46 protein-coding genes, 2 pseudogenes and 1 riboswitch (1 of these 49 running past the window's edge) are annotated in these 57,671 nt (G+C 65.0%); of the genes and pseudogenes, 25 read left to right on the top strand and 23 right to left on the bottom strand.

Features of this window, described 5'->3' with window-relative positions; genetic code table 11:
* Together G3N95_RS16800 and G3N95_RS16795 are read left to right on the top strand one after the other, a co-directional pair.
* Positions 1-268, top strand: partial view of an ABC transporter substrate-binding protein gene (locus G3N95_RS16800; protein WP_205971213.1) — the final stretch only. Its footprint begins 524 nt before the window's first position; 268 of the gene's 792 nt are visible here — the last part of the coding sequence; the start codon falls outside the window, past its left edge; it ends in the stop codon at positions 266-268.
* Between the two features lie 291 nt (positions 269-559).
* Positions 560-1,912: an EAL domain-containing protein gene (locus G3N95_RS16795; RefSeq protein ID WP_205971212.1), complete on the top strand. Its 1,353-nt coding sequence runs from the start codon at positions 560-562 to the stop codon at positions 1,910-1,912.
* A gap of 83 nt (positions 1,913-1,995) precedes the next feature.
* Here G3N95_RS16795 and G3N95_RS16790 read toward each other — a convergent pair whose 3' ends face one another.
* Both G3N95_RS16790 and G3N95_RS16785 read right to left on the bottom strand, forming a co-directional pair.
* A complete protein-coding gene (locus G3N95_RS16790) occupies positions 1,996-3,453 on the bottom strand; it encodes an HDOD domain-containing protein (protein WP_205971211.1) in 1,458 nt (485 codons plus the stop codon).
* A 67-nt stretch (positions 3,454-3,520) separates the two neighbouring features.
* Positions 3,521-5,350: a sensor domain-containing phosphodiesterase gene (locus tag G3N95_RS16785; RefSeq protein WP_241018619.1), complete on the bottom strand. Its 1,830-nt coding sequence runs from the start codon at positions 5,348-5,350 to the stop codon at positions 3,521-3,523.
* Positions 5,351-5,668: 318 nt separating this feature from the next.
* On the opposite strand from G3N95_RS16785, the gene G3N95_RS16780 reads away from it, so the two are divergent.
* From G3N95_RS16780 to G3N95_RS16770, 3 genes are all read left to right on the top strand, one after another.
* Positions 5,669-7,003, top strand: a complete 1,335-nt coding sequence (locus tag G3N95_RS16780; RefSeq protein WP_205971210.1) for an EAL domain-containing protein — start codon at positions 5,669-5,671, stop codon at positions 7,001-7,003.
* Between the two features lie 145 nt (positions 7,004-7,148).
* A complete protein-coding gene (locus G3N95_RS16775) occupies positions 7,149-7,712 on the top strand; it encodes a peroxiredoxin (RefSeq protein WP_205971209.1) in 564 nt (187 codons plus the stop codon).
* Positions 7,713-7,846: 134 nt separating this feature from the next.
* Positions 7,847-8,311, top strand: a complete 465-nt coding sequence (locus G3N95_RS16770) for a hypothetical protein (protein ID WP_205971208.1) — start codon at positions 7,847-7,849, stop codon at positions 8,309-8,311.
* Here G3N95_RS16770 and G3N95_RS16765 read toward each other — a convergent pair.
* From G3N95_RS16765 to G3N95_RS16740, 6 genes are all read right to left on the bottom strand, one after another.
* Entirely contained in the window at positions 8,308-8,469 is a 162-nt protein-coding gene (locus G3N95_RS16765) for a hypothetical protein (RefSeq protein ID WP_205971207.1), read from the bottom strand. The genes G3N95_RS16770 and G3N95_RS16765 overlap by 4 nt on opposite strands.
* Positions 8,470-9,181: 712 nt before the next feature.
* The gene (locus tag G3N95_RS16760; protein WP_205971206.1) at positions 9,182-12,475 is read right to left on the bottom strand and encodes an efflux RND transporter permease subunit; all 3,294 of its coding nucleotides are present in this window, start codon (positions 12,473-12,475) and stop codon (positions 9,182-9,184) included.
* A 17-nt stretch (positions 12,476-12,492) separates the two neighbouring features.
* Positions 12,493-15,642 carry an MdtB/MuxB family multidrug efflux RND transporter permease subunit gene (locus tag G3N95_RS16755; protein WP_205971205.1) on the bottom strand — a complete coding sequence of 1,050 codons (3,150 nt, stop codon included), beginning with the start codon at positions 15,640-15,642 and terminating at the stop codon, positions 12,493-12,495.
* A gap of 15 nt (positions 15,643-15,657) precedes the next feature.
* Complete coding sequence (locus tag G3N95_RS16750; protein ID WP_205971204.1) at positions 15,658-17,064, bottom strand: MdtA/MuxA family multidrug efflux RND transporter periplasmic adaptor subunit; 1,407 nt, start codon at positions 17,062-17,064, stop codon at positions 15,658-15,660.
* Positions 17,065-17,543: 479 nt separating this feature from the next.
* A complete protein-coding gene (locus G3N95_RS16745) occupies positions 17,544-18,380 on the bottom strand; it encodes an IclR family transcriptional regulator (RefSeq protein WP_205971203.1) in 837 nt (278 codons plus the stop codon).
* A gap of 623 nt (positions 18,381-19,003) precedes the next feature.
* Positions 19,004-19,465, bottom strand: coding sequence for a PRC-barrel domain-containing protein (locus G3N95_RS16740; protein WP_205971202.1), 462 nt, complete (start codon positions 19,463-19,465; stop codon positions 19,004-19,006).
* A gap of 194 nt (positions 19,466-19,659) precedes the next feature.
* Between G3N95_RS16740 and G3N95_RS16735 the strand changes: the two genes are divergently transcribed.
* From G3N95_RS16735 to G3N95_RS16725, 3 genes are all read left to right on the top strand, one after another.
* Complete coding sequence (locus tag G3N95_RS16735; RefSeq protein ID WP_205971201.1) at positions 19,660-20,487, top strand: hypothetical protein; 828 nt, start codon at positions 19,660-19,662, stop codon at positions 20,485-20,487.
* A 111-nt stretch (positions 20,488-20,598) separates the two neighbouring features.
* Complete coding sequence (locus tag G3N95_RS16730; protein ID WP_205971200.1) at positions 20,599-21,474, top strand: CHAD domain-containing protein; 876 nt, start codon at positions 20,599-20,601, stop codon at positions 21,472-21,474.
* Positions 21,475-21,552: 78 nt separating this feature from the next.
* Positions 21,553-22,209 (top strand): hypothetical protein, encoded by a 657-nt coding sequence (locus tag G3N95_RS16725; protein ID WP_205971199.1) that lies wholly within the window; start codon positions 21,553-21,555, stop codon positions 22,207-22,209.
* A gap of 64 nt (positions 22,210-22,273) precedes the next feature.
* Here G3N95_RS16725 and G3N95_RS16720 read toward each other — a convergent pair whose 3' ends face one another.
* The 4 genes from G3N95_RS16720 to G3N95_RS16705 all read right to left on the bottom strand — a co-directional run bounded on the left by G3N95_RS16720 (position 22,274) and on the right by G3N95_RS16705 (position 24,905).
* Positions 22,274-22,540 carry a hypothetical protein gene (locus G3N95_RS16720; RefSeq protein ID WP_205971198.1) on the bottom strand — a complete coding sequence of 89 codons (267 nt, stop codon included), beginning with the start codon at positions 22,538-22,540 and terminating at the stop codon, positions 22,274-22,276.
* Between the two features lie 14 nt (positions 22,541-22,554).
* Positions 22,555-22,806, bottom strand: a complete 252-nt coding sequence (locus tag G3N95_RS16715; RefSeq protein ID WP_205971197.1) for a hypothetical protein — start codon at positions 22,804-22,806, stop codon at positions 22,555-22,557.
* 228 nt (positions 22,807-23,034) lie between these two features.
* Entirely contained in the window at positions 23,035-23,415 is a 381-nt protein-coding gene (gene crcB / locus G3N95_RS16710) for a fluoride efflux transporter CrcB (RefSeq protein ID WP_205971196.1), read from the bottom strand.
* Positions 23,416-23,490: 75 nt separating this feature from the next.
* Positions 23,491-23,551, bottom strand: a riboswitch (Fluoride riboswitch).
* A 151-nt stretch (positions 23,552-23,702) separates the two neighbouring features.
* The gene (locus G3N95_RS16705) at positions 23,703-24,905 is read right to left on the bottom strand and encodes an ammonium transporter (protein ID WP_205971195.1); all 1,203 of its coding nucleotides are present in this window, start codon (positions 24,903-24,905) and stop codon (positions 23,703-23,705) included.
* A gap of 438 nt (positions 24,906-25,343) precedes the next feature.
* On the opposite strand from G3N95_RS16705, the gene G3N95_RS16700 reads away from it, so the two are divergent.
* Entirely contained in the window at positions 25,344-27,035 is a 1,692-nt protein-coding gene (locus tag G3N95_RS16700) for a sensor histidine kinase (protein WP_205971194.1), read from the top strand.
* Between the two features lie 45 nt (positions 27,036-27,080).
* Here G3N95_RS16700 and G3N95_RS16695 read toward each other — a convergent pair whose 3' ends face one another.
* A complete protein-coding gene (locus G3N95_RS16695) occupies positions 27,081-27,404 on the bottom strand; it encodes a hypothetical protein (RefSeq protein WP_205971193.1) in 324 nt (107 codons plus the stop codon).
* Between the two features lie 117 nt (positions 27,405-27,521).
* Positions 27,522-28,103, bottom strand: coding sequence for a DJ-1/PfpI family protein (locus G3N95_RS16690; protein WP_205971192.1), 582 nt, complete (start codon positions 28,101-28,103; stop codon positions 27,522-27,524).
* Positions 28,104-28,287: 184 nt separating this feature from the next.
* On the opposite strand from G3N95_RS16690, the gene G3N95_RS16685 reads away from it, so the two are divergent.
* The 4 genes from G3N95_RS16685 to G3N95_RS16670 all read left to right on the top strand — a co-directional run bounded on the left by G3N95_RS16685 (position 28,288) and on the right by G3N95_RS16670 (position 32,889).
* Positions 28,288-28,749 (top strand): hypothetical protein, encoded by a 462-nt coding sequence (locus tag G3N95_RS16685; RefSeq protein WP_205971191.1) that lies wholly within the window; start codon positions 28,288-28,290, stop codon positions 28,747-28,749.
* Positions 28,750-28,846: 97 nt separating this feature from the next.
* Positions 28,847-29,308, top strand: a complete 462-nt coding sequence (locus tag G3N95_RS16680) for an Rrf2 family transcriptional regulator (RefSeq protein ID WP_205971190.1) — start codon at positions 28,847-28,849, stop codon at positions 29,306-29,308.
* Between the two features lie 94 nt (positions 29,309-29,402).
* A complete protein-coding gene (locus tag G3N95_RS16675; protein ID WP_205971189.1) occupies positions 29,403-30,050 on the top strand; it encodes an NAD(P)H-binding protein in 648 nt (215 codons plus the stop codon).
* A gap of 187 nt (positions 30,051-30,237) precedes the next feature.
* Positions 30,238-32,889 (top strand): mechanosensitive ion channel family protein, encoded by a 2,652-nt coding sequence (locus G3N95_RS16670; RefSeq protein WP_205971188.1) that lies wholly within the window; start codon positions 30,238-30,240, stop codon positions 32,887-32,889.
* Between the two features lie 88 nt (positions 32,890-32,977).
* Here the strand turns inward: G3N95_RS16670 and G3N95_RS16665 are convergent, their stop codons facing one another.
* Positions 32,978-33,610, bottom strand: a complete 633-nt coding sequence (locus tag G3N95_RS16665) for a cysteine dioxygenase family protein (RefSeq protein ID WP_205971187.1) — start codon at positions 33,608-33,610, stop codon at positions 32,978-32,980.
* A gap of 132 nt (positions 33,611-33,742) precedes the next feature.
* Between G3N95_RS16665 and G3N95_RS16660 the strand changes: the two genes are divergently transcribed.
* Both G3N95_RS16660 and G3N95_RS16655 read left to right on the top strand, forming a co-directional pair.
* Entirely contained in the window at positions 33,743-34,225 is a 483-nt protein-coding gene (locus tag G3N95_RS16660; RefSeq protein ID WP_205971186.1) for an Lrp/AsnC family transcriptional regulator, read from the top strand.
* Between the two features lie 124 nt (positions 34,226-34,349).
* On the top strand, positions 34,350-34,556 hold the full coding sequence (locus G3N95_RS16655; protein WP_205971185.1) for a hypothetical protein: 207 nt from the start codon (positions 34,350-34,352) through the stop codon (positions 34,554-34,556).
* An 11-nt stretch (positions 34,557-34,567) separates the two neighbouring features.
* On the opposite strand, the gene G3N95_RS16650 is transcribed toward G3N95_RS16655, so the two are convergent.
* The gene (locus G3N95_RS16650) at positions 34,568-36,988 is read right to left on the bottom strand and encodes an FUSC family membrane protein (protein ID WP_205971184.1); all 2,421 of its coding nucleotides are present in this window, start codon (positions 36,986-36,988) and stop codon (positions 34,568-34,570) included.
* A 208-nt stretch (positions 36,989-37,196) separates the two neighbouring features.
* Between G3N95_RS16650 and recC the strand changes: the two genes are divergently transcribed.
* The 3 genes from recC to recD are packed head-to-tail and all read left to right on the top strand — an operon-like array spanning position 37,197 to position 46,305.
* Complete coding sequence (gene recC, locus G3N95_RS16645; RefSeq protein ID WP_205971183.1) at positions 37,197-40,562, top strand: exodeoxyribonuclease V subunit gamma; 3,366 nt, start codon at positions 37,197-37,199, stop codon at positions 40,560-40,562.
* On the top strand, positions 40,559-44,284 hold the full coding sequence (recB, locus tag G3N95_RS16640) for an exodeoxyribonuclease V subunit beta (protein ID WP_205971182.1): 3,726 nt from the start codon (positions 40,559-40,561) through the stop codon (positions 44,282-44,284). The genes recC and recB overlap by 4 nt, the downstream gene beginning before the upstream one ends.
* On the top strand, positions 44,281-46,305 hold the full coding sequence (recD, locus tag G3N95_RS16635; protein ID WP_205971181.1) for an exodeoxyribonuclease V subunit alpha: 2,025 nt from the start codon (positions 44,281-44,283) through the stop codon (positions 46,303-46,305). Before recB ends, recD begins: the two co-directional genes overlap by 4 nt.
* Here the strand turns inward: recD and G3N95_RS16630 are convergent.
* The gene (locus G3N95_RS16630; protein ID WP_205971324.1) at positions 46,302-46,961 is read right to left on the bottom strand and encodes a VC0807 family protein; all 660 of its coding nucleotides are present in this window, start codon (positions 46,959-46,961) and stop codon (positions 46,302-46,304) included. The two genes, recD and G3N95_RS16630, sit on opposite strands and share 4 nt — an antisense overlap.
* A 177-nt stretch (positions 46,962-47,138) precedes the next feature.
* Between G3N95_RS16630 and arfB the strand changes: the two genes are divergently transcribed.
* Entirely contained in the window at positions 47,139-47,546 is a 408-nt protein-coding gene (gene arfB, locus G3N95_RS16625; RefSeq protein WP_205971180.1) for an alternative ribosome rescue aminoacyl-tRNA hydrolase ArfB, read from the top strand.
* A gap of 20 nt (positions 47,547-47,566) precedes the next feature.
* Here arfB and G3N95_RS16620 read toward each other — a convergent pair whose 3' ends face one another.
* On the bottom strand, positions 47,567-48,841 hold the full coding sequence (locus G3N95_RS16620; protein ID WP_205971179.1) for an EAL domain-containing protein: 1,275 nt from the start codon (positions 48,839-48,841) through the stop codon (positions 47,567-47,569).
* A gap of 328 nt (positions 48,842-49,169) precedes the next feature.
* Here G3N95_RS16620 and G3N95_RS16615 point away from each other — a divergent pair, with 328 nt between their 5' ends.
* On the top strand, positions 49,170-49,460 hold the full coding sequence (locus G3N95_RS16615) for a putative quinol monooxygenase (RefSeq protein ID WP_205971178.1): 291 nt from the start codon (positions 49,170-49,172) through the stop codon (positions 49,458-49,460).
* Between the two features lie 97 nt (positions 49,461-49,557).
* Here G3N95_RS16615 and G3N95_RS16610 read toward each other — a convergent pair whose 3' ends face one another.
* From G3N95_RS16610 to G3N95_RS16600, 3 genes are all read right to left on the bottom strand, one after another.
* Positions 49,558-49,815, bottom strand: coding sequence for a hypothetical protein (locus G3N95_RS16610; RefSeq protein WP_012401134.1), 258 nt, complete (start codon positions 49,813-49,815; stop codon positions 49,558-49,560).
* Positions 49,816-50,024: 209 nt separating this feature from the next.
* A complete protein-coding gene (locus G3N95_RS16605) occupies positions 50,025-50,261 on the bottom strand; it encodes a hypothetical protein (protein ID WP_205971177.1) in 237 nt (78 codons plus the stop codon).
* Between the two features lie 358 nt (positions 50,262-50,619).
* Positions 50,620-51,306, bottom strand: coding sequence for a YdcF family protein (locus G3N95_RS16600; RefSeq protein ID WP_205971176.1), 687 nt, complete (start codon positions 51,304-51,306; stop codon positions 50,620-50,622).
* A gap of 294 nt (positions 51,307-51,600) precedes the next feature.
* On the opposite strand from G3N95_RS16600, the gene G3N95_RS16595 reads away from it, so the two are divergent.
* Positions 51,601-51,915: a hypothetical protein gene (locus G3N95_RS16595; RefSeq protein ID WP_205971175.1), complete on the top strand. Its 315-nt coding sequence runs from the start codon at positions 51,601-51,603 to the stop codon at positions 51,913-51,915.
* A gap of 318 nt (positions 51,916-52,233) precedes the next feature.
* Here the strand turns inward: G3N95_RS16595 and G3N95_RS16590 are convergent, their stop codons facing one another.
* Both G3N95_RS16590 and G3N95_RS16585 read right to left on the bottom strand, forming a co-directional pair.
* Positions 52,234-52,503 (bottom strand): hypothetical protein, encoded by a 270-nt coding sequence (locus G3N95_RS16590; protein WP_205971174.1) that lies wholly within the window; start codon positions 52,501-52,503, stop codon positions 52,234-52,236.
* A gap of 389 nt (positions 52,504-52,892) precedes the next feature.
* Positions 52,893-53,279, bottom strand: a pseudogene (locus tag G3N95_RS16585) (transposase); the annotation flags it as partial.
* Positions 53,280-53,698: 419 nt separating this feature from the next.
* Between G3N95_RS16585 and G3N95_RS16580 the strand changes: the two are divergent.
* The 4 genes and pseudogenes from G3N95_RS16580 to G3N95_RS16565 all read left to right on the top strand — a co-directional run.
* Positions 53,699-54,601, top strand: coding sequence for a LysR family transcriptional regulator (locus G3N95_RS16580; RefSeq protein ID WP_205971173.1), 903 nt, complete (start codon positions 53,699-53,701; stop codon positions 54,599-54,601).
* A gap of 96 nt (positions 54,602-54,697) precedes the next feature.
* Positions 54,698-55,930, top strand: coding sequence for a pyridoxal phosphate-dependent aminotransferase (locus tag G3N95_RS16575; protein WP_205971172.1), 1,233 nt, complete (start codon positions 54,698-54,700; stop codon positions 55,928-55,930).
* A 313-nt stretch (positions 55,931-56,243) separates the two neighbouring features.
* Positions 56,244-57,293, top strand: a complete 1,050-nt coding sequence (gene scpB, locus G3N95_RS16570; RefSeq protein ID WP_205971171.1) for an SMC-Scp complex subunit ScpB — start codon at positions 56,244-56,246, stop codon at positions 57,291-57,293.
* A gap of 60 nt (positions 57,294-57,353) precedes the next feature.
* Positions 57,354-57,671, top strand: a pseudogene (locus G3N95_RS16565) (23S rRNA pseudouridylate synthase B); the annotation flags it as partial.

Raw genomic sequence — 57,671 nt, 5'->3', positions numbered from 1 at the left:
CGTCGCAGGTCGCCTCGATGCATCGTTCCAGGACGCTGAAGCGGCATCGAAGGGCTTCCTCAAGAAGCCGCAAGGCGCCGGCTTCGAATTCGCCGGTCCGGCCGTGTCCGACGAGAAACTGCTCGGCTCGGGCGTCGGCTTCGGTCTGCGCAAGGGCGACGCCCAGTTGAAGGACGCCGTCAACCAGGCGCTCAAGGAACTGAAAGCCGACGGCACCATCGACAAGCTCGCCGCGAAGTACTTCGACGTGAAGGTCGTGCTCAAGTAAGGCACGCGCCAGCCGTTGCGGAACATCGCAGCAACAGAGTGACAAACCGGCCGCCTCGTGCGGCCGGTGGCGTTTTTTGCCCTTGTTTTATAGTCTTTTTTTCGCTTCGGCGTGCCCCTGCGCCAGTCTGCGTGCGCTAAAATCGGCGCACGGGGAAGACGGCTCGACAGGTCGCACAGAGTCGTCGCCAGAACGATGCTGAGAGCACGAAGCGCAACGCTTCGCCACAACTACTTGCACGGGATCCGGTTCGGCGCGCAAACGCGAACCCGGGTCGACAGGGGACCGGGAATGACCACCACCGCAGTCGCTGAACGCCAGGCAGAAGGCGTTCCGGGCATCACGCAGGATGCGCGCGCAAACGTTTCGTTTGCTCGCCAACCCATCCTGAACCGCGACAACATGCTGTGCGCGTTCGAACTCAAGCTGTATCAACCGCCAGCCGCTGAATCCGCCGAAGCCGAAGAGGACGCGGACAGCGAGCAGCCGAAGGCCGGCCCGAGCGCCGCCGAACGCTTCATCCAGGCCGTGTTGCAGCACGACGTGCGCGCCGCGCTCGGCAATCATCCGGGCTATCTGCCCGTCACGCGCGAACTGCTGTTCGACCACGCGATCCGCAGCCTGCCCGCCGAGCGCTTCATGTTCGAGTTGCCGGCCGACATCCTCGCCGACGACACGCTGATCGCGCGCATCGTCGAGCTGCACGGCCGCCGCTATCGCTTCGTGATCGACAACGTCGCGCAAGCCGACGAAACCTTTGCCCGTCTGCTGCCGTATGCGGACGCCGTGAAGATCGACATGAACCGCATCCCGCAGGCCATGCTGCCCAAGTTCGCGAGCGTGCTCAAATCGGCAGGCAAGCTGCTGATCGCGCAGGGCGTCGAGTCGCAAGAGGTGTTCGAGCAGGCGTTCAATCTCGGCTTCGATCGCTTTCAGGGCTTTTACTTCGCGAATCCGCAAGGTGCGGCTGCACGCAAGGTCAGCGCGCCGCGTCATGCACTGCTGAATCTGCTGCAACTGCTCGGCGGCGAACCCACGGTCGCACAGCTCGAAGCCGAATTGAAGCTGAACCCGGTGCTGGTGATGCACCTGATGCGCCTCGCCAATTCGAGCGGTCTCGCGATGGGCCGCAAGGTCACGACCTTGCGCGAAGCAATCAACGCAACAGGCACCAACCGCATCGCACGCTGGACCCAACTGCTGTTGTACGCGGACGGCCGCAAGGTCGCGCTCGAAGACGATCCGCTGCTGCAACTCGCCGCGACGCGCGCGCGTTTCATGGAACTGGCCGTCGAACGTCTGCCCGAAGCCGGTCGCGACGAAACCGACGCGGCCTTTCTCACGGGCGTGTTCTCGTTCGTCGATTCGGTGTTCGGCGGCTCGCTCGAACATACGCTCAACGTGCTCGCGCTGTCCAAGCCGATCCGCGATGCGATCCTGCTGCGCGAAGGCGCGCTCGGCACCTTGCTCACGCTCGTCGAAGCGCTGGAGCGCGGCGCGTGGGCGCACATCGAAAGCGCGTGCTCCGGGCTCGACGGTGTGCAGGTGAGCGACATCGCGCAGATGGGTCTCGTCGCCGCCGCGTGGGCGGGTATCGCCGATCGCAGTGCGGAGGCGACAGGGCTGGAGCGGATCGAGGACTAAGGCAAGACGATGCGCGGCCGGGCAGCATCGGCCGCGCATGTCGATGGAAGAGGGCGCATGGCTTTGATGCCTGCGCCCTGGCATCAAAGCATTTCTACTTCGCTCACGGGCGCATAAGCGAAGAACCGGCCCAGCTCGCGTGCGAGTTCGTTGAGCGCGGCCATTTCCCGCTGCGTGATGCGGCGCGGCAGATCATGGTGCGCCCAGTCGCCGTAGAGCAGGGCGACCGTCGACTTGTTTTCGAGCACCACGGGCAACAGCACGAACGAATGCACGCCGTCGAATGCACGGCGATACCAGTCCGGCAGTCGTGCATGCATTTTCGGATCGCGCGCGTTCTCGATGAAGATGCCAACCGAGTTGGCAATCGCGAGATGAAACACGTCGGGTTCGAACGCCGTCGCGAAGCTGAGCTTGGGTAGCGCCGCGTCGATCTTCGCGCCGAAACCCATCGACGCTTTGAAGATGCCGCTGCCGTGCCGCACGAACACCACCGTGCGCTCGAACTGCAGTCCCGCTAGCACCGTCTCCGAAGCCATCGCGAGCGCGGGCGCGAGTCCGCTGTCGCTCGGCAACGCCTGCAATTCACTGACGCCCGCGCGGATGCACGATTCAGGGTCGAGCGACTCGCGCGCAATCGCATCGGCGTTCGCGCGCAGTTCGAAGATCTCGCGCATCAGGCCGTTGCGGGTTTCTTCTTCGGCGAGCGTGAGGCTCATCTCGACGAGCACGTCGGGATCCGTATTGAGCGTGCGGCTGTAGCGCTGCGCGAGTTCCGCGATGCGCACGTCGCGCTGCGACTCGGGCAGATGCGGCTGCGTCAGCACGTTCGCCACTTCCGTCGAGTAGTTCGTGATCGCGCGCAGCCATTGCACCTGGCGCGGCTCGTCGTTCTGCAGCGGATCGAACTCGGTCATGCCCACGCGAATCAGATCGGGCAGACGCCAGCGCGTCGCCGCTTCGAGGCCGATTTCCTCGAACGTCACGCCGAGCACGCTTTCGCACGCTTCGTTCTCGCCCATGCCCGTGTCGCGCTGACGGCGAATCTGGTCCCATTCGGCATCGAGATAGAACACGACGAGCAGCTTGCCGATCTGACGCATCAGCGTGCAGACGACGGCCTCCTCGCCCTCGCGCAGGTCGCCGCGCTCGGTGAGCTTGCGCGCGACGCAGCCGGACAGCATGGTGCGGTTGAGTTCGAGTTTCGCGTCGATACGGCGCGGCACGCTGTGATGAAAGTGATCGACGATCTTCAGGCCGACCACCAGGTGCCCGACGGCATCCATGCCCAGCACCATCAGCGCGCGCGAGACGGTCGTGATGTTGCCGCCGAACGCCATGTACATCGCCGAATTCGCGAGACGCAGCACCTTCTGTGTCAGCGCGAAGTCGGAGAGCACGATCTGCACGAGCCCGCTGAAGTCGAGGTCGTCGTTGCTCATCGCGGCCATCGTCGAGCGGAGCGACTGCTGCAGCATCGGAAAATCGCCTCGCTCGTTCATGCGAGCCCAGAGCCGGTCAAGCAGCGCAGCCTTTAGCATGAGAGTCCCGCAAGAGGCATACAGTTTCCAGTGAGTGGCGCCACGGTGTCGTTACGCATCGTGTGGGTCACGCTTCACCATGCACATGAAGCGCGCGCGATTCGAAACGCTGTGCGAGTTCTTCCGATGGGAGTGCCTTGCAGACGAGCCAGCCCTGGATGTGGTCGCAGCCCATCTCCGTCAGCAGGTCGCGTTGTTCTTCCGTCTCGACGCCTTCCGCGACGAGTTCGAGGTCGAGCGTCTGCGCGAGGCCCACCACGGCGCTGACGATCGCCTGATCGTTGCGCGAGGTTAGCAGATTCTCCACGAAACTCCGGTCGATTTTCAGTTTGGCAAGCGGAAAGCGTTGCAGATACGCAAGGCTCGAATAACCGGTGCCGAAATCGTCGACGGCGAAGCGGATGCCGAGGCCCGTCAGTTCTTCGAGCAGCGTGGTCGCATGCAGCGGGTCGTGCATCAGCAGGCTTTCCGTGATCTCGAACACGAGCCGGTGCGGATCGATGCCCGTCAGCGCGATCGCTTCGCGCACGCTTTCCTTGAAGCGCGGATCGCGGAACTGCTGCGGCGATACGTTGACGGCGACGTATTGCAGCCGGATGCCTTGCGTATCCCAGCGGATCAGCTGCATGCACGCGGCCTTCAGCACCCAGTTGCCCAGGTAGTTGATGAGGCCGACGGATTCGGCGAGGGGAATGAACATCGACGGCGGCACGAGGCCGTGCAGGGGATGCTGCCAGCGGATCAGTGCCTCGACGCCGACCACGCCGCGCGTCTGGCTGCTCGTGATCGGCTGGAAGTGCAGCGAGAACTCGCCGTTGCGCACGCCGTCGTACAGGTCCGATTCGAGCTTTAGGCGTTCGGCGTCGGCGGGGCTGTCGTCGGGCACGTAGAACGCGAGCGTGTTGCCGCCCGCGGCCTTCGCGCGCGACAGCGCATGATCGGCCCAGCGCAGCAACTGGCTGTCCCGCGACGGCGCGTCGGGCGACTCGTCCGCGTGCTGCGTGTCGGGATAGAGCGCGATGCCGACGCTCGCCGACAGATGCACGGGCTGCCGGTTGAACGTGTACGGCTGCTGGATGGCCGTCAACAGCCGGCGCGCCAGCGCTTCGGCGGCCAGCGCGGTATCCGCGCGCCCGTGCACGGGCGGCAGCAGGATTGCGAATTCGTCGCTGGAGATCCGCGCGATCACTTCGCCTTGGGTCGTCATGTTGGACAGGCGCCGTGCGGTGTCGCGCAGCATCTCGTCGCCGGCGTCGTAGCCGAGCGCGCGGTTCACGCGCTGGTAGTCGTCGATATCGAGCAGCAGCAGGGCAGCGGACTTGCCCGTCGCATCCGCCTTCTGCTGCGCGTGCCGCATTTCCTCGACGAGAGCGGGCACGTTCGCGAGACCCGTCAGATGGTCGTGATGCAGCTGATGTTTGAGGCTCGCTTCCGTCGCGCGCCAGCTGGACACGTCGAAGCCGGCGATCGCAAAGCCCTCGATGCCGTCGTGGCAGTTGCGCGCGATGCGCAGCTCGACGGGCACGGGATAGGTCAGCGACTTGATCAGGTCCAGCGTGATCTTTTCGACGGCGCCGCTTTCGTCGGCGCGGCGCAGTGCGGCATCCAGCCGCGCCACGTCGCCTGGTGCGACGAGTTCGTGCAGCGTGACCGTTTCCAGATATTCGCGGTGATAGCCGATGAAGCGCAGGCTCGCCTCGGACACATACAGAAAGGTGAGATTGCGCGCCACGTGCGCGAGGAAGTCGACGGCGCCTGCGGCCTGTTCGAGACCATGCGAGACGGCCGGCAGGCCTGGCGCAACCGTCGCGCGTGCGGGCTGACGGACCGCGCGAAATCGGTCGATCGCCGTGCGCAGCAAGCCCCGGCGGGCTGGGGTGATCCTGGTCGCTTCCATGTGTATCGCTGACTACCCGGTTCGTCTTGAGGCTGGACGTCGCTGCGGTGCCCGTCGGCTGGCCGAATCGGGGCAGGCGCGAGGCCGTCCATCAGAACGGGTTATCGACGTTTTCAGCGGAATCTTTAGCCGTTGGACATAAAAGGCGCCATAACATATGGTAAGGAATGGAAAGCCGCTCGGCGCCTGTACATGGTCGGAGGGATTCCGCTAAAGTGGCGGCCAGGGCGTTCCGTTAATCCGCCAGATGAGGCGGGGCGGCAAGCCCCCGATGCAAGCCCCGCATGCAAGCCGTTTTCAGAATTCAAGCTGTGAAAAATGCCTGATCCGTATCAAGACACTGACGATGCCGGCCGCCTCCAAACGTTTGCGCAAGCAGGCGCCGAGGAAGATGCGGACGAAGCGATCTCTTCGGCGCAGTTCGTCTATGTCGGGCGTCAGCCGATCCTCGACCGCGATGGCGCGTTGCATGCTTACGAGCTGCTGTTTCGCGGCAGCGCGCACAACTACGCGGAAGTGTCCGACGACGCGCAGGCCACGGCCCAGGTCGTGGTGCGCACGATCGGCAGCATCGGCGTGCCGTCCGTGCTCGGCTCGCACCGTGGCTTCGTGAACATCGGCCGCGATCTGCTGTTCGACGACATCGTGCATTTGATGGAGCCCGAGCGCTTCGTGCTCGAAATTCTCGAGACGGTCGAGTTCGACGAGCGGCTCATTGCCCGCATCGACGAATTGCGCCGCGCGGGTTTTCGCGTCGCGCTCGACGACGTGTGCGAACTGTCGCCGAATCTGTATGCCGCGCTGCCGTATGCGGATATCGTCAAGGTCGATTTTCTGGAGACGGACCGCGCCCAATTGCCGGGCCTCACGCAGGCGCTCGCCAGGCACGGCAAGACGCTGATCGCCGAGAAGGTCGAGACGCGCGAAGACTTCGCGCTCGCCCGCGAGCTGGGCTTCGACCTGTTCCAGGGTTACTTCTTCGCGCGGCCGCAGGTGCTGTCGACGCGCCGCACGCGTTCGTCGCGCACGTCGCTGTTGCGCCTGCTGGCGCTGCTCGCGCGCGATGCGGGCATCGTCGAACTCGAAGCCGAGCTGAAGCGCAATCCGAATGTGGTGATGCAGTTGCTGCGGCTCGTTAATTCCAGCGCATTCGGCCTGGGGCGCAATATCGCGTCGCTGCGCGAGGCGATCATCGCGACGGGCACGCGGCAGATCGCGCGCTGGGCGCAGTTGCTGCTCTACGCGGGCATCGGCGAACTGCCTTGGCGCTCCGATCCCCTCGTGCAACTGGCGGGTACGCGCGCGCGCTTCATGGAGCTGGCCGCGCGCTGGATTCACCCGAACGACGAGGCCTTCGCCGACGCGGCGTTCATGACGGGCGTGTTCTCGCTGGTGCATGTGCTTGTCGATTCGACGCCGGACGCGACGCTCGATCCGCTCGATCTGTCGCCGCTGATTCGCGATGCGATCGTCGAGCGCGCGGGGCCGATGGGTGCGCTGTTGAGCATCGCGGAAGCGGCGGGCGAGGCGCAGGATGCTGCGGCGATTGCGAGCGCGCAGTCGCTGGAAGAGTTCGCTGCGCTCACGCCGATCGTGCTCGCCGAGTTGAATCTGTCGGCGGCCGCGTGGTTCGGCGCGCATCTGGTTGAGTGATTCACGGCTCTGCGCTGCACGCCGACGCGCAAACGTCAAACGTGATCCAATATGGGACGGAAGCTGAAGGTCGCGATGCCGCGTGATGGATGGCGTCGCGAAGCCGATGCACGGAGACCGTGCGCTCACGATTCGAGGACTCGAGATGAAGCAAAAGATTGTGCCGTTCGCGCTGGCGGCTTTGCTGTGCGCGGGTTTGTCGCTGCATGCGCTGACGGCGTCCGCCACGCTGAAGCCGGGCGACGACGCACCTGACTTCACGACGCAGGCATCGCTGGGCGGCAAGACTTATACGTATGCGCTTGCCGATGCGTTGAAGAAAGGCCCTGTCGTCCTGTACTTCTATCCGGCCGCGTTCACGAAGGGTTGCACGATCGAGGCACATGAATTCGCGGAGGCCGTCGACGAATACAAGAAGTACGGCGCGACGGTGATCGGCGTGTCGCACGACAATATCGACACGTTGACGAAGTTCTCGGTCAGCGAATGCCGCAGCAAATTCCCGGTGGCCGCCGATCCCGACTCGAAGGTCATCAACGCGTACGACGCGGGGCTGCCGATGCATGCGTCGATGGCGAACCGTGTGTCGTATGTGATTGCGCCTGACGGCAAGATTATTTACGAGTACACGAGTCTCTCGCCTGACAAGCATGTCGAGAACACGATGCAGGCGTTGAAGCAGTGGGCGGCGACGCATAAGCAGCCATAAGGGCTTTTGACCGCGTGGCGGGTGGGTGGTGCAGCTTCATGCGCCTCACGCGCCGCGCTTTTCTCTACGTGCCGTTTGCTTCGCGTGAACGGATGCATTTCCTGCTGCTGTAGCGCACTTGCCGGACACGAGCCATGCCGATTGTCGTCGCGCTGTTTGCCCTGATCGCCTTGATTTACGGTTGTGTGCAGGCGTTTCATGTGCTGTCCGCGCATTTTGGCTTTGGCGTTGCCGTGGGCGTGGCGATTCTTTTTGCCGCGCTGGTGCTCGCGGCGCTTGCGTGGTGGTGGCGCCGCCACAAGGAAGTCTCGGCGAACATTCGCGACGGCGACTGGACCCATGAGATCAAGGGGGAGTGGGGCGGTGTACGGCTTGCTGCCGGCAAGCGGTTGTGCGACATGCAGGTCGCCGGTTTGCGCGGTTCGTATATCTTTGCCGATCTTCGCGGGGCGCAGCCCGTGCGGGATGGCGAGCGCTGGCAGGTGAAACTCGAGGTGAAAGATGCCGCGCATCCTGAGTGGCGTCTGCCGATGAGGTCCGAGCGCGAGGCTCGGCAGTGGGTCAGAATTTTTGATCTGGCAATGGTGCAGAAGCTTTAAGGTTTTTTCTTGTCTGCGACGCAGTCGCTGTTTGGGTTTTGGTCTCTTGCCTTTCGCTTTTTGCTTTCGCTTTTTGCTTTCGCTTTTTGCTTTCGCTTTTTGCTTTCGCTTTTTGCTTTCGCTTTCGCTGGCATCCGCGATTTCACGTCGATGTTCATGCGTTGCCCCTGTGCGGGGCGGCACTTACTTTCTTTGCCGCCGCAAAGAAAGTAAGCAAAGAAAGCGGGCTAACACCGCCAGCCTTTGTTCTTGCCTGCGGGCCCCCAACAGTTCTTACGCTTCAGGCGGCAACGCACTTGTTTTCGCGCGTTGCCAACGCGCTAAGGCACGCATCACCCTCTTCACACTCCCGCGTCACGACCCGCGTTACCAGGCGTCCACTGCCGCCCAGGTGGCAAACTGTGTGTAGGCCGTCTCGACGCAAATGCACCACTCCGGACTGAAAAGCGGGATCGGTGTCGTAGGATCGCCAACGCATACGGTGCGACAACCTACACACAGTTTGCCACCTGGGCGTCGCAAACCGTTCGCTGCCGCTGGCTGCGCTACGGGTGACTGGAGTGGGTGATGCGCCTGTTCAAGGCGGTGGCAACGGGCGTAAAACAAAGTGTTGCCGTGTGGAGTGCGGGACCCGTTGGGGGCCCGCAGGCAAGAACAAGGGCTGGCGGTGTTAGCCCGCTTTCTTTGCTTACTTTCTTTGCGGCGGCAAAGAAAGTGAGTGCCGCCCCGCACAGGGGCAACGCATGAACATCGACGTGAAATCGCGGATGCCAGCGAAAGCAAAAGCAAAAGCAAAAGCAAAAAGCCGAAGACAAGACCGAAACCCAACCGGCGAAGCCCGCGCCGAGAAGGCAAAAACAGCACCCACCATCAACTGGTCGGCTGCGCACCCCGGCGGCGCCCACGCCGCGCCTCCCACCGAACCCGAATCCGATCCATATAAAGATAAACGACGGGCGTGGTATAGAGCGTCAGCATCTGACTAACGATCAACCCACCCACGATCGCGAGCCCGAGCGGCGCCCGGAGTTCAGCGCCTTCACCGCGCCCGAACGCCAACGGCAGCGCGCCGAGCATCGCGGCGCAGGTGGTCATCATGATCGGCCGAAACCGCAGCAAACAGGCCTGCTCGATCGCATCACGCGAAGAAAGCCCCTTGCGCGACGCGTCGATCGCAAAATCGACCATCATGATCGCGTTCTTCTTCACGATGCCAATCAGCAATATCACCGCAATCAACGCGATGATGCTGAACTCCGTATTGAACAGCAGCAGCGCCAGCAGCGCACCCACCCCCGCCGACGGCAGCGTCGACAGAATCGTCAGCGGATGGATGTAGCTCTCGTACAAAATGCCCAGCACGATATACACGGCCGCGAGCGCCGCGAGAATCAGAATCGGCTGGTCGGACATCGATTGCTGGAACGCCTGCGCCGTGCCCTGGAAGCTGCCATGTATCGTCCCCGGCATGCCGATCTCGGCCATCGTCTGGTAGATGATCTGCGTCACGTCCGATAACGACTTGCCCGGCGGCAGATTGAACGAGATCGTCGACGCGACGAACTGGCTCTGGTGATTCACCGCAAGCGGCGTCGTGCCCGGCCCGAAGCTCGCGATCGCGGACAGCGGAATCATCGTTTCCTTCGACGTCGACACGGCCGCACCCGTCGACGCGCTCGACTTGCCGCTCGCCGCAATCGAGTTGTTCGCCAGATTCCGCGCGGCGTCCGACGCGATCGACGCCGTCGTGCCCGCCGTGCCGCCCGTCGTTGCCTTCGACGTCGCCGCCGATGTCACCGTGCCCGCCGTCGCGTTGGTCGACTGCGCGCCGCTCGCGCTGCCGCCCGACGTGCTGATCCAGACCTGGCTGAGGATGTCGGGGCTCTGCCAGTATTTCGGCGCGACTTCCATCACGACGTGATACTGGTTCAGCGGGTTGTAGATCGTCGAGACCTGCCGCTGACCGAACGCGTCGTACAAGGTGTTGTCGATCTGCGCGGGCTTGATGTTCAGACGCGCAGCCGTCGCGCGGTCGATCGTCACCATCGCTTCGAGTCCGCCTTGCTGCTGGTCCGAATTCACATCGGCGAGTTCGGGGCGCTTTTGCAGCGCCTCAGTCAGCAGCGGCGTCCATTTGTACAGGTCGGACGTGGTGTCCGACAGCAGCGTGAACTGATACTGCGCGTTCGACTGCCGGCCGCCGACGCGGATGTCCTGCACGGCCTGCAGGAAGGTGCGCGCGCCCGCGACGTCGGCCAGCGGCGCGCGCAACTGCTGGATCACCTGATCGGCGGAAATCTTGCGCTCGGACTTCGGCTTGAGCGACACGAACATGAAGCCCGAATTGGTCTGCCGTCCACCCGTGAAGCCCACCACGCTGTCGACAGCGGGATTCGCCTGGACGATCTTCATCATCTCGGAGAACTTCACTTTCATCGCCTGGAACGACGTCGACTGGTCGGCCTGAATGCCGCCGACGAGCCGCCCTGTGTCCTGCTGCGGGAAAAAGCCCTTCGGCACGATGATGTAGAGCCAGATGTTCAGTGCGATGGTGATCAGCAGCACCATCAGGATCAGCAGCGGATGACGCAGCGACCAGCCGAGCGTGCGTGCATAGCCGCGCTGCATCCAGTTGAAGCCGCGCTCGAGCCCGCGCGCGAAGCGGCCTTCTTCCTTTTTCTCATGCGGCTCGAACAGCAGGCGCGAGCACATCATCGGCGTGAGCGTCAGCGACACGATCAGCGACACGCCGATCGCGAGCGACAGCGTCAGCGCGAACTCGCGGAAGAGGCGCCCGACGATGCCGCCCATCAGCAGAATGGGCAGGAACACGGCAACCAGCGAAATGCTGATCGACATCACCGTGAAGCCGACCTCGCGCGCGCCGACGAAGGCCGCCTTCATGCGCGGCATACCGCTCTCGATGTGCCGCTCGATGTTCTCCAGCACGACGATCGCGTCGTCGACGACGAAGCCCGTCGCGATGGTCAGCGCCATCAGCGACAGGTTGTCGATCGAAAAGCCGAGCAGATACATCGCCGCGAACGTGCCGATGATCGAGATGGGGACGGCGACGCTCGGAATCAGCGTGGCGCGCCAGTTGCGCAGGAACAGGAACACGACCATCACGACGAGCGCGACGGCGATCATCAGCGTGTATTGCGTGTCCTTCAGCGACGCCCGAATGGTAGTGGAGCGGTCGGCCGTCGGCGTGACTTCGACGGCGGCGGGCAACGACGCCTTCAATTGCGGAATCATCGCCTTCACGCGGTCGATGGTTTCGATGATGTTCGCGCCCGGCTGCCGGTACAGGATCACGAGCACCGAGCGCTGGTTGTTCATCAGGCCGAGGTTGCGCAGATCTTCGACGGAATCGACCACTTCCGAGACATCGGATAGATGCACGGCGGCGCCGTCGCGATACGCGATCACCAGATCCTTGTACTGCGACGCTTGCTTCGCCTGGTCGTTGGTGTAGAGCTGGACACGGTTCGGGCCGAATTCGATCGACCCCTTCGGGCTGTTCGCGTTCGCCGATGCCAGCGCCGCGCGCACGTCCTCCAGGCCGATGCCGTAGTGGAACAGTGCTTGCGGCTCCAGTTCGACGCGCACGGCGGGATTCGCCGAGCCGCTCACGTCGACTTCGCCAACCCCGTCCACCTGCGACAGCGACTGTTGCAGCACGGTCGCCGCCGAGTCGTACAACTGGCCCGCCGTCATCGTCTTCGACGTGAGCGCGAGGATCAGGATCGGTGCATCGGCGGGGTTGACCTTGTGATACGTCGGGTTCGAGCGCAGGCTCGCGGGCAGGTCGGCGCGCGCCGCATTGATGGCCGCCTGCACGTCGCGCGCGGCGCCGTCGATGTTGCGGTTCAGGCCGAACTGCATCGTGATGCGCGCGGAGCCGACGGAGCTCGACGAGGTCATCTCGGTGACGTCGGCAATCGTGCCGAGATGCCGTTCGAGCGGGCTCGCCACGCTCGTCGCGACCGTCTCCGGACTCGCGCCGGGCAGGCTCGCCTGAATCGAGATGGTCGGAAAATCGACCTGCGGTAACGGCGCGACGGGCAACTGCGCGAAGGCGAACAGGCCGGACAGCGCAATGCCGATCGCGAGCAACGTCGTGGCGACCGGGCGCTGAATGAAGGGGCGCGACAGGTTCATCGTTTCGGCCTCTTCACTCAGACGTCCGCGTCGGTGGCGGGCGGACGCGCGGCGCCATTGCCGGACGAGTCGCCGTGCTCGTCACGATGAAAGCGCGCGCGCAGGCGCCGCGCAATCGAGTCGAAGCCGAGATAGATCACGGGCGTCGTGAACAGCGTCAGCAACTGGCTCACGATCAGGCCGCCCGCGATCGCGATGCCGAGCGGGCGGCGCAGTTCGGAACCCGCGCCCGTGCCGAGCATCAGCGGCAATGCGCCGAGCAGTGCCGCCATGGTGGTCATCAGAATGGGCCTGAAGCGCAGCAGACACGCCTGATAGATCGCTTCGCGCGGCGGCTTGCCGTGCTCGCGTTCCGCTTCGAGCGCGAAGTCGATCATCATGATCGCGTTCTTCTTCACGATGCCGATCAGCAGCACGATGCCGATGATGCCGATGATGTCGAGGTCGTGACCCGTCACCAGCAGCGCGAGCAGCGCGCCGACGCCCGCCGACGGCAGCGTCGAGAGGATCGTGATGGGATGCACGAAGCTCTCGTACAGCACGCCGAGCACGATGTACATCGTGACGATGGCGGCGAGAATCAGGAACAGCTCGTTCGAGAGCGACGCCTGGAACGCGAGCGCCGCGCCTTGGAAGCGCGTCTGGAAGGAGGCGGGCAGGCCGACGTCCTTTTCCGCCTGCTGGATTGCCTTCACGGCCTCGCCGAGCGACGCGCCCGGTGCGAGGTTGAACGACACCGTGGTGGCCGGGAACTGGCTCAGGTGCGTGACGAGCAGCGGCGCGGGCTTTTCGTGGAAGCTCGCGATGGAAGCCAGCGGCACCTGACCGCCCGACGACGTCGACGACGGCAGATAGATCGAGTTCAGCGACTCGGTGTAGTGCTGCATCTGCGGCTGCGCTTCGAGAATCACGCGATACTGGTTCGACTGCGTGAAGATCGTCGAAATGATGCGCTGGCCGAATGCGTCGTAGAGCGCGTTGTCGACGGTGGCGGGCGTGATGCCGTAGCGTGCCGCCGACGCGCGATCGATTTCCACATACACCGACTGGCCGTTGTTCTGCAGATCGGTTGCGACGTCGACGAGTTCGGGCGACTGCGCGAGACGCTCCATCAGCTTCGGCACCCAGGTCGCGAACTCGTCGATATTCGGGTCGGTCAGCATGAACTGGTACTGCGTCGGACTCACGGTCGAATCGATGGTCAGGTCCTGCACCGGCTGCATGTAGAGCGTCGCGCCCGGAATGTGCGACGTGTCGCGCTGCAACTGGCGGATCACCTGGCTCGCCGTCGCGTCGCGGTCGTCGCGCGGCTTCAGGTTGATCAGCATGCGGCCGCTGTTCAGCGTGATGTTGCTGCCGTCCACGCCGATGAACGACGTGAGACTGTCGACGTTCGGATTCTTCAGGATTTCGGCGGCGAGCTGCTGCTGACGTTCCGCCATCGACGCATACGACACCGACTGCGGCGCCTGTGTGATCGCCTGGATCACGCCCGTGTCCTGCACGGGGAAGAAGCCCTTCGGAATGTAGACGTACAGCACGGCCGTCAGCACGAGCGTGAGCAGCGCGACGACGAGCGTCGAGCGCTGGCGGTTCAGCACCCATTCGAGCGCGACCGCGTAGCGCGCGATCACCCAGTCGATGGCCGCATGCGCGCGCGCCTCGAAGCGGTGGCTTTCTTTCGGCGGCGTGTGGCGCAGCAGCTTCGCGCACATCATCGGCACCAGCGTGAGCGACACCACGGCCGAAATGACGATGGTCACCGCGAGCGTGATCGCGAACTCGTGGAACAGGCGCCCGACCACGTCGCCCATGAAGAGCAGGGGAATCAGCACGGCGATCAGCGAGACCGTCAGCGAGATGATCGTGAAGCCGATCTGCTTCGAGCCCTTCAATGCGGCTTCCAGCGGCGAGTCGCCTTCCTCGACGTAGCGCGCGATGTTCTCGATCATCACGATCGCGTCGTCGACCACGAAGCCGGTTGCGATGGTGAGCGCCATCAACGACAGGTTGTCGAGCGAGAAGCCGCACAGGTACATCACGGCGAGCGTGCCGATCAGCGACAGCGGCACGGACAGGCTCGGAATGATGGTCGCGTAGATGTTCGCGAGGAACAGATACATCACCAGCACGACCAGCACGACCGACATCAGCAGTTCGAACTGCACGTCGCGCACCGACGCGCGGATAGTGGTGGTGCGGTCGGTGACCACCTGCACGTCGAGCGCGGCGGGCAGCGACTGCTGCAGCGTGGGCAACAGCTTCTTGATGCTGTCGACCACCTGGATCACGTTCGCGCCCGGCTGACGCTGCACGTTCAGGATGATCGCGGGCGTGCTGTCGACCCACGCGCCGAGCTTCGTGTTCTCCGCGCCGGCGACGATGGTCGCGACGTCCGTCAGCATCACCGGGCGGCCGTTCTTGTACGCGACCACGGCCGACTTGTACGCGTCGGCGTCCGTCAACTGGTCATTCGCATTGATCGTGTAGGCGCGCGTCGGGCCGTCGAAGTTACCCTTCGGCGTGTTGACGTTGAGGTTCGAAATGGTGGTGCGCAGATCGTCGAGATTCAGTCCGTATGACGCGAGCGCGCGCGGATTGGCCTGAATGCGCACGGCGGGGCGCTGACCGCCCGACAGGCTCACGAGACCCACGCCCGCCACCTGCGAGATCTTCTGCGCGAGACGCGTGTCGGCGATGTCCTGCACCTGCGTGAGGGGCAGCGTTTTCGACGTGATCGCGAGCGTGAGGATGGGCGCGTCGGCGGGATTGACCTTGGCGTAGATGGGCGGCGCGGGCAGGTCGGACGGCAGCAGGTTGCCCGCCGCGTTGATGGCCGCCTGGACTTCCTGCTCGGCGACGTCGAGCGGCAGGTCGAGGCTGAACTGCAGCGTGATGATCGACGAACCGGCCGAGCTTTGCGACGACATCTGGTTCAGCGAAGGCATCTGCCCGAACTGGCGTTCGAGCGGCGCCGTCACCGACGAGGTCATCACGTCCGGGCTCGCGCCCGGATAGAAAGTCTGCACCTGGATGGTCGGGTAGTCGACTTCGGGCAGCGCGGACAGCGGCAGAAAACGCAGTGCGACGAGCCCGACCAGCATGATCGCCGCCATCAGAAGGGCGGTGCCGACCGGGCGCAGGATAAAGGCGCGGGATGGATTCATGCGGTCAGCCGTGCCTTATTCCGCCGACGTCTGCGACGCGTGCTTGTGACGACGCGCGCCCGATGCGCCCACTGCACCGGAAGCGCCCGATGCCGCATGCGCACCCGATGCACCCGACGCACCCGACGCACCGCGCGGACGGTCGGCGGGAATCGTGATCTTCGCGCCTTCCTTCAGCCGGTCCGAACCGTCGATCACGACGCGCTCGCCGACCTGCAGACCCGACGCGATGCTGGTGCGCTCGCCGTCGACAGGGCCGACCTTGACCGTGCGCACCGTCACCGTGTTGTCGGGTTTCACGACATACACGAATGCGCCCATCGAGCCGTTCAGCACCGACGAGGTCGGCACGATCACCGCGTCCTTCACCACGTTCACGAGCAGGCGCGTATTGACGAACTGATTCGGGAACAGCAGCCCGCCGTTGTTCTGGAACGTGGCGCGCAGCTTCACGGTGCCCGTCGTCGTGTCGATCTGGTTGTCGAGCGTTTCCAGATAGCCCGCTTCGAGCGATGTCGTGTTGCTGCGGTCGTAGGCCGTCACCGACATCTTCTGGCCCGTGTGCAGTTGCTTGAGGATGGCGGGCAGGTTGTCTTCGAAAGTGGTGAAGATCACGCTGATCGGCTGCAATTGCGTGATGACGACGACACCGTTCGTGTCGCTCGGTGTGACGTAGTTGCCGGCATCGACCTGACGCAGGCCGACGCGTCCCGAGACGGGCGCCGTGATGCGCGCGTACGTGAGATCGAGTTTGAAGGTGTCGATGTTCGCCTGGTCGGCCTTGACCTGGCCTTCGTACTGCTTGACGAGCGATGCCTGCGTGTCGACCTGCTGGCTCGCGATCGAATCTTGCGAGAGCAGCGTCTGATAGCGCTTCAGGTCGAGACGGGCGGTTTGCAGAAGCGCCATGTCCTTGGCGAGCGTGCCTTCGGCGTTCGCAAGACTGATCTGATACGGACGCGGGTCGACCTGCGCAAGCAGATCGCCGCGCTTGACCATCTGGCCTTCCTGGAACGCGACCGTCTGTAACGTGCCCGACAACTGCGTGCGCACGGTGACGTTGGCAAGCGGTGTGACCGTGCCGAGCGCGTTCAGCACGACGGGCATTTCGCCTTGCGTCGCGGCCGCCACGTGCACGGGCTGCGGCTGGTTCATGCCGCCGCCGGGGCCGCCGCCGCGTCGACCGGCACGCCCAGCCTGCGCGCCGCTTGCGCCCGTTGCCGCGCTCGCGCCGTCTGCGCTTTTGTTCCAGGGATGCCAGCGCATCAGCACGAAGCCCGCGATCAGCACGACGGCGACGATCAACGCGATCGTGCGGCCGCGATGGCGCTTGACGGCGCCGGGCCCGGGTTCGCGCCCGGGAGGCGGGCTGGCGGGTTCGGCGTGGCGTGATGATTCAGGCTGCTTTTTTTGTTCGTCCATCGGTTCGATCAGGTGGCTGGCTTGAAATGAAGCAAACGTTCGATGCGCGCCGTAGCTGCATACCGCACGCCGGGTTCTGTCGATCGCGCGTGCCTGCGCGATGTTAATTGATGCGATGGCTCATCGAGATGACCGTGACGTGACGGCGGCCGCGATAGCGGCAGACGCGTTGCCGGCATGATTGACGGCTCCTCCCTGTTGGCCGTACTGATGTTCGTGCCGCTGCGCTCCGTTGTCTTTTGCGCTGCCGGTGCAAACGCGCGCGGATGCGCAGGAGGCAGTCGCAGCTTTCCCGGGCGCGCGGGAAAGCATGATGCTACGTCCCGGGCGGAGTTACAGTCCAGCGGCGTATTTTTCGGCGGATTACGACGGTTACACGAGATCGGCGTGCCTGAAAGGTGTGCGTCAGTGACGCGTCACCAACAGGTCGCACGAATGCGAGGACTGCCCGACGTTGCCCGGACACGCCGCACGACGTCTCAGTCATCGAGCCGGCGCCCAGGCGTGCCGCCGATTTCGTGGACGATTTTGTCGATGGTCTCGAGCAACGCGGGGGCCGCCCGCGCTACCAGCCAATCGCGTGGACACTGATGTGCCGAGCCGCCGCAATTGACCGCGTAGCGTTCACCCGAAGGCCCGATGAAGCCGGCGGCGATTGCGTTCAGCCCTTCGTACCATTCGCCCGTTGCGATCGCGAAGCCTTGTGCCGTCGTCTCGTGCAATGCGGCATCGAGCCGGGCGCTAATGTTGCCCCAGTCGTCGCCCGCCGCGGCCTGCAGGCCGGCCAGCAGGTTCTGCCGGTCCGTTTCGGACAGGGCAGCCAGATAGGCGCGGCCGACGGCCGTGCGGCTCAGGTCCATCCGCGAGCCGACGTCGAGGCGCGATACCAGCACGGCGGAGCGTGGTTTGATGGCGTCGATGACGACCATGTCGAGCCGGTCGCGCACGGCCAGATGCACGGAGAGCGACGTGCGTTCGGCCAGTTCGATCAGGAAGGGCCGCGAGCGCGCGCGGATGTCGAAGTTGCGCAGAAAGCCGTTGCTCAACTCCAGCACCGACGACGTCAGCACGAAACGCTCGCTGTCCGGCAAACGGAACAGGAAGCCCGCGCTGACCAGCGTCGCGGTGATCCGGGAGACGGTCGGCTTGGGAATGCCCGTCAGCTCCGTCAGCTCGCGGTTGGAAAGCGGGGCGTCGGCGGCCGCGATCCTCCGAAGCACGGTGAGGCCGCGGGCGAGCGCGGTGACCTCGTCGCCCGAGCCGTCTTTTTCCTTCGCGGCATCGCCGGCGACGGGGCGCGTCGATGACTGGTTCATGTGGTTTTTATGAAACGCTATTTCAATATTGCGGAACGCGCTCAGCGGCACAGACCCGTCTGAAGCGCTCTCAGACCCTCTCTCAGCAAGGCCTAAGTGTCTTTTTTCCTACTACGATTCATTGTATAGGAATGTAACTTTTGGACCTCCGGAAGCGATTAAATTTTGCTTGACTTAGTCAGCATTACCATAAAAAATGGAACTATATTTCGAAAGTGCGCAGTAATCGTAAGTAAAAACGACATATCGCAGCGCGCGTCTAATCGCAGCGTTCGCGTCCCGTCAAGCAGTCTGCGCTTCGAAACCCCAATTTCTGCACCACTTTTCAGTACCGTCTCTCAGGTTCTAGCACGGCCCTCGGAATGGCTAGAACTTTTTGAAGGCGCCACGGCAACGTGGCGCCTTTTTTTTATCCGTCCGGTCGGTTTGCGAGCGTTTATCCAGCGGCGGGAAGCGGGCGGGCAGGGCGTGACGATATGTATTGACGAGTACGGCGTCAAAGCACGCATGCTACGCGCACCCGGCAAATGAAGCGCGGCGGCCGCCAGAATCCTGGCGGCCGCCGGCATGAGCATCGATGAAGGAAAAGTCGGCAGCGCGGCGCGGGCGCGCCGCTGTCGAAATCACAACCCCCGGTCGCGCATCGGATCGACGGAAGTCGACATCCAGTACGGATCGCGGTTGTAGTACTGGTGCATCTGCGTGCCCCAGGTTTCGTCGGCCATCGAAGGCCAGTGATCCTTGTCGAAGCCCGGTTCGTCCTTGATCCGCTGCGCGGTGATATCGACGCGGAATACCTTCTCGTCGGTATCGAGCGTCAGCGCACTCCACGGGATTGCGTGCAGATTGCTGCCCATGCCGAGGAAGCCGCCCTCCGACAACACCGCATACGCGACGCGTCCGCTGCGCACGTCGAGCATGATGTCCGAGATCTTGCCGACATGTTCGCCATCCGACGAGACGACCTTGTTGCCATCCAGCGTTGCCGCGGCCATCACTTCAGGCCCCGGACCTTCGCCCACGCCACCGCCGACGATGCCTGCGCCGGCATGTGCCGGGTTCATTTTCGGGTCAAGTGTGGTCATGATTTCCTCCTTTGGAAGTCCACGGAATGCGTAGCGCATCCGGCGTGCCTGTGAGCGTTCCAATCGAACGTCGCGTGAGGCCTCTCGCCGTCACGTAGTGCGGTGCGGATGGCGTAGTTCTCGCTGTGCAGGGTGGATCGTGCGCCGATTGCAACCGGCGCACGGCGAGGCGAATCCCCTTCCCGGGAGTGAACATGGATACCCTGAACCTCCGCGAGTCCGATCTCCCTGTGTCGACGCAGCGCGTGTCGGCGACGCGCAAGACGGTCGAATATCTGTATGCGACGAGCGCGCTCGGCATGCGCATCGCGCACGGCGATGCGTTCGCTTTCGATCCGTCGTTGCGCTGGTGCCTGCTCGAATTCCGGACCGATGACGACGACATCGGCCGCGAGCTGTCGCGCTACTTTTCGCTGAGCGCGCCGAAGGCGATCATCGAGGCGCGACGCGCGCTTGCCGATGCGAAGGCCGTGCATCTGAACGACGTGGGCGCGCTCGAGTTCGACCTCGACGACGCGGAACAGCGCTGGACGTACGCGTGCAGGCAAAAACTTCAAGCACTACGCGTCAAGCTGACAGAGATGCGCGCGCATACGGCGCCCGACGCGCACGAACTCGCGCGGCACGAGCCTGATGTCGCCGATGTCGTCACGCATGCACAAAGTCTCGCGCCGCACTATTTCATTTATCTCGCGCCGGGCGTTCGCGGGGCAGGCGACGGGCCCGTCGACCCTGCGAGCGTTTCGCAGAGCTTGCCGTTTCATTTGCTCGCGCGTAACTACGTCGGCGGCTGGCTGCTTGAAGACAACGTGGAAGTCGAGGCGTCGGCCGCAGTGCGCTGCGGCTGGCCGTTGCCCGCTTTCCGGCGCTGGGTCGAGGGCGTGGTCGCGTTGCGCCGCAAGCCGCCGCGCGATGAAGCTCCGACGCTTCCGTGCGATTGCGTGCTGGCGGCGGCCCCGGCGTTCTGTTTCGTGATGGATCTGGCGACGTTCGCACGCGCGACCGTGCCGCCGGACAAATAGGGCGCAGCCTCGGGATTCGCGATTTTTGTCCGATGTGGAAAGCGTATGATGTCCTCTGCATCGGTCGATGCATCGCATGGCATCTTGTTATCGCTCCCGATACGAGGCCCCATGAAAGACGACGATCCTACGCACGATATCGCCGCACTGGGCGACGGGGCGCAGGCGGAATCGACGTTCGCCGCGCTCGCGGCGCCGCTCGTCGACGAAGCGCTTGCGCACAATGCATCGATCCACGCCGACGCTTCTCCCGAATCCCTGCATCAGTTGCGCGTCGCGCTGCGGCGCCTGCGCTCGTTGTGGTGGGCCTACCGGCCGCTGCTCGACAAGGCCGAAAACACGCGTCAGCGCGCGCTGTATCGTTTTCTCGCCGACGCCGCCGGACGCACGCGCGACTGGGACATCCTGCTCGAACTGCTGGCAAGCGCAAACGACGAAACGGGCGCAAGCGGCATGGTGCGCGACGTGCCTGCCAGCCTGCACGAAGCGCGCGAACGCGCACTCGCCACGAGCCGCGAAACGCTCATCAACGCCGACATCCGCAACGTGCTGCACGACGCGCTCGCGAACACATCGAAGGAACTGAACACGGCGCCCGAACGGCATGCATTGCAGAAGTTCGCGGCGAAGCGTGTGCGCGTCGCTGAAAAATCGTTGCGCAAGCGCATGCGCAAGGCGTCGCGCGCAAAACACGCCGACTACGATTCGCTGCATGACGTGCGCAAGTCCGGCAAGCGGGTTCGCTATCTGATCGAGTTCTTCGGCCCCGCGCTCGACGACGCCGCGCATGCACGCACGCTCAAGCGTCTCAAGAATATGCAGCAGTGCTTCGGCGAACTCAACGACGTGATCGCGAGCGTCGCGCTGTTGCGCGAAAACCTGAACCTGTTCGCTAGCGAAGAGGACGCGCGCGAAGCGCTCGCGTTTCTGAAGGGGCGTCGCAAGCAGCGGCAGCGTGAGGCCGTCCGTCTGCTGAAAAAAGCGTAGTTGCTTGCGGCGCGATGCAGCGGGATTTGTCCGCCCGAAAACCGTATATACTGTTTATACCGTTAACGAGGGATCGACATGAGCACGCCACGAATCAAGGAACCGACCAAGAAGGCTTTCCACTTCCCGAAGAGTGCGAAGGAACCGGCCGCGGAAGCGAAGAAGCCGTCCGCGAAGGCAGCGCGGGCCGCGGAGCCGACAAAGGCATCGACGGCCTCCGAAGCCGCGGCGAGCGCGCCCGACACCTCGAACGCGACGCCGAAATCCGCAAAGGCGCCGAAAGCGGCGAAGACGGTGAAAGCGACTCAGGCCGCAAAGACCGCCGGCAGCGTGAAGGCTGACAAGGCTGCCAAGCCGGCAAGCGAGGCCCCGTCCGCCTCGACCGCGAAGCCGGCCAAGGCAGTCAAGCCGCCGAAGGAAGCGAAGGCGGTGAAGACCACGAAGGCCGTGAAGACGACCAGGCCCGCAGCGGCGCCTGCCGTCGCCGAAGACAAAAAACCGCGTGCGAAGAAAGAGAAGGAAAAAGTGGTGCGCGACAGCTTCACGATGCCGAAGTCCGACTACGCGAAGATCGCCGAACTCAAGCAGCGTTGTCTCGATGCGGGTCTCTCCGTCAAGAAGAGCGAGTTGCTGCGTGCGGGTCTGAACCTGCTTGCCGTTTCGCCAGCCAAGCGGCTCGTCGCGGCCGTGCAGGAACTCGAAGCCGTGAAGACGGGGCGTCCCGCAAAGTCGTAATTCGAGGTCGTAGTTCGAAAGCGGCGGCCGTGCGTGCCGCCGCTGCGTTGAATGCGCGCCGCGCTTATCCCGTGCGTCGCGGGTAGCGCCCGGCGAAATCCGCGTGCATGCGCTTGAGCAGCGCAATATACGGAAGCGCCTGCGACGTCATCATCATCGATGCGGCAAGCGCGTTCGTTTCATCCCACAGGCGTTCGAACTTGTCGTGCGCGATGTCGGACGGAATGCCCGACATCATCAAATCCAGGAAGTCCTTTTCGATCTCGTCGGCGGAGCGGGGCGGCCGCGCTTGCGGGGTGGCCTGCTGGTCGACGGGCTGATCGGAGGACACGGTCGGCTGGCCCGCTAGTTCATCGATCGCAGGAACCGCCAGCGCTGATCCATGCTTTGCAGCAGCGCGATGTACGAGAAGGCGGCATCGCTGTCGACGCACGACTGCGCGGCGTCGTTGACTTCGTTCCAGAGGTGTTCGAAACGTGCGGCCGCTTCGGGGCGGCTGAGCGGCTGTGCGAGCAGCTCCGAAAACGCGAACGACAGTTCCTCAGCACTGCGCTGCAGCGGATGGAACGCACGACGCGAAAGATATCTGTACTTCAAGAGGTCCCCGGCTGGCTTGCCTGGCATGCGCACGAAGCGGACGCTTCGCGCGCCGCCCGGCTCATGCCGTCTGTCGCGGCGAGTGCATGATGGTCATCACATTGCCCGCCGCATATGACGACGATGATACAGCCACGCGATGTGCGCGCGGCAGGCTCAGGCCATGATCTTTTGATGAACGGCGGGTGTCGGTCATCGTTGCGCGTGACTTACGCGGGCGGTGACTCGTCAGCGTGCCGCGATGGCGACCGTCGCAATGCCGAGCACCGTCGCGATCACGGATGCTGTCACGTGAATCGCGATCTCGCCTGCCGCCCAGTTGAGCCGGCCTTGCTGCAAATGTTGCACGACTTCGGCGGAGAAAGTGGAGAACGTCGACAGGCCGCCCATCAGCCCCGTGATGATGAAGAGCCGCCATTCGGGCGCGATCTGCGGATTGCGCCCGAAGTACGCGACCGCCACGCCGATGATGTAGCCGGCGATCACGTTGGCGGCCAGCGTGCCGAGCGGCAGCGCCGGAAAGAGCGCATTGAGGCGCAGACCGAGAAACCAGCGGAACAGCGAACCGAGTGCGCCGCCGATACCGACGGCAAGAATGGACAGATACATGAGCAAGCCTGGAAAGCCGAACGTCGACGAACCGGGCTGCGGCGGGGCGTGACACTGCAACGTCCGCAGCTTCCGGGCGAAGCAGGCATCATCAGCCACGAGGGCGGTTTAGGAGAATGCCATCTCCGGCGCGCGCAAGTCTAACACCGGCGCGCGCGATCGTATGAGGAATCGGCAGGTCGCCAGTGGCGGGTGCCGATCCCTGAAACGCGAGGTTACACCAGCCGGCGCGGGCGTGCATCGATGCCCCGGCAGAGCGGCGGCGCATCGCGACCGCGCAAAGCCCCTTAGCCGACCGTTTCGCGCTCCGGCGTCGAGGTGATCTTGTGGATCGACAGGTCGGCGCCGTTGTATTCGTTTTCCTGGTCGATACGCAGGCCGACCGTCAGCCGGATCGCGCCATAGACGATCGTGCCGCCGAGCGTCGCGAACACGACGCCGCCGAGCGTGCCGAGCAGCTGCGCTGCGAACGAGACCCCGCCGAGGCCGCCCAGCGCGTGCTGGCCGAAGATGCCCGCCGCGATGCCGCCCCACGCGCCGCACAGGCCGTGCAGCGGCCACACGCCGAGCACGTCGTCGATACGCCAGCGGTTCTGCACGGTCGTGAACATGTACACGAACAGCACGCCCGCGACGGCGCCCGTCACCAGTGCGCCCAGCGGATGCATCAGGTCCGAGCCGGCGCACACGGCCACCAGTCCGGCGAGCGGGCCGTTGTACGTGAAGCCGGGGTCGTTACGGCCCGCGAGCCACGCGGTCAGCGTGCCGCCGACCATCGCCATCAGCGAGTTGACGGCGACGAGGCCGCTGATCTTATCGATCGTCTGCGCGCTCATCACGTTGAAGCCGAACCAGCCGACGGCCAGCACCCACGCGCCGAGCGCGAGGAACGGAATGTTCGACGGAGGATGGGCGGCAATACGTCCGTCGCGCGTGTAGCGGCCGTGGCGCGCGCCGAGCAGCATCACGGCGGGCAGCGCGACCCAGCCGCCGAACGCGTGCACCACGACGGAACCGGCGAAGTCATGGAACGGCGCGCCGAACGCATGCGCGATCCACGCCTGGATGCCGAAGCGCTCGTTCCACGCGATACCTTCGAAGAACGGATAGATGAAGCCCACCAGCACGAAGGTCGCGAAGAGCTGCGGGTTGAACTTCGAGCGTTCGGCGATGCCGCCCGACACGATCGCGGGAATCGCCGCCGCGAAGGTCAGCAGGAAGAAGAAGCGCACGAGCGCATAACCGTTGTGCTGCGAGAGCGTCTCGGCGCTGCCGTAGAACTGCACGCCGTAGGCGATCGTGTAGCCGATGAAGAAATACGCGATGGTCGACACCGAAAAGTCGACCAGAATCTTCACGAGCGCATTGACCTGATTCTTCTTGCGTACCGTGCCCAGCTCGAGAAACGCAAAGCCCGCGTGCATCGCGAGCACCATCGCTGCGCCGAGCAGAAGGAAGAGGGTATCGGTGCCGGTTTTGAGACTGTCCATCCGTGTAGGATCCTGCGATGCGCGAAAAGCGGGCATGGAACGCAAGAAGTGGGCCAAATAGAGGCGGTATCGCGTTCTGTCGGTGCGAAGCTGCACTGGAATGGGTTTGTGGAGCCTCGCGTGGCACCGTTACGGATTCGATTTGCTCGCCACAGACTGTGCAAAGCGCACTGTAGATGTGCATTTGTGCCGCATTGGGGCATTCAACCATCCCAAAATCGGGCATAAGCCTGTGATTTCCTTAATATTTTCCTACGAATAGATAACGGCTGGCCCGGTGCGCCCGATGCAGAAAAAGGGCGTGGTGCGTGACGCGTTCCCGATCGCACCAGATTGGCGAGATCAGCGCCCGGATCGCCTTTGTCATCCGCCTCAATCGCCGACATAATGTGCCGTCCCCGGCGCGACCCGCCGGCTTCCGGCTACCTCGGCGCGCGCATGAGACTGACGACCAAAGGCCTGCTTCTGATTGCGATACCCGCCGTCTTCGAACTCGCATTGTTGTCGGGGTTGGTCAAGGCGCAAGCGGATGCCGAACAGGCCGAGCGCTGGAGTATGCATAGCGAGGACGTGCTGCGTCAGACGGCGAATATTCTCGCGCCCGTGCTGCTCGAATCGGTGCGGCTGCGCGGTGCGGCGGTGAGCGGCGCACGCGACGTCTCCACGCCCGTCACGTTCTGGATGGACGTCGACAGGCGCATCGACCGGCTCGCCGAACTGGTCGCCGACAATCCGGCCCAGGTCGAGCGCGCGGCGCAGATCCGTCAGTCCGTGCAGGCTTACCGGCAATGGTCGGACCGCGTGCAGGATCTGATCCGCTCGGGACGGCGGCGCGATGTGCTGCAGCGGTTCCGCGATCTCGCCGCGACCGACGTGCTCGACGGCTTTCGCACGCAGATCGCCGCGTTTCAGGCGCAGGAGCGACAACTCGACTCCGTGCGTTCGGCGGAGGCCGCGGCGGCGCGTGAACGGCAGCAGTCGCTGATCGTCGCGGCCGTGATCGGCTCGCTCGTGTTCGTCGCAATCGCGTTCTGGATCTTCGCGCGCGGTGTGCGCGGCCGGCTGGCGCTGCTGTCGGACAACGCGAGCCGGCTCGCCAGCAACGAGCCGCTCGCGCCGCTCACGCGCGGCAACGATGAAATCGCGCGGCTCGATCTGACGCTGCATGTGGCGAGCCGGCGGTTGCTCGAAGCGGAGCGCCAGCAGGCGCGCTTCCAGTCCGATCTGGGCCGTCACGCCGCCGAACTCGCGCAAACCAACGAAACTTTGCGTCAGCAGACGCAGGAAAACGAAACCTTCATCTACAGCGTGTCGCACGATCTGCGCGCGCCGCTCGTCAATCTGCAAGGCTTTTCGAAGGAGCTGATTCACGCTTGCGACGACCTGCGCGCGGCCTTGCGTCAGTCGTCGCTGTCGACGCAGCAGCGGCAGCATGTCGAGCGGCTGATCGACGAGGATATCGGCGAGGCGTTGCATTTCCTGCAGACGGCCGTGCTGCGGGCGTCGCACATCATCGACGCGCTGCTGCGGCTATCGCGCGTCGGCCGTGTCGAGTACCGCAGGCAGCAAGTGGATGTACGGGACATCGTGCAGCGCGTGATCGACGCGATGCAGGCGACCATCCGCGACCGCAACGCGCGTGTGATCGTGCAGCCGCTGCCGCCCGTGTGGGGCGACCCGACTGCGCTCGAACAGGTGTTCGCGAACCTGATCGGCAACGCGATCAACTATTTGAGCCCGGAACGCACGGGTATCGTCGAAATCGGCACCGCACCCGTGCCGCCCGGCGTGCAGACGCTGCGCATTTTCTACGTGAAGGACAACGGCCTCGGCATTCCGGACGTCGCGATGCCGCGCCTGTTCAACGCGTTCCAGCGCCTGCACGGCAATGTAGCAGCGGGCGAGGGCATCGGTCTGGCGCTCGTGCGGCGCATGGTCGAGCGGCACGGCGGGCGTGTGTGGGCCGAATCGACGGAGGATGTGGGCACGACGTTCTATCTGTCGTTGCCCGATGCGACGGCGCCGCCGCACGACACGGAGCGCGACGATGCGCACGATAAGGCACATGACGAAGCGCGCGACATGGCAACGACGGGCAACGCACAGGCGTTGCGGGCCGACGCCCGTTAGCGGGATTGCGCCGATGCGCCTGGCCGAATCGAGCCGGCGCAACGTTCAGGGTGCGGAGAACAGGCGGCGCGGCTTGAGCAGCTGGCGGCCGCGGATCGACCAGTAGCAGCTCGCGCCGATCAGAACCAAAGCGCCGGCGAAAATGATTTCCGGCGCGATATGAATCGTGTGTGCGCCCAGGGCGAACAGGCCGCGCACGACAATCAGAAGCGCGCTCCAGAATGACAAGACGGCTTGAGCAAGCAGACGCGTGCCCGTGAAGCGCCGCGCGCGATTTTCGATCGACCAGCTGGTCGGCGCGCGCGAGCAGAAGAAGGTGAGGGAAATCAGCGCGACTGCGAGAATGATCACCCAGTTAGTGAGATTCATTAGTAGAGCCTTCCAAAGTCAACCAGCGACTTTAGAAGGCCCTATGAGTGCGTGTAATCGGAGAAATCTCAAACTGCACGACGCGACCGGCCGGAAACGGCCGGTCGTTGGGCTGCGTCACAACTCGATGCGCGTGCCCAGCAGCACGAGGAACTGGCGCAGCCATTCGGGATGGGCGGGCCATGCGGGCGCTGTGACGAAGTTCGCGTCGGTGATGGCGGCGTCGACGGGAATGTCCGCGTAGTCGCCGCCCGCCAGTTTCACTTCGGGACCGCAGGCCGGATAGGCCGAAATACGTTTGCCGCGGATCACATCGGCGGCGGCGAGCAGTTGCGCGGCGTGGCAGATCGCCGCGATCGGCTTGTTGCTTTCGGCGAACTGGCGCACGACGTCGATGACCTTCGCATTGAGACGCAGGTACTCGGGCGCGCGGCCGCCGGCGATCGCGAGCGCATCGTATTGCGACGGATCGATCTCGTCGAACGTCGCGTTCAGCGCGAAGAGGTGGCCGGGCTTCTCGGTGTAGGTCTGATCGCCCTCGAAATCGTGGATCGCCGTCTTCACGCGCTCGCCGGCGCGCTTGCCGGGACAGACGGCGTCGACCGTATGGCCGACTGCCTGCAGCGCCTGAAACGGCACCATCGTTTCGTAATCCTCGGCGAAGTCGCCCGTCAGGAACAGAATCTTCTTTGCTGCCATCGCATGCCTCCGTTGGTTGAGGGAATACGTCGAACCTCGGGAGTCTACTCCAGCATCGTTGACAGGATTGCGAAGGCGTTCGTAGCGCACGACGCGCGCGCACCGGCGAGCCCGCGACGCGCAACAGCGTATCATTGAGGCGTTTTCGCAAGACGAAGCCGCCCGATGCGGCTCAAAGACCAGCATGAAACTTCTTTCAAGTCATCCGCTGATTCGCTCGACGATCTTCGCCGCCGCGCTGCTGGCAGGCCTCGCCGCCTGTCAGAAGAACGATGCATCGGCGGGCCAGACGACGCCCAAGCTCGACGACATCGCCCAGCAGGCCAGCCAGAAACTCGATCAGGCCGCGAGTTACGTCGGCGCCCAGGTGGACGCCGCAAAGGCGACCGCGCAGCAGAATCTCGGCGCGGCCGCGTCCGGACCGACCATCAACCTCAGCCCGAGCGATCTCGCATCCCAGGCGCAGGCCAATCTGCAAGGCGCGGCCAGTGCGACGAACGCCGCCGTCAACAAGGCGGTGGGCTCGACGGGCGCGGGACTCGAGTCGGCGGGGCGCAAGCTGCAGCAATGGTCGAGCGAGGCATCGACGAACTCGCAGTCCGCGCCATCCGATGCGGGCGACGCCCAGAAGCAGATGGACAAATAAGCGTGCGCTTGACCGGCGCGCTAAGTGTAACTATGATAATTACACATCGTCGCCGGGACGTAGTGTGCGTCTCATGCGTATCGGATGATCCAGCGCTGTGAATACGAGTAGCCGATTTGCCTTTGCGGTGCATGTGCTCGCCCTGCTGTCGTTGCAGGAAGGCGTGCCGTTGTCGTCGGACATGATAGCGGGAAGCGTGAACACGAATCCCGTGCTGATCCGGCGCCTGCTGGCGATGCTCGCCGAAGCGGGCTTGACCTCGTCGCAACTCGGCGCGGGCGGCGGCGCGCTGCTGGCGCGCGAACCGGAAGACATCACACTGCTCGACATCTACCGCGCCGTCGACGATGCGCAACTGTTCGCGATGCATCGCGAAACACCGAATCCCGCATGCATGGTCGGGCGCAACATCCAGACGGTGCTGACGGGCATCATCGGCGATGCGCAGCAGGCGCTCGAAGCGTCGCTGGCGTCGCGCACACTGGCCGACGCGACGGCCGACGTCGTGCGTGCCGAGCGTTCGCGCGAACGCAAGCGCAAAGCGGCGGCGGACGGTTGAACGCAGCAGCGTGTCGAAGTAAGGGGCGACGCCCCGATTTTTTTAATCAAATATGTAATCATTGTGGTTACATTTAAGCGGAAGGAACATTGTCATGAGCAAGGCACTGAAAATCGCGCTGTTCGGCGCAACGGGCATGATCGGATCGCGCGTGGCAGCGGAAGCGGCGCGCCGCGGGCATCAGGTGACGGCGTTCTCGCGCAATCCCGCGCGCGTGCCGGGCGGTATCGCGAACCTGACAGCTGCGCAGGCGGACGTGCTGGATGCCGCGAGCGTCGCGGCAGGCGCGCGCGGGCACGATGTCGTCGCGAGCGCGTATGCGCCGCCGATGGACGACGTCGCGCTGATCGGCAAGGCGACAAGCGCGCTGGTCGAAGGCACGCGCTCGGCGGGTGTCAAACGTCTGGTCGTGGTGGGCGGCGCGGGTTCGCTGGAAGTGGCGCCCGGCAAGCAGCTCGTCGATACGGAAGGCTTCCCGCAGGCGTACAGGGCGATTGCGCTCGCGCACCGCGACGCGCTCCCGATCCTGCGCGCGGCGAACGATCTCGACTGGACGTTCTTCGCGCCCGCTGCGCTGATCGCGCCGGGCGAGCGCAAGGGCACGTTCCGCACCGGCGCGGGCTCGCTGATCGTCGATGCGCAGGGCAACAGCAGCATTTCGGCCGAAGACTACGCGATCGCCTTCGTCGACGAGCTGGAGCAGGGCCGTTTCGTTCATCAGCTCGCGACCGTCGCGTACTGAGCAGGTTCAAACGCCGTGTGGCGCGTAGACAAGCGCCGCACGGCGCGCCGGAGCGGCTGTCACGCTGCCGCGCAAGTGCACTAACATTCGGTTACGCATCGGGGAGTTTTCCCTCGACGACACCCGCTACACTTGGCGTCTCCCGTCCCACGCAACCTGCCCGGTTGCTGCACCGTCACGGATTGCCATGAAGTCATGCCTTGCGCGGCGTGAATCGCGGGCTGCGCCGTCATCCGGCGGGCTACTGGCGATTGACGCTGTTTTTTGCGCCGTTTTTCGCGCTGTTTTCCGTGTTGTTTTCGGATTCTTTTCGCACGCCCGATCATCGCGCCGGATGCGTGCGGGCGCGTTCGCGTATGCGTTTTGCGGGTCGCTCTGGCTATCGCTCGCACTTGCGGGCGCTGGTCTTGGCCTGTCCGGCAGCGCGCATGCGGCCGGGGCCGCCAGCGGCACGCCAGTGATCCCCGCGCTGCAAAGCCTGATCAATAGCGCGACGGTGTCGCCGGCGGCGCCCGCGTCGGGTGCATCGGCAGCCGATGCGGCGTCGGCGCCATCGCCCGCGAGCCAGGCGGAACTGACGAAATCGCTCGACAGCGTGATCAGTACGCTCGACAACGACCATCAGCGCACCGCGCTCGTCGCCCAGCTGAAAAAGCTGCGCGATGCGTCGAAGACCGTCGGGCCGCCCGCGACCGCGCAGCCGAATCCCGGTTCGGGGCTGCTCGGCGCGATCGCGGCGGGCATCGCGTCGTTCGAATCGGACGTGCATCAGGGCCGCTCGCCGCTCAATTACTGGTCCGGCCGCTTCAATGCGGCGGGCAACGAGATCTACACGATCGTCACGAGCCAGGGACGCGAGCATTTCGGCCAGGTGCTGCTGACCATGTTCGCGGTGCTCGCCGGATGGGGCGCGTGCGCGGCGGGGCTCATCTATCTGCAGCGCAAGATTCACGCGCGCTTTGGCATCGTCGTGCGGCTCGATGCGAATCCGACCACGCGCGATCTGCTGATCTTCGCACTGCGCCGCGTGGGTCCGTGGATCGTCGCGTTCGTCGCCGCGTTGATGTTCGTGCGCGCGATGCCCGATTCGCTCGGCCGCACGATCGCGATGGTGATCGCGTATGCGATCGTCGCAGGGGCGGTGTTCTCGGCGATCTGCCTGATCATGTTCTCGCTGTTCGGCTCGGGGCATCGGCGCGCGGCTGTGCGCTTGCTGATCGAGCACGGCAGGCGGCTGCTGTTCGCAATCGGCATTTGCAGCGCGCTCGGCGATGCCGCCGTCAACTACGATGTCGCGCATGAACTCGGCACGAACCTCGCGGCGCTCGTGTCGACGGTGTCGAACATGACGGCGGCGGCGCTGACCGCTTACTTCGCGCTCGCGTTCCGGCGTCCCGTGGCGCATCTGATCCGCAATCGCGCGTATGAGCAGCGCCACGATCACAAGGCCGCGACCGATGCCTTCGACGTGCTCGCTTCGCTGTGGCACGTACCGATGCTGGTGCTCGCGACGGCGTCCGTGATCGCGACGATCGGCGGTATCGGCAGCGGCGAGAACGTGTTGCAGATTTCCGTCGTGACGGCGTTGCTGCTGGTGCTGGCATTCTTTCTGTCGGCTATCGTGCTGCGCGTGACGCGTCCGCGCAGTGCACGCCGCCGGCGCCGCTCGCCGTATCTGACGCGGCTGCTGCGTTTCGTCGGCACACTGATCACGCTGTTCGTCTGGCTCGCGTACTTCGAGTTCGCCGCGCGGCTGTGGGATGTGTCGCTCGCGCAGATCATCGAGGAAAGCGTGACGGCGCGCGGCATCGCGCACGCGCTGACGGCGATCCTGATCACGTTGTTCCTGTCGTGGCTTGTGTGGATCCTGATCGACACGGCCATTCAGGAAGCCGTCAATCCGAGCAGTCCGCGCAACAGGTCGAAGAACCCGAGCATGCGCGCCCGCACGATGCTGCCGCTCGTGCGCAACGTGCTGTTAGTGACGATCCTGACGATCGCGGGCATCGTCACGGCGGCGAACCTCGGCATCAACGTGACGCCGCTGCTGGCGGGCGCCGGTGTGATCGGTCTCGCGATCGGTTTCGGCGCGCAGTCGCTGGTGAGCGATCTGATCACGGGCCTGTTCATCATCATCGAGGACACCATTTCGGTCGGCGACTGGATCGATATCGACGGCGGCCACGCGGGCACCGTCGAATATCTGTCGATCCGCACGGTGCGTCTGCGCGACGGCCAGGGGGCGATTCACGCCATTCCGTTCTCGCAGATCAAGATCGTGAAGAACCTGTCGCGCGATTTTGCGTATGCGGTGTTCGAAGTGCGCGTGCCGTTCTCCGCCGACGTCGACGAGGTGACGCAGTTGATTCGCGCCGTCGGCGCGGACCTGATGGCGGACTTCCGTTACCGGCGCGAAATGCTCGGGCCGGTCGAAGTGTGGGGACTCGATCGCTTCGATCCGAACTGGATGGTCGTCAAAGGCCAGATCAAGACGCGGCCGCTGCAGCAATGGAGCGTGGCGCGTGCGTTCAATCTGCGACTGAAGCGCAAGATGGACGAAGCGGGCATCGAGATTCCCGTGCCGCAGATGCGCGTGCATACGTCGCGGGGCGACGAAGTGGGGGAAGCGCTGATGGACGAAGAAGACATCGCGCATCGCGAGGCGCATGCGCGCGAATCCGCGACGGGCACGACCACGCCGTTCAGGCCCAAGACGGGCGGCGCGATGCCGCCGGCGCGCGACGTGTCGCATGAGCCGCGTCCGGCGCCGCCGTCGACAGGACAAACGGCTTCCGTGCCGCCGCAGATTCCGACGGCGGGCGATGGCGGCAAGACGTGAAAAGATGAGGCTTCGAGATTGAAAAAGGCGTCACGCGGTCATGCTGCGTGACGCCTTTTCGTTTGATGCAGCCGGGAAGGATGCGCAATCAGGCAGGAACGGCTTGTACGTTCTCGGCGAGGCGCACGACGTCGTTCACATGCGTGCTGATCTGCTCGCCCGATACGCCATAGATATGCAGCGAGACAGCGGCGGAGTCGCTGCCATTGCCGAGCCGGTGGATGCAGGTGCGGCCCGATCGCGTGAACGACACCGCGCCCGGTTCGCGCGACTGCTCGCGCACGGGCGTCGCACAATCGTCGTCCGCTTGCCAGTCGTACAGGGTTTCCGTCAACGTGCCGTCGATGACCGCATAGCCGCACCACGTATGATGCGCGTGAATCGGACTGGCCTGACCGGGCATCCAGACGAGCGCGGCGATCGCATAGCGGCCGTCCGGATCGGCGGCAAGCAAATGGCGCCGGTAGCAGGCGGTAGACGCTTCGCGCTGGGCATCCGTGAGCAGCGCGGGATCGGCGGCCGCTTCGGCGAGCGCGGCGCGCACCGCACGGGCGAACGACGCATGCTGCGACGGATCGAGCGCATCGGCGCAGGCGTCGAAGGCGGCATCGAGGGCGTTGCACAGCCTCGCGAGCGCGCCCGGCGCGGGCATCGCGCAGTGAAAAGCGAGCGATTCGGCCATCGGGAATTCGCGTGTATTCAAGCCGGTAGAAGGGTTCATGGAAGGCTCCGCTGATGTTGTTCTTCGAGAACGGGATTGCCCTCATTTATACCGATTTGCGCGGAGAAAGAGTTTTCATATAATTCCTCCGTCTTGACGAGAAATAGAATAATTTTCTATCTGGGTGGGAAGATGGGAATGGACATCATTGATCGGCGGCTGCTCGAACTGCTTCAGGAAGACGCCACGATGCCGATCGCGGAACTCGCGGCGCGCGTGAACCTGTCGCAGACGCCCTGCTGGAAGCGGGTTCAGCGGCTCAAGGAAGCGGGCGTGATCCGCGCGCAGGTCGCGCTGTGCGATCCGCGCAAACTGGGCGTCGGCACGACCGTGTTCGTCGCCGTGCGCACGAACCAGCACACGGAAGCCTGGGCGCAGACGTTCACGCGCGCGGTGCAGGACATTCCCGAAGTAGTCGAGGTGTACCGGATGAGCGGCGAGACCGACTATCTGCTGCGCGTCGTCGTGTCCGATATCGACGACTACGACCGCGTCTACAAGCAACTGATTCGTTCGGTGCCGCTGTACGACGTCAGTTCCAGTTTCGCGATGGAGCAGATCAAGTATTCGACGGCATTGCCGGTGCGTGCGGCCGTGGTCGCGGAAAGCCGCTGATGGCGTTCACGCGGCGTTGCGCGGTCGGACCGCGCGTGCGCGTGGCGGACTGCAAGCCGCGCGCAAGGTGCTTCGGCGTAGAATGCCCGCTCCGCCGAATCAACCCGCGAGCAGAGCCCGACTCATGAATGATCCGCGCAAGAAAAAGAACCCGACGCTTGGTGTCGCCGTGTTTATCGTCGTTGTCGTGTTGCTGGTGATCGCAACGATTCTCTACAACGCGATCACGGAAAAGCGCGAATACGATCGCGAGAATGCCGTCGATTCAGTGGCTTCCGCGGCGTCTTCAGCGGCGGCTGCCGTCAACGCTGCAAAGGGCGCGTCGCAGTAAGCGAGGCTGTCTCAGTTCTCCGGCAGGCGGATCACACTCGCGTCCTTGCGAATCTGGAACGACGCCGCCAGCATCTGCTTGCACTGATGCGCAAGCAGCTTCAGTTCATGCACGGCATCGGGCGCATAGTCGGGCGAGCGTTCCGCCTCGACGACCATTGTGTCGAGTTCGCGCGTCAACTGTTTTGAAATCTCCACCTGATCGGCAGGCGGCGGATTGCCTTCCTCCGCGTGCGTGAGGTTGTCGCGGATCAGCGTCAGCGCGCGTTGCAGCGGTTGATGCGACGGTCCGCCCATCTGCTGGGACGAGGTGCGCAGCAACGGCGCCGCCGCCGTGATCTGCGACGCGAGCACATGCGAGCGCACCAGCAGGTCGTTCAGTTCCGGCACGAACTTCTGCGCCGACTTGGGCTCGAGCATCATCCGTTGAAATGCCTGACCGAGATTGGCGAACGCGACGTGCACGTTCTTGCGCGCGAGCCGATAGCGGTAGTCGCGATCGAGCGCGCTCGCGGCGGCAGCGGCGGCGGGCGTCGGCGCCGATGGTTTCGCAGCGGCTGTCGCGCTGATCGAGATACCCGCTGCCGACGCCGCCACGGCTGCTTCCGCCACCCCGTTCGCACCGCTCGCCATTACCTCCGCGACGGCCACGGCAGGCGCGAGCGCGGCCGCTTCCGTCAGCGCGGACGGTGTGATCACCGCTGCTGCTGCGGCCGGCTTGCCTCCCCACCACCAGCTCGCTTCCAGATAGCTGCGCATCGCCGCGATCATGTCGTCGACGAGCTTGCCCATCAGCCGATATTCCCAGTACGGGAACAGGTGGCTCGCGGCGATCGCGATCGCGCAGCCGACGACGGTGTCGATCGCGCGCTCGCCGATGATATGCAGGCTGCCCGGCGCGAGCAGATGGAACATCAGCAGCACATAGGACGACGTGAACACGACGCTCGCGGTGTAGTTGAAGAGCAGCAGGCTGTAGCTCATCACCATCGACGCGAACATCACGACGATGAGCAGATGCGGCGACTTCACGCTCATGATCAGCGCGATGCTCGCCGCGCAGCCGATCAGCGTGCCGACGATACGCTGCCCGTTGCGCTGCTTGGTCAGCGAGTAGCCGGGTTTCAGAATGATGACGGTCGTCATCACGATCCAGTAGGCGTTGGTGAGCGGCAGCAGACGCCCGAGCCAGAAGCCGACCGCGACGGCGATCGTCACGCGCAGCGCATGCCGGAAGCTCGGCGAGGCCATCGTCAGGTTCGAGAAGATCGAGCCGAACGGCACACGGCGGCTGGACACGAAACGCGTCAGCGCCTGATCGATGCGCAGATCGGTTTCCTTCGTGCTTTCCTCGTTCGCGAGGTTCTTGCGCATCCGCTCGATGAGCCGCGTCGCGCTCCACACGCGCCGGAACGAAGCGGAAATGGTCGAGTAGGCTTCGGGGTGCTTCTTCGGCAACTCCTGCTTGCGCATCTGCTCGATTTCATATTCGATTGCGCGCAGTTCCGCCTTCACGTTGATGCGTGCACGCGGCGGCTCGTTCTGCAGCACCGCGAGACCGATGTCTTCGAGATCGGCCGCCGCCTTGCGGATCAGGTCGCGATAGAAGATCAGCAGATCCGAGCCGCCGAAGGTATTGCGCACGAGCGGGTAGTCGGTATGCGCGCCGACGAACTGCTCATGCAGATCGACGATATGGATGAACAGGTTGAATAGCGTCGCCCGGCGCGGCTGGAGCCGTCCGCTCTTCAGCTTCGGCAGGTTGCGCAGCACGATGTCGCGCGCGGCGTCCTGCATGGCCACGGCCGCGATCTGTTTTGCGACGAGGTTGCGATAGCACTCGTCGAGATCGTTGTCGAGATCGAAGAAGTCGGCGCGCGCGAGCAGGTAGTCGGCCAGCGCGAACACGCTTTCGGCAAGCGCCTGCTGCTCGATCCGGTACATCATCCAGTGGCTCACGAAGGTCGACCAGTACGTGAACCACAGGCCGCCCACGAGCATCCACGACGCGTTGACGAGCGCCTGCAGCGGCGTGAAATGCTCTTCGAGCGTCATGATCATCATGAACAGCGTCGCGAAGCTGATCTGCGGCCAGCGGTTGCCGTAGACGACGATCAGCGACAGCACGAACGTGAGCGGCACGACGGTGCACCACAGCGCGACCGGGTTGACCGTCGCGAGGCCCGTAGCGAGCGCGGCGAGAAAGCCGATCACGCTGCACGCGAGCATTTCGTTGTGTTTGTATTTGAGCGGGCCGGGCATGTCGACGGCGCACGCGCCGAGCGCGCCCGTCGCGATCGTGAAGCCGAGTTCCCGGTTGTGAAAGACGATCAGGCAAAGGATGGCGGGCAGCGACACGCCCACTGCAATGCGCAAGCCGCCGTAGAAGTACTGGCTATACAGAAACTTTTTGATTTCGACTGAATAGCGCATCGACCGCCTGGTGTCTCGTGTCCATATGTTGATGAAGCAGCCGGGCCTGTTCATGCCTCGAACTGCCGTCGAGTCTAACTGATTTGCCCCTATGCGGACCATCTGCCGGATGGCCAGGGTGCGTGACGGCGAACGCGTTTGCTATGCTGTCGCATCGAATTTCCGCACGGCCCGCGCGCAAGCGCGGCGCCGCCTGAACGCGCGATCCATGCTCCAGATTGTCTATTCGAACCGGTACGACGTGCTCGTCGGCGCGCTGCTCGACGGGCTCGGGCAGACGCCTTCCAGTCCGTGGACGGCGCAACCTGTGATCGTGCCGAGCGCGGCCGTGCGGCGGCGCCTCGAACTCGATATCGCCGCGCGCCAGGGCGTGTGCGCGAACATCCACTTCGGCTATCTCGCGCAATGGCTGTGGGCGCAGATCGGCGGCGTGATCGACGTGCCGCCGCGTTCGCCGTTCGCGCCGGACCGGCTGGTGTGGCGCTGCTACCGTCTGCTCGGCGACGCGGACGAAGCGCGTCCGTGGAACGCTTCGCCGCGTCTGCGCAGCTACCTCGACGCCGCCGATCCGCCGATGCGCTACGAACTCGCGCGTCGCGTCGCGACGGTACTCGACCACTATCTGACCTATCGTCCCGAATGGCTGTTGCAATGGCAGAAGGGCGGTTCGATCTTCGCGAGCGGCGCGGTCGGCGACACGGGCCCGCGTCTGACGGGCGCGAGCGCCGCCGAGCGCGAAGACGAGCGCTGGCAGGGCGCGCTGTGGCGCACGCTGCTCGGCGAAGTCGCGGGTAGCGCGCATGCGTCGGACGCGGCCACGCCGCCCGCCTATCGCTTTCTCGACGAAGTGCGATCGTTCGATCTCGACACGATCGCGCGCGCCGAATGGCCCGAGTCGGTGAGCGTGTTCGCGCTGCCGACCATGCCGCCTTTGCACATCGCGTTGCTGCGCGAGCTGTCGCGCTGGATCGACGTGCGTCTGTACGCGATGAATCCGTGCCGCGAATTCTGGTTCGATATCGTCAGCGCAGGGCGCGTCGAAGCGCTCGATGCGGCGGGCCAGCTCGACTATCAGGAAGTCGGTCATCCGCTGCTCGCCGAATGGGGCCGGCAGACGCAGGCGCAGCTGCACATGCTGCACGAACTGACGGAAAGCGCGGCGTCGGCCGAGGCCTCGTATTTCGCCGGGAACGCCGCGCCGAGCTGGCTCGCGGCCGTGCAGAACGCGATGCTCGATCTGCGCGACGAGCGCGATCTCGGCACGCCGCCCGACGAACGCGGCATCGAAGTGCATGTCTGCCATAGCCTCGCGCGTCAGCTCGAAGTGCTGCACGATCGCCTGCTCGGCTGGTTCGACGAGTTCGACGATCTGCAGCCCGCCGATGTGCTCGTCACGCTACCCGATCTCGGCGCGGCCGGCCCGCTGATCGATGCCGTGTTCGGCACGTCGCCGGCGGGCGACACGCGCCGCATTCCATACCGGATCACGGGCTTGCCGCCTTCGCAGGCGAACCCCGTGGCGCGCGTGCTGCTCGACTGGCTCGCGCTGCCCGAGCGCAATGTCGGCGCGCCGGAGCTGATCGAATGGCTGCGAGTCGATGCCATCGCCGCCCGCTATGGCATCGACGCAGCGGCGCTCGAAGACGTGCAGGCATGGCTCGCGGCAGCGGGCGCGCGACGTGGTCTCACACCGGCGCCCGCCGCCGACAGCGCGGTTCCCGTCGCGCGCCACACATTCGCCGACGCGCTCACGCGGCTCTTTCTCGGCTACGCGATGCCCGAAGGCGGCGCGCCCGTGGATGCGTGGCTGCCCGTCGAGGGCGCGGATGGATCGGATGCGGAACTGCTCGGCCGGCTCGCGAGTTTCGTCGACGACGTCGATGCGTTCGCGCGGCGCTGCGCGGACGACTTGTCGCCCGTCGAGTGGACACAGCTGTTGCTCGAAGTGCTGGGCCGCTGTTTCGACGGCGGCGTCGACTTCGCGGACAGCCTTGCCACCGTGCGCGATGCCGTCGACACGATGAGCGAAGCGATGCGCGCGGGCGCTGAGCACCTGCCGATGCCGGCGGCCGTGGTGCGTACGGCGCTCGCCGAAGCACTCGACGATCCCGCGCGCGGCGGCGTGCCGTGGGGCAGCGTCACGTTCTCGTCGCTGACCAGCTTGCGCGGTTTGCCGTTTAGAGTGGTGTGCATGCTCGGCATGGACGACGGTGTGTTGCCGAGCCTCGCGCGTGCCGACGAGTTCGATCTGATGGCCGGCTTTGGCAAGGCGGGCGATCGTCAGCGGCGCGACGACGAACGCAATCTGTTTCTGGACCTGCTGCTGGCCGCGCAAGATCGGCTGTTGATCGCTTACACGGGGCGCAGCATTCGCGACAACGCGCCGTTGCCGCCCGCCGCGCTCGTCGACGAACTGCTCGATCATCTGGCGCGCGTGTCGTCGGCGGAAGACGCGTCGCCTGCCGAACTCGACGCCGCGCGACGCGCATTCATCGTCGAGCATCCGTTGCAGCCGTTCGCGTCCGACTACTTCAACCCGAAAAGCGCATTGTTCAGTTACGACGCCGACCGTGCCGAGCTTGCCGCGTTGCTTGCCGAACCGTCGAGTGCGCCGGTCGCGCCGTTCTTCGCCGCGCCGCTGCCCGCCGAGCCGGACGAACCCGTCGCCTTCGACGACTTCCAGCGCTTCTGGCGGCATCCCGCGCGCGCGTTGCTGCGTGACCGGCTCGGTATCGTACTGTCCGATGCGCAGGGCGAACTGCTCGACATGGAGCCGTTCGAACTCGACTACGCGAGCCGCGATGCGCTGGCCGAGCGACTGCTCCCCGCGCTGCTCGACACCGGTTTCGACAGCGAAGCGCTCGAACGCGTGCGCCGCGTCGCCGAAGCCAGCCCCGAGATGCCGGGCGGCGCGACGGGCGCGGTGTGGCGCACACGCGAACTCTCGGCGCTGCGCGGGCTTGCGGATCGCGTGCGGCGCGAAGTGGCGTCGGGCGTCACGCGCCTGCCGTTCACGCTCGATATCGATGCACGCTGGCCCGACACGGGCGATGTCGCGCTGTTCGGCCGCTACGACGACGTACTGCGCGAGAGGTCGGAAGGTCCATTGCAATTGCAGGGCACGCTCAATCTGTTGACGCCGACAGGGCAGGTGGTGTTCCGTTACGCGAAGCCGACCGCACGCGACTATCTGTCCGCATGGCTGTCGCATCTCGTCTATTGCGCGGCGCTGCCGGACGGCCCGCGCCGCACCGTATGGCACGCAAGCGGAGAGTCGTTCGAACTCACGGCCGTCGAGCGTCCGTTCGAGCAACTCGCCACGCTTGCCGCGCTGTTCCGCGCCGGGCGCGCATTGCCGCTGCGCTTCTTCCCGAAGAGCGCATGGACGAAGATCAGCGACAGCGACTCCGCTGCGCAGGGCGCATGGATGAGCGACCGCGTGCGCGGCGAATCCGACGACGCGGCGCTGCGCATCGCGTATCGCGGTGCGTCGCTGACGCTCGACGAACCGTTCGGCACGTTGGCGGTGGTGGTCTTCAAGCCGCTCGTCGCGCATCTGAGGAGCGCGTCATGAGCGGCGCACGATGGATGCAGGCTCCCGCCGCGCAGGAACTCGATGTGTTCGCGTGCGATCTCGACGGCGTCAACCAGATCGAAGCGTCGGCGGGAACCGGTAAGACCTGGAACATTTGCGCGCTCTATGTGCGGCTGTTGCTGGAGAAGAATCTGAGCGCCGATCAGATTCTCGTCGTGACGTTTACGAAAGCCGCGACGGCCGAGTTGCATGAACGCATTCGCGGGCGTCTCGCCGAAGTGCAGCGCGCGATCGAAACGGGCGACGACGGCAACGATCCGTTCATCATCCGGCTGTTCGAGACGACGCTTTCCGAGAAGCGCGGCGTCGATCTCGAAGCGGCCGCGAAAACCGTGCGGCGCGCATTGCGGACCTTCGATCAGGCGGCGATTCACACGATCCACGCGTTCTGTCAGCGCGCGTTGCAGGAGGCGCCGTTCGCGGCCGCGATGCCGTTCGCGTTCGAGATGGAAGCGGACGATGCCGCGTTGCGCTTCGAACTGGCCGCCGATTTCTGGCGCGAACAGGTCGAACCCGTTGCCGCACGGCATCCGTCGTTCGCGGCGTGGCTGGTCGAAAAGCGCGCGGGGCCGGCGTCGCTGGACGCACAGCTTGCACGGCGCCTGAAAAAGCCGCTCGCGCAGTTGCGCTGGGGCGAGGTCGGTGAAATAGAAGGCGCTGCGGGGACCGACATGCAGACGCGCTTCGACGCGGCGTGCGAGATGTGGCGCGCCGAACGCGACGACATCGTGCGCCTGCTCGAAGCGGCGCAGGAGGGCTTGAGCAAACTGTCGCACAAGCCCGAACTGGTGAGCGCCGCGATCGAAGCGTGGAGCGATTATTTCGCCCAGGACGACTGCCATGCGCCGCCGCCGAAGGCCGCGCTGAAGCTGACGGCAGCCGCGTTGACGAAGGGCACGAAGAAGAATTTCGAGCCGCCCGCGCATCCGTTCTTCATCATCGCGGACGAACTCGCCGCAGCCTCGCTCGCGGCTGAGGCAGCGCAGCGCGCGCGCTGGCTCGGCCTCGTCCAGGCCTGGCTCGACTATGCGCCGTATGAATTGACGGCAAGAAAGCGCACGCGCCGCGTCGTGTCGTTCGACGATCTGCTGTCGAACCTGCATCATGCGCTCGCGACGCATGTGTGGCTCGCGGATGCGCTGCGCGCGCGCTATCCCGCTGCGCTGATCGACGAGTTCCAGGACACCGACCCGCTGCAGTTCGCGATCTTCAACCGCATCTTTGCGCCGAAGGGACCGCTCTTTCTGGTCGGCGATCCCAAACAGGCGATCTACAGTTTTCGCGCGGCGGATCTGCATACCTATCTCGCCGCGCGTGCGAAGGCCTCGGCGCGCTACACGCTCGCGGTCAATCAGCGTTCGACGGCGCCCATCGTCGAAGCATGCAACCGCTTTTTCGAAGCGAATCAGAAGGCGTTCGTGCTTGAAGGGCTCGACTATCAGCCGGTGCGGGCAGGCGAGCGGCAACGGCCGCCGCTCATCGACAGGGATGGCGCGGCCGGCGGCGATTTCCGCGCATGGATGCTGCCGCACGGCGACGCGGCGCTGATCAAACGCGACGCACAGCGCGCGGCCAGCGAGGCTTGCGCGGCGGAGATCGTGCGGCTGTTGCGCGGCGCGCGCGAGGGCCGCGTCATGCTCGGCGACAAGCCGCTCGCGCCCGGCAATATCGCCGTGCTCGTGCAGACGCACAAGCAGGGCAGCCTGATCAAGCGCGTGTTGTCCGCGTGGGGCGTGGGCAGCGTCGAGCTTGCGCAGGCGTCGGTGTTCGAATCGCTCGATGCCGAGCAGATCGAGCGCGTGCTGGCCGCCGTCGATACACCCGGCGACTTGCGCCGTCTGCGTGCGGCGCTCGCCTCTGACTGGTTCGGTCTCGACGCGGCATCGCTGTGGCGGCTCGAACACGACGACGCGTCGACGCCTGCCGCAGGCGAGGTCACGCAGACCGTCGATGCGATGAGTTGGGTCGAGCGTTTTTCGCGTTACAGGATGCTGTGGCACGAGCGCGGCTTCGCCGTCATGTGGCGCACGCTGATGCGCGAACTGCAGGTCGCCCAGCGGATCGTCGCGGGCGCCGAGGGCGAGCGGCGGCTCACCAATGTCAACCATCTCGCCGAACTCGTGCAGGCACGCGCCGCGTCGCAGCCTGGCATCGCGCCGACGCTGCGCTGGCTCGCGGCGCAGCGCGAAGGCGCTGGCGGCGGCGAAGAGGCGCAGTTGCGGCTCGAATCGGACCGCAATCTCGTGCAGATCGTCACCGTGCACAAGTCGAAGGGACTCGAGTATGCCGTCGTGTTCTGTCCGTTTCTCAACGACGGCAGCATGCGCGAGCCGCATCCGTCGGGCTTGCCCGATGCACGCGAATATCACGACGACGGCGGCGCGGCCGTGCTGCACTACGGCTGCGACGAAGAGCAGGCGGATCTCGCAAGCAGGCAGGCCACACGCGAACAGGCAGCCGAGCGCGCGCGGCTGATCTACGTCGCGCTGACACGCGCCGTGTATCGCTGCTACGTCGCGGCGGGCACCTATCTGTCGGCGCGATCGACGAAGGAGTCGGCGCGCAGCGTGCTGAACTGGCTGGTCGCGGGCCGTGCGCGCGACTTCGACGAGTGGCTGGCGAAGCCGCTCGAAGAAGGCGCGATCTATGGGCATTGGCAGGCGCTCGCAGGCGGGCCGGTGGCGGTCGCCGCTTTGCCATCCGTCGTGCGTCGTGAGCCGCTGGAACGCGTCACCGATAGCGGTGTGCGACTGCGCGCCCGCGCGAACCGGCGGTCACTGCGCGACGCGTGGCGCATGACGAGCTTCAGTTCGCTGATCGCGGCGGGATCGCGGGCCGACGAAGCGTCGGCGTCCAATGCGGTGAATGAAGAAGCGCGTCCCGATCACGACGAACTGGCCAACATATTGTCGGCACCGAATGCGCCCGTGTTCGATATGGCGATTGCGCCCGTCGAACTTGCCGCCGACGACATCCTCTCGTTTCCGCGCGGCCCGGCGGCGGGCGAGTGTCTGCACCGCATGTTCGAACTTGCGGATTTTTCCGATCCCGGCACATGGCCTGAAGCGATCAGACAGGCTCTGCGTGACAGGCCCGCGCCCGCCGAGCCCGAACTCGCGCAACGTCTGCCCGCGATGATGCAGCGCCTGCTCGCCGATATCGTGAGCACCGAACTCGTGCCCGGCATGACGCTCGCGGCACTCGACCCGAAGCGCCGGCTCAACGAACTGGAGTTTCTGTTTTCGGCGGCATCGCTCGACTTTCCCGCGTTGCGCGCGCTGCTCGTCGCGCACGGCTACCCCGATGTCGCGCTGGAGCCGGGCGCGCTGCGCGGTTTCGTCAAAGGGTTCATCGACATGATCGTCGAGCATCAGGGACGTTTCTGGGTCGTCGACTGGAAGTCGAATCATCTCGGCGATACGCGCGGCAGTTACGCCGCCGCGCCGCTCGACGAAGCGATGACGAACCACGCGTATCACCTTCAGGCGCTGCTCTATACCGTCGCGCTGCATCGCTATCTACGTTTGCGGCTGCCTGGTTACGAGTACGAGAAGCACATCGGCGGCTATCTGTATCTGTTCGTGCGCGGGGTGCGTCCCGAGTGGCGCGACGACACCCATGTCGCGGGCGTGCATGTCCGCCGGCCCGACCACGGGCTCGTCGTCGCGCTCGATGCTTTGATGAACGGAGGCACGTCGTGAGCACGTTCGATCAGCCGTTGCCCGACGTCGAGGTCAATGTTCCCGCACCCGCTGACTTCAGTACGGCGCTCGCGGAAGGTTTCGCACGGCGGGTGAGTGCGCTTGCGCTGCGCGGCGGTGCGTCCGAAGACGCCGTGCGCTGGGCCGCGCGCGCCGCGTTCGCTGCGAGCCGCGCGACATCCGAAGGACATGTGTGCGTGCCGCTCGACGATCTCGCGCAACGTTACGAAGCCGAGGTCGCGCATGTGCGCCGCGCGTTGCTCGCGAGCGGCATCGCCAGCGACGGTATGCAGCCGGCTTACGCGCTGCGGCCGCTGGTCGTCGACGGGCAAGGGCGGCTCTATCTCGCGCGTTACTACGACTACGAGCGCCGGCTCGCGCAGTCCCTCGTCGAGCACGCGCGCGGCGCGCATCAGGATGCCGTGTCGGCCGGCATGTCGTCGTCGCAAGGTCTGCGCGAAAGGCTGCTGCGCTATTTCGGCCCGCCGCAGGACGAGCAGATCGACTGGCAGCGCGTGGCGGCCGTGATGGCGTTGTCGGGGCGGCTGACGATCGTCAGCGGCGGGCCGGGCACGGGTAAGACGACCACGGTGGTCGGCGTGCTCGCGTGCCTGCTGGACGCGCGCGCGGACCTGCGAGTCGCGCTCGCCGCGCCGACGGGCAAAGCGGCGCAGCGGATGCAGGAGGCGCTGCTCGCGCGCGCCGGGTCGTTGCCGCCCGACCTCGCCGCGCGTCTGCCGCAGACATCGTTCACCTTGCACCGGCTGCTGGGCACCGGGCCGAACGGGCGCTTCCGCCATCATCGCGACAATCCGTTGCCGTACGACGTGATCGTGATCGACGAGGCGTCGATGATCGACGTCGCGTTGGCGACGCATCTGTTCGATGCGCTCGCTCGCGACACCCATCTCGTGATGCTCGGCGACAAGGATCAACTCGCCGCCGTCGAAGCGGGCGCGGTGTTCGGCGAGCTGAGCGCGCAGCCCGCGTTCACGGCAAAGGGCGTCGGTTCGATCGCGGCCGCGTTGGGGATCCACGAACGCGCGTTGCGCGATGGATTACCCACCACCGCCACCGATCACGATGCGCGTTCGGACGAAGCGGAACCTTCGTTCGACGATCTGTTCAGCATGTCCACTGACGCGCCATCGCCATCGAAGCAGGCACGGGCCGCGCCGCTCGCGGATTGTGTCGTGTGGCTGGAGCGCAATTACCGCTTCGGACTCGAATCGGCGATCGGCCGTCTGTCGCTCGCGATCCGGCGCGGCGCGGCGCAAGAAGCGCTCGACGTGATGGACATCGATCCCGCCGAGCCTTGCGCGGCTGGGTTTCACGAAGACGTCGACGCCACGCCTTCCGATCAAACGATTCACCGGCTCGCCGCCGGCTTCGGCGCGTATGCGGACGCGCTGGCTGCGGCGCTCGCCGACAGTCCGGCAAACGTTGTGTCGCACGCGCCCGCGCTCTTCGACGCGCTCAATCGCTTTCGCATCCTGTGTGCGACGCGTCTCGGCGCACGCGGCGTCGATCAGATGAACACGGCGATGGCCGCGCAGGTGCGCCGTGCTGCGCGTGTGCCGCTCGCGATCGGCGCGCAATGGTTCGCCGGCCGCCCGATCATGGTGACGCGCAACGACTATGCGCTGGGCCTGTTCAATGGCGATATCGGCATCGCGCTGCCGGGCGCGGACGGCGCGTTGCGCGTCTGTTTCCGTGGTGCCGACGGCGGCTTGCGCGCCGTGTCGCCCGCCGCGCTGCCCCCGCACGACACTGCGTTCGCGCTCACCGTCCACAAGTCGCAAGGCTCGGAGTTCGATCATGCCGTGCTGATGCTGCCGTCCACGTTCAGCCGCGTGTTGTCGCGCGAGCTGGTCTATACGGCTGTCACGCGGGCGCGCGAGCGGGTCGAAGTGGTCGGCTCGCGTGCGGTGCTGATGCGCGCGATCGCGACGCCGACACAGCGCGATTCGGGACTCGCGGCGCGGATCGCGGAGGCCGCGGAAGCGGAGGATGGGTGCTAATTGGCTGCCGTGCCGCGCGGCGGTTCCGTTTCGGAATCGGTCTGCTGCTGCGCGAGATCGCGCAGCGTGCGCCGGTACCAGAGCGTCCAGACCATCAACCCGCCGAAGATGCCGTAGCCGACGAAAGGCGACACCACCAGCACGCGTTCGATCGGCCAGTGCCACGCCATCCAGCCGCGCAGTGCGGTTTCGCTCGCGAGGCCGATGCCCCAGGTGGCCGTCAGCACCCGCAGCCCGCGAGCGAATGCGGGACGCTCGCGCCACAGCATGTCGATATGCGCGGCGCCGTTCGTCATTTCGCGGGCGACGAATGCACGCGTCAGATAAAAGACGGCAGGGCGCCCGCGCAGCAACGACAACAGGAACGCGATGCCGATCGCGCCCGACACCAGCGACTCGCGGAACAGCAGCATGCGCGGATCGCCGCCGAGCGCCATTGCGCCGATCGACAGCACGATGCCGAGCAGCACCGTCAGGCTGAGCGCGTCGGCACGCCTGAAGCGCACCAGTTCGACGATGCTCCACACGACGGGCGGCACGGCGGACGCAATGAGTCCGCCCGTTTCGCCCCAGTACGGCAGCGCGAGGCGATAGGCAACCCAGGGCAACGCGAGGTTGACGACGAGTTCGAGCACCTGCGCTGCGCGCATCTTCATCACGATGGTTGCCCTCGGGCTGAAAGTCTCAGTATCGGCGAGATCGGCGGGGAACGGCAAATGAGCCGCGCGTGGCTCCGGCCACTTGAAGCACCGGCGGCCGCCCGCATCTCGTATGCCTTTCATCCAAGACGGCGTACCCGGTTACACTTGCCGTTCCTCGCATGAACCTTCGACATGACTTCACGCTATCCGATCCCGCCGAACGAAATCGAACTGACGGCCGTGCGCGCGCAGGGCGCGGGCGGACAGAACGTCAACAAGGTGTCGAGTGCGATTCATCTGCGCTTCGATGTGCGCGCGTCGTCGTTGCCCGAGGTGCTCAAGATGCGACTGCTCGCGATGAGCGACCATCGGATCACGCGTGACGGCATCGTCATCATCAAGGCGCAGGAATACCGGACTCAGGACATGAACCGCGAGGCGGCGCTGGCGCGGCTCGATGCGCTGATCGACAGCGTCAGCGTGACCCGCAAGGCGCGCGTAGCGACACGCCCCACGCGCGCATCGAAAGAACGGCGGCTCGAAAGCAAGGCGAAGCGCAGCGACGTGAAGTCGGGGCGGCAGCGCGTCGATCACGACTAGCGCCGCCCATCCACGGTGCGTCACACGGGACTGGCGTTGCGCACCTCAGGCAGGAAATCGACGCAAAACACATGCGTCTGGCCGTTGCGCTCGACGGTTACGGCGGCTGTGTAGCAATCCTGGCCGTCCATCAGCGAACAGTGCGGTCCCATCATCGCGACGCGTCCGGGCGCGGCGAGCGCGTGCTTGAAATACGCGCGCCGCGACCAGTTGTTGCGCGTGTCGGGAAAGAGCGGCGCGAGGCGGGCGGGCGGCGGCGGCGTGCCGCGTGCGGTGATCGACGGCTCCAGCTGTTCGCCGCGATCGTTCAGCACGAACACGCGGCGCGCGTCGGGCACGATGAAGACGGGCTTCGCAGCTTCTTCGAGATCGCCCGTCTGCAGGTAGAGCGACGCGCCCGCGAGCACGGCTTCCGTGAAACCCTCGAAGCCCGGCCGCTGATAACGCGAATGCGTGCGTTCGTAGCTGTCGAAACGTTGCCACATCTGTTCGATCAGCTCGGGCACGCGCGCGCTGGCCGCCTGGATCGAACCTTTCGGCTGGCCGAACCAGTAACCCTGGATGAAATCGACGTCGGCCTGCATCAACGTCATCAGCTCGTCTTCCGTTTCGACACCTTCCGCCAGCACCAGCGTGCCCGACTGATGCAGCATGTTGATCAGATGACCGATCAGCGAATTGTCGTTGTCCTGGCGGCCCGCGCGCGCCACCAGCGAGCGGTCGAGCTTCACGATGTCCGGCCGGAAGCGCCACACGCGGTCGAAGTTCGAGAAGCCGGTGCCGAAGTCGTCGATGGCGATCAGGAACTCGCGCGGCTGCGATGCGGCGAGCATGCTGGCGACGGCCGATTCGTCGTCGGCCGGCTGCTCGAGCACTTCGATCACGATGCGTTCCTGCGGCAGTCCGAAATGCTCCGACAGTTCGTCGATGAACGGGCGCTGCGGCCAGCCCGTTTCGAACACCTGCGGACGCGTGTTCAGGAACAGCCATCCCGTTTCGATGCCTTGCGCCATGAAGTTCGCCACATGCAGACAGCGCGCGAGACGATCGAGCGCGCGCGCATCGGCTGTCGAGCGGGTGCCCGAGAACAGCACGGCGGGCGAGATGGGATGACCGACAGGATCGAAAGCGCGCAGCAGCGCTTCGTAGCCGACCACGCGCTGGTGCGTCACGGAGACGACCGGCTGGAAAACGCTGCGCAACGTAATGGTTCGCCACGGCGCAGCCCATCCGGCCTCGTCCTGCACCATGTGCTGCAGAAGGCCGGTGAGCGTCGTATCGTCGACGTTAGGCATGACGGCAGATTGTCCTATGCAGCGTGCGGCGCTCGCCCGGATGCGGCGACATGCCGGCGGCAGGCATGTCCAGCATCGGCGCAATGGAGGTCGGGCCCGAAGGCGATCGGATCGATGCCGTTCGCGCGCGACTCCGCTCGGTGGTGCAACTCGTCTTGCAGCTCAGTTCATCGAAATCAGTCTAGCAGTTCGTATGCTATTCGAATGTTCGGGTAATCACAGACCGCGCCAAGAGTCTGCGCAGTTATGACTGGATGTTGGCGAAGATTGGCGATGCGGTGATGGCAGTGGCGCTATGCTGCTGGTTTTCGAAAAAACGGAGTGTGACGTGTCGGAAATCGCGGTGGTGGCAATCTCGGTAGCGAAGCCGGGACATGAAGAGCAGTTGCGTGTGGCGCTGGAGGGGCTCATCGGGCCGACGCGCAAGGAGCGCGGCGCGTTGCAGTACGACTTGCATCGCGACCTGCACGAGCCGCGCCGTTTCGTATTCTTCGAGCGTTGGGAAAGCGAGGAGGCGTTGGCGGCGCATGCGAAATCCGCGCATCTCGAGGCGTACGTGAAGGCGTCCGCCGACTGGGTCGAGGCCGCGGAGATACGCGTCGTATCGAAGATCGCGTAGCGCGCAGAGCAGCAGCCTCGCGGGAGCGCTGCTACAGAAACAGAAAGGCCCGGCACTGTGGCGGCCGGGCCCGGATAACGCGCGTGAACTGCAGCAGTTAGTGCGTCGCTTGCGGCACGTCGAGGATCAGGATGATGGTCCAGTCGGCCTCGCCGTCGTGATGATACTGGCGTTCGGCGACGATGAACGGCTGCTGCTTGCCGGCCGGTCCGAGAAACAGCACGTCGCCTTCCATCGGCAGGCATTCGACGGGCGGCAGCGCAAGGAATGCATCCTGATTGCCGCGCGGCATGAGTTTTTCGATCTTGCGGGATGCTGCTTCAGTCCATTCGATGTCCAGCTGGATGTTGCTCATTCTGTCCTCCGCACCAGGGGCGCACGGGTTGGGGTGGATTCGTCGGTGCGCGACTTTAGCATAACGTCGATGGGCATCCTGCGAGATGCCGCCCGGCCATCCTTCGTATTGATTTCCCACTGGCGCCAACAAAAAAGCCGAGGCCGCGTTGAACGGCTTCGGCTTGTTCGTCGTGTCCGCACCGGGGGTGCGGTGCTCGTGCAGCCTGCTTACTGTGCCGGCGCGGCGGGCTTCTTGTGGTGCATGCCCTTGTTATGCTTCATCGGTGCGGGCGGCGGTGCACTTTCCATTGCCTGCTGCCGGTTCTGCAGATCTTGCGCGCGTTGCTCGACGTCGGCGGCCTTGGCCGGGTCGGTGCTCATTCTCACGCCTTGATCCTGCTGCGCGTATGCCGCGCCCGTCAGTGCCGAAAGGGAAACCAGGATTGCCAGGGACACTTTCTTCATCGTTGCCTCCGTAGAGAGTGGTTATGGACCCGAGTATGGCCTGTCCAATGGAACGACAGTGCATTCTAGCCAGCAATGTTCAGTCCAGCGCGCGTTCTGTAACAGAATTCACAGATAGTTACGTCTGGTTACATACGTGCATGGCTGCTACGAAGCGGCGCCGCAGAAGCCATCGCGCATCGCACCTATTGTGCTGCGCTTCGGCGCGCGTGTCGCGACAAGTCATATTTTCCCGCTTTCGCATGACGCGCAGTTGTCCGCAATTGTCGTGTCGCGTGCTTCGATGCAGGTGCCGATGAAGACACGGCAATGTCGAATCCGTCGGAGAGCTAAGCAACTTGCGAAGTGTGCCGCGCGATCAGAACCAGCCGATCTGCCGATAGACATGAAACTGCGCGATACCGACGAGTTCGTGGAGCGCGATCTCCGCATTGAAGAAATTTTCCCGGCGCGGCAGCACGCCGCGTTTCGCGTGCCGCGTATTCGACACGACGGGCAGCGGGTTCATCCCGAAGCGGTGGAAGTTCAGCAGCGCGCGCGGCATCTGATAGGCAGAAGTGACGAGCATCAACGAACCGTAATATCCGTCCGGCAGAATGGCAGCGACGTTGCGCGCGTTTTCGTACGTCGTCAGGCTGCGGTTCTCGAGAATGATGTCGCCGCGCGGTACTTCTTCGCGCAGCAGGTAGGGCAGGTAGGTGTCGGCTTCCGTCGCCTCGTGCTCCTGCGGGTTGCCGCCGCTGACGATCACGTGACACACGGGGCTGACCTGCTTGCACCGTGCGTAGAGATCGGCGCTCATCGCGATGCGGGCGATCGCGTCCCTCGGCGGGACCAGCTTGCCGTCGCGGTGCACCGTCCCCGTGCCGAGCAGCACGATGGCCGTATGGGCCGCGTAGGTTGCGGGAGCAACCGTTTGTCCGCTGGGCGGCGCGCCGCGCTGGGCGAGATCGAGTAAAGGCTGGGCGAGCCAGCCTGCGCCGACCGCCCAGAAAACCGCGATGGTCGTCGTGCCGATCAGCGTGCGGGCGTTGCGCAGCAGCATGAAAGCTGCAAAAAAAAGCAGCAATAAAGTTAAGAGAATCAATTTTATTGGGGTAACGTATGGTATTCGGACATTTCCGCGAGCGGATCATCGCGCCACCAAGGGCGCATCGCCGCCAGCTGGAAGCAGAACGCTAGCACGGCGTTCACACGGGGGCCGAAATAAACGGCGGCCAATGTCAGCATTGGCGGAAAACGCGTGAAATTTGCGTGCCGTCCGCCACGCGCGTGTCAGCAGACGCGCCATTGTGTCGCGAACAAATAAGTCATGGCTGCACTTTAAGAAAGAAGTGAGATGACCGCTTATTCCAACGAAGCAGTACTTGAGGCGCTACGACGGGCGCAATACCGTCAGGTGCCATGGGCGAAGCGCCCAGGCGTTTTCGAATTTCTGCGTTCGCTTGGCATGATGGACACCGTTCGTCAACGGACGGTCGCTCCCGCGCCGGGTTTCCATGCTCCTGTGGACATCGCGGTGCTGACCGAACGCGGCCGCGCTGAGTTCGCGCGGCTCTCGCGCGACGAGCGCTCCCTCGACTGGGACGCGCGCCGCATGCTTCACTACGTGTTCTCCGGCGCAGTCGCCGGAGAGCGGGCCGCTGCCGTCTAGGCGCGGGCTCTTGCAGGACGCGCGCACGCGAGGACAGTGTTGCGCGCGACAACGCGTCGCCCAAGGCGCGTCGAGGGCGTTTCGCCGCCAATTCCCGGGTTTTACATTTCCTTTATGCCGTCGCCCAGGCTAGGGGCGTTGCGTAGTCCGGACGAAAAAAAAGCCCGTATCGCGAGGATACGGGCATACCGGAATTACTTCTGCCACGCTGTGCTTAATGGCATTGGTGAGACTGCCGACATGCGAGCTGGTTCCCGATATCGCACATCTTCGTTGACATCGTCGCGCGGCACCTGTCTCTGGCGATGTTCGATGCGTTCAATGCGCGTCCGGCCCCCGTCGCGGGGAGGCGTCTTCACGCTGCCCGTCGGGACGCGCGCGCACGTTGCTCGCGATGTCGCCGCGCAGATCGCCGCGCGGCGTGGGCGGCGTGAAACTCTGATTGCGCGTTTCAGCTTGCTGCCAGGCTTGCAGTGTGGCCGGTTGTTCCGGCCTCCAGTTCCAGCCTTGCGGGCGCTGTTGCGCGGTTGCAGTTGCGGCGAGCAATGAAACGACCAAGCCGCACACATGCAGTGACATTGGCCTCATGATCGGTTCCCGACAAGCCGGGCGGGACGGGCTTGTTTGCATACTCGTACGGTATGCCGCATTGCGAAAGCATGCTGTAAATAAAAGTAAATGGATGTTTCGCCCCGTCACGGCAGCTATGCAGAAGGGATGAGGGCGTGTGGACGGGAGGATAGGGCACAGCGACGGACGTGCTCACGCCGGCCGGGACCGGCGATGCCGATGTCCGTAACAGACGGAAAACAGAAGGGTTGCCGCGCAGTCGGCGTACACGGTCGACGCCATCGTGCCTGAGAAGGAACGACGCGAATGTACGCCGAGGGAGAACGGGGTCGGGCGTTGCCAGCCTTAGAAACGCGCCGGGCGCCCTGAGGCGCCCGGAAGCGTAGATTGCATGATCAGGCCATCTTGACGGGCGCGCGCCACGATTCCGGATTGGTCCAGAACGCGCCGCGCAGACGGTCGCGGCTCGGCGGTGCCGGCGGTTTGGCCGCCGTTGCGCCGATGCGTCCGCGCAGCGAAATCTCGCGGCCGCTTGTGCCCAGCCGCTTGACTATTTCAGCCAGCGTGCCGTCGGCCTGCCATTCGTCGAAACGACGACGGCACGTCGGCGGCGACGGATAGCGGCCCGGAAGCTTGGACCAGCCCTCGCCCGTCGACAAAACCCACAACACGGCGTTGACTACCGCGCGAGCTTCGACGCGTGGTCGACCACGGCGTTCGCTCCGTGCCGGCTCTGCACAGAACAACGCTTCCACCAGCGCCCACTCGTTGTCTCTCAAATCGTCGAACACCATCATGTTTCACCTCAGCGAAGCTAACTCCGGTGCGCTGCCCCGCGCTGCGCACTCTTCATGCGCCCGAATCCGTTTCGGGCGCCGGCGGAGAGCCGGCCTATGCCGTGTCGAACCGTTTTCACCTGGTCCGGATTGGCGCCGACTCTTGTGCCAAGGGAAATGCACGAAGCGTGCCATCTTTCACTTAACCGCCTCGAAGCCCCGCCGTATCAAGCCGTTACGGGCGTTAGCCTGGCCCGTATGAGAATCCAAAAAACGCATCACGCAAATCGGGACAATCACCAATCTTGTGCAATCAGGCCCGCCCCGCGTGCGTTTGCGCCTTTTTGCTGCGTCGCAGCGAAGTTGTCGAAACGGTGCGCAAAAGCGTTGCGGGATATAAAATCTGCATCAAACAACATCATTCATGAGGGGAAAAGATGAATGTGACGCTGCGCCAACTGCGTGTTTTCATCGAAGTGGCAAGGCTGCAGAGCTTCAGCCGCGCGGGCAGCGAAATCGGCCTGACGCAGTCGGCCGTCAGCCGCTGCGTGCGTGAACTGGAGGCGGAGATTGGCCTGAAGCTGATCGACCGGACGACGCGCGAAGTCCAGCTGACGGACGTCGGCGGCAATCTGGTCGCGAGCGTGTCGCGGCTTCTCGGCGATCTCGACGACGCGCTGCGCGAGATCCGCGAAATCGGCGAGCAGCGGCGCGGGCGCGTGATGGTGGCGGCGAGCCCGACCATCGCGTGCCGGCTGATGCCGAATATCGTCGCGGCGTGCGGCCAGCAATTCCCGTACATCGCGCTCGGGCTGCGCGACGACGTGCAGAGCGATGTCGTACGCAAGGTGAAGTCGGGTGAGGTCGACTTCGGGGTCGTGATCGGCCCGCTCTCTGCAGACGATCTGTTCACCGAGCCGCTGATGACCGACTCGTTCTGCCTCGTGTCGCGCGACGACCATCCGCTCGCGGCGCGCGCGGAGATCGCGTGGCGCGAGCTGGACGGCGAGCGCCTCGTGATGCTCGATCAGGCGTCGGGCAGCCGGCCGATCATCGACGCCGCGCTGGAACAGCACGGCGTGAGCGCCCATGTCGTGCAGGAACTCGGTCATCCGTCGACGGTGTTTGGACTGGTGCAGGCGGGTGTCGGCGTGAGCGTGCTGCCATGGCTGGCGTTGCCGCTGCCGGCGGGGTCGTCGCTGGTCGCGCGTCCGCTCGTGCCGCGTGCCGAGCGCACGGTCGAGCTGGTGCGGCGGCGTGACCGCTCGCTGTCGCCGGCCGCCGATGCCGTCTGGAACCTGATCCATCAGGTGCCGGGTCGGACCGAGGATCTGCGCTGATCTCGCCGGTGCGTTCATGCCTGTGCACGGTTCGCGCCGCGCGCAATGGGCGAGACGTTACACTCGCATTTTTCGACAGACCCGCCCGGACCCTCGATGCGCGACACGGACTTGCCCCAGTCTCCGATGCCTGACACCCCATTTCATATGAAGCCGGATGCCCGCGACGCCGTGCGCTCGCTGCGGCCCTCGCAAATCCGCGAAGTGGCGAACGCCGGCTTCGGCGTGCCGGATGTGCTGCCGTTCTGGTTCGGCGAATCCGACCGCGTGACGCCGCCGTTCATCCGCGACGCCGCGAGCGCGGCGCTTGCCTCGGGCGCGACGTTCTATACGCATAACCTCGGCATCGCGCCGCTGCGCGAGACGCTGGCAAAGTACGTGAGCGCGCTGCACGGACCGACGTCCGCCGAGCACGTCGCCGTGACGAGTGCGGGCGTCAACGCGTTGATGCTGGCGGCGCAGCTCGTCGTCGGCGCGGGCGATCGTGTGATCGCGGTAACGCCGCTGTGGCCGAATCTCGTCGAGATTCCGAAGATTCTCGGCGCGCACGTCGATACCGTGTCGCTCGTTTATGGTGCAAACGGCTGGCAGCTCAATCTGGATCGGCTGCTCGCCGCGCTGACGCCGGATACGAAGCTGCTGATGATCAACTCGCCGAACAACCCGACCGGCTGGGTGATGACCCGCGACGAGCAGCGCGCCGTGCTCGAACATTGCCGGCGGCACGGCATCTGGATCGTCGCGGACGAAGTCTACGAACGCCTCTATTACGCGGGCGAGGCGGGTGAAACCGCGCCGTCGTTCCTGGATCTCGCCGCGCGCGACGAGCGCGTGATCTGCGTCAATTCGTTCTCGAAGGCCTGGCTGATGACGGGCTGGCGTCTAGGCTGGATCGTCGCGCCGGCTGCGCTGATGGACGATCTCGGCAAGCTCGTTGAATACAACACGTCCTGTTCGCCGGCATTCGTGCAGCAGGCCGGCATCGCGGCGATCGAGCAGGGCGCGGCGTTCACGCGCGACCTGGTCGGCGATCTGCGGGCGTCGCGCGATCATCTGGTGCAGGCGCTGTCGGCCGTGCCCGGTGTCGACGTGAAGGCGCCGCCGGGCGCGATGTATGTGTTCTTCTCGTTGCCGGGCGCGTCGCGCAGTCTCGAACTGTGCAAGGCGCTGGTGCGCGACGCACGGCTCGGGCTGGCGCCCGGCAGCGCGTTCGGGCCGGAGGGCGAGGGCTTCGTGCGCTGGTGCTACGCGTGCGATCCGGCGAGGCTCGATGCCGGCGTCGAACGGCTGCGAGCCTGGCTCGAGCAGCAAGGCGCCGCGCACGGCTAGCGCGACATCCGCGGCGCGCCCGGAACACGCGGCGCGCCGGTGCGTTATGCAGGGCAGGAAATATCGATTAAGGTGCAGTCGGGTTTTCGTCTTTACGCACCGATTGTTTTTGCGTAATATGGCAGCCAGTCACGCGGTTCCCTCGCGGAATTTCGCTGCTCCGTCGTCCGGCTGGGTTTGGCTCGATGCCTTTTTCGCCTCCCCCCGGTGCGTGCTCCCATCAATATGACCGATCAGAATCGGGCGAGCGCGTCTTCAGTTCCACATCGTCTGTTTGATCCGGTTCTTTGACCACAGGGTCTGACCTAGCTGCATGAATACCCAAGAGGCGAAGATCGTCCTCGAGACTGCCTTGATCTGCGCGCAGGAGCCGTTGAAGATCGGTGATTTGCGTAAGCTCTTTGCCGACGGCGTATCGGCGGATACCGTCCGCACGTTGCTTGAAGACCTGAAGCAGGATTGGTCCGGACGCGGTGTCGAACTCGTCGGACTGGCGTCCGGCTGGCGTTTCCAGAGCAAGCCCGCGATGCGCACGTATCTCGATCGTCTGCATCCCGAGAAGCCGCCGAAGTATTCGCGCGCGGTGCTCGAGACGCTCGCGATCATCGCGTACCGGCAACCTGTCACGCGCGGCGACATCGAAGAAATTCGCGGGGTGACCGTGAATACGCAGGTCGTGAAACAGCTCGAAGACCGTGGCTGGATCGAAGTAATCGGACATCGCGACGTGCCGGGCCGTCCGGCGCTGTACGCGACCACGCGTTCGTTCCTCGACGACCTCGGCCTGAAGTCGCTCGAAGACCTGCCGCCGCTCGACGATCCGTCGGCGCAGTCGAACATGGATCTGCTCGCACAGCACGCGATCGAGTTTTCGGACGCGGCGGCGACGGAAGTCGAAGGCCTCGTTGCCGAAGCGGGCGAGGGTGCCGACGAAGGCATGGCTCATGCTGCATCGGATAGTGAGGCATCGCCCGACGCGGCGGCAGACGAGGTCCAGACGCGCGGCGAAACGCAGTTGCCTTCGCAGGCGGATGAGCACGCAGACGAAGCGCCGGCGCCCGCGCCCGAGCATGCCGAAGCCGGCATCGAGCGCGAGGAAACGTTGGCCCAAACCGAACACCGCATCGCCGATGAGGCGACGCATGAAACGGAAACGGCTCAAGAAGCCGGTTCCGGCGCGCAGTCCGAAGACGAACACGAAGACACGCGCAAATCGCATAACGAGACCGGGCACGCGGCTCACGCCAACCCGGCCGGAACAGACGAGAGTCAAGCGGTGCACGACGATCATCACGATCGCCGCGACACCGCTCAGGACGCGGGCGAATTCTCCGACGACGAAGCCGAGTCGCGCAGCGCCTGACGTAACCGTATTTTTTGACGCGCCCGCAATGGGCGCGCGACCTGACATTTTGAGGTTGTTTTGACAGACATCCACGACACCGATTCGTCCGAATCCGAGCGCGCCGTCGCTGCTGCGCGCCCCGACGAAACGCGCAACGCGAAAGCGTCGGCGGGCGATACCGAACGATCCGGGCAAGGACCGGACGCCGAGGGCGACGAGCGCCCGCGCCGCGGCTTGCGCCGTGGTCCGCGTAGCCTGATCGCGCGTCGCCGCGCGGGGGCGAAGGCGAAGACGGCCGATGCCGACGCTACGCAACCGGCTCCCGCCGTGACGGAAGCGCCGCCCGACGGCGACGTCGTCGCGCCTGGGACCGGAAGAGCGGCGCGCAGGGACAGA

It is taken from the genome of Paraburkholderia sp. Tr-20389, assembly GCF_017104565.1.
Lineage (GTDB): Bacteria > Pseudomonadota > Gammaproteobacteria > Burkholderiales > Burkholderiaceae > Paraburkholderia.
Note: the sequence above shows the minus strand (reverse complement) of the source record. Positions and strands in the feature narration are given on the sequence as shown.

Bases quoted from the DNA above. Each gene is read 5' to 3' on its own strand.
- G3N95_RS16575 (WP_205971172.1), top strand. From the start codon at position 54,698: ATGCGCGACACGGACTTGCCCCAGTCTCCGATGCCTGACACCCCATTT.
- G3N95_RS16605 (WP_205971177.1), bottom strand. From the start codon at position 50,261: ATGAAGAAAGTGTCCCTGGCAATCCTGGTTTCCCTTTCGGCACTGACG.
- G3N95_RS16700 (WP_205971194.1), top strand. From the start codon at position 25,344: ATGAGACTGACGACCAAAGGCCTGCTTCTGATTGCGATACCCGCCGTC.
- G3N95_RS16620 (WP_205971179.1), bottom strand. From the start codon at position 48,841: ATGCCTAACGTCGACGATACGACGCTCACCGGCCTTCTGCAGCACATG.
- G3N95_RS16790 (WP_205971211.1), bottom strand. From the start codon at position 3,453: ATGCTAAAGGCTGCGCTGCTTGACCGGCTCTGGGCTCGCATGAACGAG.
- G3N95_RS16745 (WP_205971203.1), bottom strand. From the start codon at position 18,380: ATGAACCAGTCATCGACGCGCCCCGTCGCCGGCGATGCCGCGAAGGAA.
- G3N95_RS16660 (WP_205971186.1), top strand. From the start codon at position 33,743: ATGGGAATGGACATCATTGATCGGCGGCTGCTCGAACTGCTTCAGGAA.
- crcB (WP_205971196.1), bottom strand. From the start codon at position 23,415: ATGTATCTGTCCATTCTTGCCGTCGGTATCGGCGGCGCACTCGGTTCG.
- G3N95_RS16695 (WP_205971193.1), bottom strand. From the start codon at position 27,404: ATGAATCTCACTAACTGGGTGATCATTCTCGCAGTCGCGCTGATTTCC.
- G3N95_RS16795 (WP_205971212.1), top strand. From the start codon at position 560: ATGACCACCACCGCAGTCGCTGAACGCCAGGCAGAAGGCGTTCCGGGC.
- G3N95_RS16600 (WP_205971176.1), bottom strand. From the start codon at position 51,306: ATGCTGCTGCGCAACGCCCGCACGCTGATCGGCACGACGACCATCGCG.
- G3N95_RS16785 (WP_241018619.1), bottom strand. From the start codon at position 5,350: ATGGAAGCGACCAGGATCACCCCAGCCCGCCGGGGCTTGCTGCGCACG.
- recC (WP_205971183.1), top strand. From the start codon at position 37,197: ATGCTCCAGATTGTCTATTCGAACCGGTACGACGTGCTCGTCGGCGCG.
- G3N95_RS16750 (WP_205971204.1), bottom strand. From the start codon at position 17,064: ATGGACGAACAAAAAAAGCAGCCTGAATCATCACGCCACGCCGAACCC.
- G3N95_RS16655 (WP_205971185.1), top strand. From the start codon at position 34,350: ATGAATGATCCGCGCAAGAAAAAGAACCCGACGCTTGGTGTCGCCGTG.
- G3N95_RS16610 (WP_012401134.1), bottom strand. From the start codon at position 49,815: ATGAGCAACATCCAGCTGGACATCGAATGGACTGAAGCAGCATCCCGC.
- G3N95_RS16630 (WP_205971324.1), bottom strand. From the start codon at position 46,961: ATGAAGATGCGCGCAGCGCAGGTGCTCGAACTCGTCGTCAACCTCGCG.
- G3N95_RS16705 (WP_205971195.1), bottom strand. From the start codon at position 24,905: ATGGACAGTCTCAAAACCGGCACCGATACCCTCTTCCTTCTGCTCGGC.
- G3N95_RS16765 (WP_205971207.1), bottom strand. From the start codon at position 8,469: ATGAACATCGACGTGAAATCGCGGATGCCAGCGAAAGCGAAAGCAAAA.
- recB (WP_205971182.1), top strand. From the start codon at position 40,559: ATGAGCGGCGCACGATGGATGCAGGCTCCCGCCGCGCAGGAACTCGAT.
- scpB (WP_205971171.1), top strand. From the start codon at position 56,244: ATGAATACCCAAGAGGCGAAGATCGTCCTCGAGACTGCCTTGATCTGC.
- G3N95_RS16685 (WP_205971191.1), top strand. From the start codon at position 28,288: ATGAAACTTCTTTCAAGTCATCCGCTGATTCGCTCGACGATCTTCGCC.
- G3N95_RS16590 (WP_205971174.1), bottom strand. From the start codon at position 52,503: ATGAGGCCAATGTCACTGCATGTGTGCGGCTTGGTCGTTTCATTGCTC.
- G3N95_RS16775 (WP_205971209.1), top strand. From the start codon at position 7,149: ATGAAGCAAAAGATTGTGCCGTTCGCGCTGGCGGCTTTGCTGTGCGCG.
- G3N95_RS16730 (WP_205971200.1), top strand. From the start codon at position 20,599: ATGAAAGACGACGATCCTACGCACGATATCGCCGCACTGGGCGACGGG.
- G3N95_RS16675 (WP_205971189.1), top strand. From the start codon at position 29,403: ATGAGCAAGGCACTGAAAATCGCGCTGTTCGGCGCAACGGGCATGATC.
- G3N95_RS16740 (WP_205971202.1), bottom strand. From the start codon at position 19,465: ATGACCACACTTGACCCGAAAATGAACCCGGCACATGCCGGCGCAGGC.
- G3N95_RS16665 (WP_205971187.1), bottom strand. From the start codon at position 33,610: ATGAACCCTTCTACCGGCTTGAATACACGCGAATTCCCGATGGCCGAA.
- arfB (WP_205971180.1), top strand. From the start codon at position 47,139: ATGACTTCACGCTATCCGATCCCGCCGAACGAAATCGAACTGACGGCC.
- G3N95_RS16595 (WP_205971175.1), top strand. From the start codon at position 51,601: ATGACCGCTTATTCCAACGAAGCAGTACTTGAGGCGCTACGACGGGCG.
- G3N95_RS16770 (WP_205971208.1), top strand. From the start codon at position 7,847: ATGCCGATTGTCGTCGCGCTGTTTGCCCTGATCGCCTTGATTTACGGT.
- G3N95_RS16650 (WP_205971184.1), bottom strand. From the start codon at position 36,988: ATGCGCTATTCAGTCGAAATCAAAAAGTTTCTGTATAGCCAGTACTTC.
- G3N95_RS16780 (WP_205971210.1), top strand. From the start codon at position 5,669: ATGCCTGATCCGTATCAAGACACTGACGATGCCGGCCGCCTCCAAACG.
- G3N95_RS16760 (WP_205971206.1), bottom strand. From the start codon at position 12,475: ATGAACCTGTCGCGCCCCTTCATTCAGCGCCCGGTCGCCACGACGTTG.
- G3N95_RS16690 (WP_205971192.1), bottom strand. From the start codon at position 28,103: ATGGCAGCAAAGAAGATTCTGTTCCTGACGGGCGACTTCGCCGAGGAT.
- G3N95_RS16755 (WP_205971205.1), bottom strand. From the start codon at position 15,642: ATGAATCCATCCCGCGCCTTTATCCTGCGCCCGGTCGGCACCGCCCTT.
- G3N95_RS16735 (WP_205971201.1), top strand. From the start codon at position 19,660: ATGGATACCCTGAACCTCCGCGAGTCCGATCTCCCTGTGTCGACGCAG.
- G3N95_RS16725 (WP_205971199.1), top strand. From the start codon at position 21,553: ATGAGCACGCCACGAATCAAGGAACCGACCAAGAAGGCTTTCCACTTC.
- G3N95_RS16580 (WP_205971173.1), top strand. From the start codon at position 53,699: ATGAATGTGACGCTGCGCCAACTGCGTGTTTTCATCGAAGTGGCAAGG.
- G3N95_RS16670 (WP_205971188.1), top strand. From the start codon at position 30,238: ATGAAGTCATGCCTTGCGCGGCGTGAATCGCGGGCTGCGCCGTCATCC.